Source organism: uncultured Brevundimonas sp. (assembly GCF_963975535.1).
Taxonomy (GTDB): domain Bacteria; phylum Pseudomonadota; class Alphaproteobacteria; order Caulobacterales; family Caulobacteraceae; genus Brevundimonas.
The window spans coordinates 1-54,859 of record NZ_CAXBHE010000011.1; the positions used below are offsets into that span (position 1 = coordinate 1).

59 protein-coding genes (1 of these 59 cut by a window edge) are annotated in these 54,859 nt (G+C 69.4%); 34 read left to right on the forward strand and 25 right to left on the reverse strand.

Features of this window, described 5'->3' with window-relative positions:
- Positions 1-51: 51 nt before the first annotated feature.
- The 10 genes from AACZ75_RS13530 to obgE form a co-directional block, all read right to left on the reverse strand.
- Entirely contained in the window at positions 52-537 is a 486-nt protein-coding gene (locus tag AACZ75_RS13530; RefSeq protein WP_339873556.1) for an RNA pyrophosphohydrolase, read from the reverse strand.
- A 41-nt stretch (positions 538-578) separates the two neighbouring features.
- Positions 579-1,787 (reverse strand): divergent polysaccharide deacetylase family protein, encoded by a 1,209-nt coding sequence (locus AACZ75_RS13535; protein WP_339873558.1) that lies wholly within the window; start codon positions 1,785-1,787, stop codon positions 579-581.
- A 105-nt stretch (positions 1,788-1,892) separates the two neighbouring features.
- Positions 1,893-3,257: a S41 family peptidase gene (locus AACZ75_RS13540; protein ID WP_339873560.1), complete on the reverse strand. Its 1,365-nt coding sequence runs from the start codon at positions 3,255-3,257 to the stop codon at positions 1,893-1,895.
- A 152-nt stretch (positions 3,258-3,409) separates the two neighbouring features.
- Positions 3,410-4,483 (reverse strand): peptidoglycan DD-metalloendopeptidase family protein, encoded by a 1,074-nt coding sequence (locus AACZ75_RS13545; RefSeq protein ID WP_339873562.1) that lies wholly within the window; start codon positions 4,481-4,483, stop codon positions 3,410-3,412.
- The gene (gene rlmH, locus AACZ75_RS13550) at positions 4,483-4,947 is read right to left on the reverse strand and encodes a 23S rRNA (pseudouridine(1915)-N(3))-methyltransferase RlmH (RefSeq protein WP_339873563.1); all 465 of its coding nucleotides are present in this window, start codon (positions 4,945-4,947) and stop codon (positions 4,483-4,485) included. Before rlmH ends, AACZ75_RS13545 begins: the two co-directional genes overlap by 1 nt.
- Positions 4,948-4,957: 10 nt before the next feature.
- Complete coding sequence (rsfS, locus tag AACZ75_RS13555) at positions 4,958-5,359, reverse strand: ribosome silencing factor (RefSeq protein WP_339873565.1); 402 nt, start codon at positions 5,357-5,359, stop codon at positions 4,958-4,960.
- A gap of 117 nt (positions 5,360-5,476) precedes the next feature.
- Positions 5,477-6,154 carry a nicotinate-nucleotide adenylyltransferase gene (locus tag AACZ75_RS13560; RefSeq protein ID WP_339873567.1) on the reverse strand — a complete coding sequence of 226 codons (678 nt, stop codon included), beginning with the start codon at positions 6,152-6,154 and terminating at the stop codon, positions 5,477-5,479.
- Positions 6,155-6,256: 102 nt separating this feature from the next.
- Positions 6,257-7,561, reverse strand: coding sequence for a glutamate-5-semialdehyde dehydrogenase (locus tag AACZ75_RS13565; RefSeq protein WP_339873568.1), 1,305 nt, complete (start codon positions 7,559-7,561; stop codon positions 6,257-6,259).
- An 86-nt stretch (positions 7,562-7,647) separates the two neighbouring features.
- Positions 7,648-8,775 carry a glutamate 5-kinase gene (proB, locus tag AACZ75_RS13570; RefSeq protein ID WP_339873720.1) on the reverse strand — a complete coding sequence of 376 codons (1,128 nt, stop codon included), beginning with the start codon at positions 8,773-8,775 and terminating at the stop codon, positions 7,648-7,650.
- A gap of 17 nt (positions 8,776-8,792) precedes the next feature.
- Positions 8,793-9,845, reverse strand: coding sequence for a GTPase ObgE (gene obgE, locus AACZ75_RS13575; protein ID WP_339873569.1), 1,053 nt, complete (start codon positions 9,843-9,845; stop codon positions 8,793-8,795).
- A 123-nt stretch (positions 9,846-9,968) separates the two neighbouring features.
- On the opposite strand from obgE, the gene AACZ75_RS13580 reads away from it, so the two are divergent.
- Positions 9,969-10,706: a hypothetical protein gene (locus AACZ75_RS13580; protein WP_339873570.1), complete on the forward strand. Its 738-nt coding sequence runs from the start codon at positions 9,969-9,971 to the stop codon at positions 10,704-10,706.
- 58 nt (positions 10,707-10,764) lie between these two features.
- On the opposite strand, the gene ald is transcribed toward AACZ75_RS13580, so the two are convergent.
- On the reverse strand, positions 10,765-11,883 hold the full coding sequence (gene ald / locus AACZ75_RS13585) for an alanine dehydrogenase (RefSeq protein WP_339873571.1): 1,119 nt from the start codon (positions 11,881-11,883) through the stop codon (positions 10,765-10,767).
- Positions 11,884-12,031: 148 nt separating this feature from the next.
- Between ald and AACZ75_RS13590 the strand changes: the two genes are divergently transcribed.
- The gene (locus tag AACZ75_RS13590; RefSeq protein ID WP_339873572.1) at positions 12,032-12,508 is read left to right on the forward strand and encodes an Lrp/AsnC family transcriptional regulator; all 477 of its coding nucleotides are present in this window, start codon (positions 12,032-12,034) and stop codon (positions 12,506-12,508) included.
- 57 nt (positions 12,509-12,565) lie between these two features.
- On the forward strand, positions 12,566-13,069 hold the full coding sequence (locus tag AACZ75_RS13595; protein ID WP_339873574.1) for a hypothetical protein: 504 nt from the start codon (positions 12,566-12,568) through the stop codon (positions 13,067-13,069).
- 15 nt (positions 13,070-13,084) lie between these two features.
- Here the strand turns inward: AACZ75_RS13595 and AACZ75_RS13600 are convergent, their stop codons facing one another.
- From AACZ75_RS13600 to AACZ75_RS13620, 5 genes are all read right to left on the reverse strand, one after another.
- Positions 13,085-14,752 carry an MFS transporter gene (locus AACZ75_RS13600; protein ID WP_339873576.1) on the reverse strand — a complete coding sequence of 556 codons (1,668 nt, stop codon included), beginning with the start codon at positions 14,750-14,752 and terminating at the stop codon, positions 13,085-13,087.
- 218 nt (positions 14,753-14,970) lie between these two features.
- The gene (locus AACZ75_RS13605) at positions 14,971-15,108 is read right to left on the reverse strand and encodes an entericidin A/B family lipoprotein (protein WP_339873578.1); all 138 of its coding nucleotides are present in this window, start codon (positions 15,106-15,108) and stop codon (positions 14,971-14,973) included.
- A 40-nt stretch (positions 15,109-15,148) separates the two neighbouring features.
- Complete coding sequence (locus AACZ75_RS13610; protein ID WP_339873580.1) at positions 15,149-16,918, reverse strand: sensor histidine kinase; 1,770 nt, start codon at positions 16,916-16,918, stop codon at positions 15,149-15,151.
- 3 nt (positions 16,919-16,921) lie between these two features.
- A complete protein-coding gene (locus AACZ75_RS13615) occupies positions 16,922-17,521 on the reverse strand; it encodes a sigma-70 family RNA polymerase sigma factor (RefSeq protein ID WP_339873582.1) in 600 nt (199 codons plus the stop codon).
- Positions 17,522-17,535: 14 nt separating this feature from the next.
- Positions 17,536-17,742 (reverse strand): NepR family anti-sigma factor, encoded by a 207-nt coding sequence (locus AACZ75_RS13620; protein ID WP_339873721.1) that lies wholly within the window; start codon positions 17,740-17,742, stop codon positions 17,536-17,538.
- A gap of 200 nt (positions 17,743-17,942) precedes the next feature.
- Here AACZ75_RS13620 and AACZ75_RS13625 point away from each other — a divergent pair, with 200 nt between their 5' ends.
- From AACZ75_RS13625 to AACZ75_RS13635, 3 genes are all read left to right on the forward strand, one after another.
- A complete protein-coding gene (locus AACZ75_RS13625) occupies positions 17,943-18,737 on the forward strand; it encodes a response regulator (RefSeq protein WP_339873583.1) in 795 nt (264 codons plus the stop codon).
- 297 nt (positions 18,738-19,034) lie between these two features.
- The gene (locus AACZ75_RS13630; protein ID WP_339873585.1) at positions 19,035-20,057 is read left to right on the forward strand and encodes an NADP-dependent oxidoreductase; all 1,023 of its coding nucleotides are present in this window, start codon (positions 19,035-19,037) and stop codon (positions 20,055-20,057) included.
- Between the two features lie 13 nt (positions 20,058-20,070).
- Complete coding sequence (locus tag AACZ75_RS13635) at positions 20,071-20,478, forward strand: acyl dehydratase (protein WP_339873587.1); 408 nt, start codon at positions 20,071-20,073, stop codon at positions 20,476-20,478.
- A gap of 110 nt (positions 20,479-20,588) precedes the next feature.
- Here the strand turns inward: AACZ75_RS13635 and AACZ75_RS13640 are convergent, their stop codons facing one another.
- Complete coding sequence (locus AACZ75_RS13640; RefSeq protein ID WP_339873588.1) at positions 20,589-21,383, reverse strand: SapC family protein; 795 nt, start codon at positions 21,381-21,383, stop codon at positions 20,589-20,591.
- Positions 21,384-21,519: 136 nt separating this feature from the next.
- Positions 21,520-23,532 (reverse strand): TonB-dependent receptor, encoded by a 2,013-nt coding sequence (locus tag AACZ75_RS13645; protein WP_339873589.1) that lies wholly within the window; start codon positions 23,530-23,532, stop codon positions 21,520-21,522.
- A gap of 101 nt (positions 23,533-23,633) precedes the next feature.
- On the opposite strand from AACZ75_RS13645, the gene AACZ75_RS13650 reads away from it, so the two are divergent.
- From AACZ75_RS13650 to AACZ75_RS13665, 4 genes are all read left to right on the forward strand, one after another.
- Positions 23,634-24,119: a Fur family transcriptional regulator gene (locus tag AACZ75_RS13650; protein WP_339873591.1), complete on the forward strand. Its 486-nt coding sequence runs from the start codon at positions 23,634-23,636 to the stop codon at positions 24,117-24,119.
- A gap of 59 nt (positions 24,120-24,178) precedes the next feature.
- Entirely contained in the window at positions 24,179-25,069 is an 891-nt protein-coding gene (locus tag AACZ75_RS13655) for an alpha/beta hydrolase (RefSeq protein ID WP_339873592.1), read from the forward strand.
- A gap of 73 nt (positions 25,070-25,142) precedes the next feature.
- Positions 25,143-26,645 carry a CoA-acylating methylmalonate-semialdehyde dehydrogenase gene (locus AACZ75_RS13660; RefSeq protein ID WP_339873593.1) on the forward strand — a complete coding sequence of 501 codons (1,503 nt, stop codon included), beginning with the start codon at positions 25,143-25,145 and terminating at the stop codon, positions 26,643-26,645.
- 112 nt (positions 26,646-26,757) lie between these two features.
- Positions 26,758-27,612, forward strand: coding sequence for a hypothetical protein (locus tag AACZ75_RS13665; RefSeq protein ID WP_339873595.1), 855 nt, complete (start codon positions 26,758-26,760; stop codon positions 27,610-27,612).
- A 7-nt stretch (positions 27,613-27,619) separates the two neighbouring features.
- Here the strand turns inward: AACZ75_RS13665 and AACZ75_RS13670 are convergent, their stop codons facing one another.
- The gene (locus AACZ75_RS13670) at positions 27,620-28,783 is read right to left on the reverse strand and encodes an aminotransferase class V-fold PLP-dependent enzyme (RefSeq protein WP_339873597.1); all 1,164 of its coding nucleotides are present in this window, start codon (positions 28,781-28,783) and stop codon (positions 27,620-27,622) included.
- Positions 28,784-28,925: 142 nt separating this feature from the next.
- Between AACZ75_RS13670 and AACZ75_RS13675 the strand changes: the two genes are divergently transcribed.
- On the forward strand, positions 28,926-29,357 hold the full coding sequence (locus tag AACZ75_RS13675; protein ID WP_339873599.1) for a hypothetical protein: 432 nt from the start codon (positions 28,926-28,928) through the stop codon (positions 29,355-29,357).
- Positions 29,358-29,408: 51 nt separating this feature from the next.
- Here the strand turns inward: AACZ75_RS13675 and AACZ75_RS13680 are convergent, their stop codons facing one another.
- Positions 29,409-29,903 (reverse strand): hypothetical protein, encoded by a 495-nt coding sequence (locus tag AACZ75_RS13680; RefSeq protein WP_339873601.1) that lies wholly within the window; start codon positions 29,901-29,903, stop codon positions 29,409-29,411.
- Between the two features lie 92 nt (positions 29,904-29,995).
- Complete coding sequence (gene secA / locus AACZ75_RS13685) at positions 29,996-32,848, reverse strand: preprotein translocase subunit SecA (RefSeq protein WP_339873602.1); 2,853 nt, start codon at positions 32,846-32,848, stop codon at positions 29,996-29,998.
- A gap of 257 nt (positions 32,849-33,105) precedes the next feature.
- Between secA and AACZ75_RS13690 the strand changes: the two genes are divergently transcribed.
- Genes AACZ75_RS13690 through AACZ75_RS13715 form a run of 6 tightly spaced genes read left to right on the forward strand, consistent with a single transcriptional unit; the run spans position 33,106 to position 36,543 of the window.
- Positions 33,106-34,014, forward strand: a complete 909-nt coding sequence (locus tag AACZ75_RS13690) for a peptidylprolyl isomerase (protein ID WP_339873603.1) — start codon at positions 33,106-33,108, stop codon at positions 34,012-34,014.
- Positions 34,011-35,408, forward strand: a complete 1,398-nt coding sequence (argJ, locus tag AACZ75_RS13695) for a bifunctional glutamate N-acetyltransferase/amino-acid acetyltransferase ArgJ (RefSeq protein ID WP_339873604.1) — start codon at positions 34,011-34,013, stop codon at positions 35,406-35,408. The genes AACZ75_RS13690 and argJ overlap by 4 nt, the downstream gene beginning before the upstream one ends.
- A 19-nt stretch (positions 35,409-35,427) precedes the next feature.
- Entirely contained in the window at positions 35,428-35,640 is a 213-nt protein-coding gene (locus AACZ75_RS13700; RefSeq protein ID WP_339873606.1) for a hypothetical protein, read from the forward strand.
- Complete coding sequence (locus tag AACZ75_RS13705) at positions 35,618-35,935, forward strand: type II toxin-antitoxin system RelE/ParE family toxin (RefSeq protein ID WP_339873608.1); 318 nt, start codon at positions 35,618-35,620, stop codon at positions 35,933-35,935. Before AACZ75_RS13700 ends, AACZ75_RS13705 begins: the two co-directional genes overlap by 23 nt.
- The gene (locus AACZ75_RS13710; protein WP_339873610.1) at positions 35,935-36,339 is read left to right on the forward strand and encodes a (deoxy)nucleoside triphosphate pyrophosphohydrolase; all 405 of its coding nucleotides are present in this window, start codon (positions 35,935-35,937) and stop codon (positions 36,337-36,339) included. The genes AACZ75_RS13705 and AACZ75_RS13710 overlap by 1 nt, the downstream gene beginning before the upstream one ends.
- Positions 36,340-36,363: 24 nt before the next feature.
- Positions 36,364-36,543 (forward strand): Flp family type IVb pilin, encoded by a 180-nt coding sequence (locus AACZ75_RS13715; RefSeq protein WP_339873612.1) that lies wholly within the window; start codon positions 36,364-36,366, stop codon positions 36,541-36,543.
- On the opposite strand, the gene AACZ75_RS13720 is transcribed toward AACZ75_RS13715, so the two are convergent.
- Positions 36,540-37,430 (reverse strand): methyltransferase domain-containing protein, encoded by an 891-nt coding sequence (locus AACZ75_RS13720; protein WP_339873613.1) that lies wholly within the window; start codon positions 37,428-37,430, stop codon positions 36,540-36,542. The two genes, AACZ75_RS13715 and AACZ75_RS13720, sit on opposite strands and share 4 nt — an antisense overlap.
- On the opposite strand from AACZ75_RS13720, the gene AACZ75_RS13725 reads away from it, so the two are divergent.
- From AACZ75_RS13725 to AACZ75_RS13750, 6 genes are all read left to right on the forward strand, one after another.
- A complete protein-coding gene (locus tag AACZ75_RS13725) occupies positions 37,429-38,235 on the forward strand; it encodes a phosphoribosyltransferase family protein (protein ID WP_339873615.1) in 807 nt (268 codons plus the stop codon). The genes AACZ75_RS13720 and AACZ75_RS13725 overlap by 2 nt on opposite strands.
- Positions 38,236-38,262: 27 nt before the next feature.
- On the forward strand, positions 38,263-38,520 hold the full coding sequence (grxC, locus tag AACZ75_RS13730) for a glutaredoxin 3 (RefSeq protein ID WP_339873616.1): 258 nt from the start codon (positions 38,263-38,265) through the stop codon (positions 38,518-38,520).
- The gene (locus AACZ75_RS13735; RefSeq protein WP_339873617.1) at positions 38,520-39,359 is read left to right on the forward strand and encodes a carbon-nitrogen hydrolase family protein; all 840 of its coding nucleotides are present in this window, start codon (positions 38,520-38,522) and stop codon (positions 39,357-39,359) included. Before grxC ends, AACZ75_RS13735 begins: the two co-directional genes overlap by 1 nt.
- A complete protein-coding gene (locus AACZ75_RS13740) occupies positions 39,356-39,790 on the forward strand; it encodes a DUF1178 family protein (RefSeq protein ID WP_339873618.1) in 435 nt (144 codons plus the stop codon). Before AACZ75_RS13735 ends, AACZ75_RS13740 begins: the two co-directional genes overlap by 4 nt.
- A gap of 70 nt (positions 39,791-39,860) precedes the next feature.
- Positions 39,861-40,316, forward strand: coding sequence for a DUF6265 family protein (locus tag AACZ75_RS13745; RefSeq protein WP_339873619.1), 456 nt, complete (start codon positions 39,861-39,863; stop codon positions 40,314-40,316).
- A complete protein-coding gene (locus tag AACZ75_RS13750; RefSeq protein ID WP_339873621.1) occupies positions 40,271-40,804 on the forward strand; it encodes a GNAT family N-acetyltransferase in 534 nt (177 codons plus the stop codon). The genes AACZ75_RS13745 and AACZ75_RS13750 overlap by 46 nt, the downstream gene beginning before the upstream one ends.
- Positions 40,805-40,808: 4 nt before the next feature.
- Here AACZ75_RS13750 and ubiG read toward each other — a convergent pair whose 3' ends face one another.
- A complete protein-coding gene (ubiG, locus tag AACZ75_RS13755; RefSeq protein ID WP_339873622.1) occupies positions 40,809-41,612 on the reverse strand; it encodes a bifunctional 2-polyprenyl-6-hydroxyphenol methylase/3-demethylubiquinol 3-O-methyltransferase UbiG in 804 nt (267 codons plus the stop codon).
- Between the two features lie 56 nt (positions 41,613-41,668).
- On the opposite strand from ubiG, the gene AACZ75_RS13760 reads away from it, so the two are divergent.
- The 7 genes from AACZ75_RS13760 (at position 41,669) to AACZ75_RS13790 (ending at position 48,857) form a co-directional block, all read left to right on the forward strand.
- Positions 41,669-42,928 carry an aspartate kinase gene (locus AACZ75_RS13760; protein WP_339873624.1) on the forward strand — a complete coding sequence of 420 codons (1,260 nt, stop codon included), beginning with the start codon at positions 41,669-41,671 and terminating at the stop codon, positions 42,926-42,928.
- Between the two features lie 46 nt (positions 42,929-42,974).
- Positions 42,975-45,245 (forward strand): phosphoenolpyruvate--protein phosphotransferase, encoded by a 2,271-nt coding sequence (ptsP, locus tag AACZ75_RS13765; RefSeq protein WP_339873626.1) that lies wholly within the window; start codon positions 42,975-42,977, stop codon positions 45,243-45,245.
- A gap of 216 nt (positions 45,246-45,461) precedes the next feature.
- Positions 45,462-46,547, forward strand: coding sequence for a helix-turn-helix domain-containing protein (locus AACZ75_RS13770; protein WP_339873628.1), 1,086 nt, complete (start codon positions 45,462-45,464; stop codon positions 46,545-46,547).
- Between the two features lie 64 nt (positions 46,548-46,611).
- Positions 46,612-47,757: a flavodoxin-dependent (E)-4-hydroxy-3-methylbut-2-enyl-diphosphate synthase gene (gene ispG / locus AACZ75_RS13775; RefSeq protein WP_339873630.1), complete on the forward strand. Its 1,146-nt coding sequence runs from the start codon at positions 46,612-46,614 to the stop codon at positions 47,755-47,757.
- Between the two features lie 42 nt (positions 47,758-47,799).
- Entirely contained in the window at positions 47,800-47,979 is a 180-nt protein-coding gene (locus AACZ75_RS13780; RefSeq protein WP_339873631.1) for a hypothetical protein, read from the forward strand.
- A gap of 3 nt (positions 47,980-47,982) precedes the next feature.
- Entirely contained in the window at positions 47,983-48,264 is a 282-nt protein-coding gene (locus AACZ75_RS13785) for a type II toxin-antitoxin system RelE/ParE family toxin (protein ID WP_339873633.1), read from the forward strand.
- Complete coding sequence (locus AACZ75_RS13790; RefSeq protein ID WP_339873635.1) at positions 48,261-48,857, forward strand: glutathione S-transferase N-terminal domain-containing protein; 597 nt, start codon at positions 48,261-48,263, stop codon at positions 48,855-48,857. Before AACZ75_RS13785 ends, AACZ75_RS13790 begins: the two co-directional genes overlap by 4 nt.
- Here the strand turns inward: AACZ75_RS13790 and AACZ75_RS13795 are convergent.
- Entirely contained in the window at positions 48,854-49,630 is a 777-nt protein-coding gene (locus AACZ75_RS13795; RefSeq protein WP_339873636.1) for a sulfite exporter TauE/SafE family protein, read from the reverse strand. The genes AACZ75_RS13790 and AACZ75_RS13795 overlap by 4 nt on opposite strands.
- A 296-nt stretch (positions 49,631-49,926) precedes the next feature.
- Between AACZ75_RS13795 and prfA the strand changes: the two genes are divergently transcribed.
- The gene (gene prfA / locus AACZ75_RS13800) at positions 49,927-50,994 is read left to right on the forward strand and encodes a peptide chain release factor 1 (protein WP_339873637.1); all 1,068 of its coding nucleotides are present in this window, start codon (positions 49,927-49,929) and stop codon (positions 50,992-50,994) included.
- Here prfA and AACZ75_RS13805 read toward each other — a convergent pair.
- On the reverse strand, positions 50,987-52,288 hold the full coding sequence (locus AACZ75_RS13805) for a YihY/virulence factor BrkB family protein (protein WP_339873638.1): 1,302 nt from the start codon (positions 52,286-52,288) through the stop codon (positions 50,987-50,989). The two genes, prfA and AACZ75_RS13805, sit on opposite strands and share 8 nt — an antisense overlap.
- A gap of 63 nt (positions 52,289-52,351) precedes the next feature.
- Here AACZ75_RS13805 and prmC point away from each other — a divergent pair, with 63 nt between their 5' ends.
- The 3 genes from prmC to AACZ75_RS13820 all read left to right on the forward strand — a co-directional run.
- Positions 52,352-53,245, forward strand: a complete 894-nt coding sequence (gene prmC, locus AACZ75_RS13810; RefSeq protein WP_339873640.1) for a peptide chain release factor N(5)-glutamine methyltransferase — start codon at positions 52,352-52,354, stop codon at positions 53,243-53,245.
- A gap of 405 nt (positions 53,246-53,650) precedes the next feature.
- A complete protein-coding gene (locus AACZ75_RS13815; protein WP_339873642.1) occupies positions 53,651-54,655 on the forward strand; it encodes a DUF4167 domain-containing protein in 1,005 nt (334 codons plus the stop codon).
- 79 nt (positions 54,656-54,734) lie between these two features.
- On the forward strand, positions 54,735-54,859 hold the beginning of the coding sequence (locus AACZ75_RS13820; RefSeq protein ID WP_339873643.1) for a DUF4893 domain-containing protein. The gene runs 538 nt beyond the window's last position; the window shows 125 of its 663 coding nt (coding positions 1-125); the start codon lies at positions 54,735-54,737; its stop codon lies beyond the right edge, outside the window.

The following is a 54,859-nucleotide window of genomic DNA, read 5'->3' on the forward strand; positions in this document are numbered from 1 at the left end:
CCCCAGCTTCTCAGCCCACCCCCGGGTGAACAACCTTCATAGCTTCGACACCTAGGTCGCGAACGGCGCGAAGGTCGCCACGACCTGCTCATAGGCCGCCCGCTTGAACGGCACGATCAGATCGCAGGCCTCGTCCAGCCGGCCCCAGCGCCAGGCGTCGAACTCGATCTCGCCATGGGCCTCCAGATCGATCTCGGACTCCGGTCCGGTGAAGCGATAGGCGAACCATTTCTGCTTCTGGCCCAGCCAGCCGCGCGCCTGTTTGGTGCCCCCGTATCCGTCCGGAAATTCATAGGCGATCCAGCCCTCTGTGGCTCCCAGCGGCGTGACCGAGATCACCCCGGTCTCTTCATACAGCTCGCGTCGGGCCGCCACCTCGAGGGCCTCGCCGTCGTCGACGCCGCCCTGGGGGAATTGCCAGCAGTGCGGGGACTGGCTGCCGGCACGCCGCCCGTACCAGACGCGCCCGTCCGGGTGGAACAGGACCACGCCGACGTTCGGACGATAGCGGGACAGGTCGACGTCGGGGGCGGTCATGGCCCTTCCCTTAGCCTTCGCCCCCGATGCGGTCGAGCGTGTTAGCGTCCGGGGCGCTGGGCCATGGCCGAGGCGGGGGCCAGCTGCAGACCGCGCGCCTCGAGCCCGGCGCTCCAGCGGGCCACGGCCTCGACCGTCACCGGATAGCTGAAGCCGGTGCCCAGCGCCTGGCCGCGGGCCTTGGCCAGCGCCTCGATCGCATTGAGCTGGCCGACGATGGCGGTCGGGGACTGGGTCTGGTCGATGACCCGGTCGGCGCTGGCGCGGGACCAGGCCCCGGGCTTGCGATTGGCCGAGCCGTCATCGAGGAAGGCCACGCCGCGGCGGCGCAGCACATTCATGAATTCCGTCATGCCGGCGTCCGAGGTCATGAAGCGGTCGCCCAGATAGTTGGTCACGCCGAAATAGCCGGTCGCGCGACCCAGCAGCCAGGCCATCCGGGCCTGGACGTCACTGGCGTCGGCATCGGCCAGCAGGGTGTAGGGGCCGGGATCGTTGTCCGGATAGCCGGTCGGCTCCATCGGGATCTCGATCATCACCTCATGGCCCTGGGCCCGGGCCAGATCGATCCAGCCCTGCAGACCCTCGGCATAGGGGACGAAGCTGAGGGTGACCTCGGCCGGCAGGCGCTCGATGGCGGCGCGGGTGGTGACCGCGTTCAGGCCGAGTCCGCCGACGATCACCGCGACGCGCGGCTTGCCGTTCGGGCGGAACGGTCGCGCATAGGCCTGGGCCGGAACCCGGCCGTCGGTGGCGATCATCGGCAGCGCGCCGCTGGGACCGGGCTGGCTCAGGCCGGCGATCGGGGCGGCTGGCAGGGGCTGGGCCTCGCGCCGCGGCGCGGTGATGTTGGACCCGCCCGAGACGGTGGCCCCGTCGGGCAGGGTGATCAGGGCCTCGCCGCCGGCCGCGCCGTCCGCATCGAGGGTCGCCTCGGCCAGGGTCAGGTCCTGGTACAGGTCCATGGCCCCCGCCGAAAAGGCATCGAGGCCGGACGGGGCCGGGGGCGGGGCGACGGCCTCGCGGGTCAGGGAGACGCGGGCCGAGGGCGTCCCGGCGCGCGGGTCGCCCAGCACGGTCAGGAACAGGGCCGCGGCCCCCAGCAGCAACAGTCCGGCCCCGGCGACGGCGGCCGGCGGCTTCTTCATCACGGTCAGGACCGGGGCGACACGTTCACGCAGGCTGCGGCGCGCCGGGGGCGTACCGGCGGCGGCGGCGAGGGCGGACTGGCGTTTGGCGAATAGGGACAAGTCGGTACGCTCGGGTCAGGGACCGTGCGCACGGTCCGCTTCGAGAGTCAGATTGCCCGACGTCGGTTAAGAAACCCTAACGCGCCGTTCACCATGCCGATGCGGTCAGTTGGCCGGGGCCGCCGCGGTGACGGCACCCGCCGCCCCCTCGGGCAGGGTGACGATCACGCCGTTCGGGGGCGGGGCCATACGGCTGAGCTGTCCGCCGGCCCGCAGCACGTCGAAGGCCCGCTGCAGCTGGTAGTCCGTGGCCTCGTCGAAATCCTCGCCGGGGGCCTCATAGGGGGTGTGGGCCCCCCGGCGCTCCGCCCCGATCGAGGCGTCCAGGGCGGTGGCATAGGCGGCTTCGGAATAGATGAAGCTGGACCGCGACACGATCCGGGCCTCGGCGGCCGAACGGGCGACTTCGAGGTCCGGCTCGATGCCGATCTTCTGGATCGAGCGCCCGGACGGCGTGAAGTAGCGCGCCGTGGTGATCGACAGGGCCCCGTCCGCCCCGCCGCGCAGCGGAATCACGGTCTGGACCGAACCCTTGCCGAAGCTGGTCAGGCCGACCAGCGTGGCCCGTTCCTGGTCCTTCAGCGCGCCGGCGACGATTTCCGAGGCCGAGGCCGAGCCGTAGTTGATCAGCACCACCACCGGCAGGCCGCCGGTCAGGTCGCCCGGGCGCGCGGCGTAGCGTTCGATCTGGTCCGGCTTGCGCCCGCGCTGGCTGACGATCTCGCCGCGCTCGAGGAAGGCGTCCGAAACGTCGATGGCCGCCGTCAGCAGGCCGCCGCCGTTGTTGCGCAGGTCCAGGACATAGCCCTTCAGGGCCGGGTTGGTGCGCTTCAGCCGGGCGATGGTCTCGGTCAGCTCGCGACCGGTGTTCTCATTGAAGGTGGCGATCCGCAGATAGCCGAAATCACCCTCGACCCGGCCGGTGACGGACTCCACCTTGATGACCTCCCGGGTCAGGGTGACCTCGAGCGGGTCCTCGCCGTCGCGCAGGAAGGTGACGTCGACCGAGGTGCCGATGGCCCCGCGCAGCTTTTCCGACACCTGGGTCACGGTCAGGCCGGCGGCGTTCTGGCCGTTGATCGACTGGATCACATCCCCGGCCTGGACGCCGGCACGGGCGGCGGGACCGTCGTCCATCGGCGAGATGATCTTCACCAGCCCGCCCTCGGAGGTGATGGTCAGGCCGACGCCGGAGTACTGGCCTTCGGTGCGTTCGCGCAGGTCGCCGTAGCCGGAGGGCGGCAGATAGTTGGAGTGGGGGTCCAGCGCCGTCATCATGCCGGCCAGGGCCGCCTCGATCAGCTTCTTGTTGTCGACGGGCACGACATAGGCCTGTTCAGTCAGGGCCAGGACGTCGCCGAACAGCTCCACCATCCGGAAGGTCTCGTTGCGCGGTGTCTGGGACACGGTCGCTGCGCTGACGCCCACCAGGGTCAGAACGGCACAGCCGACGAGAAGCATCTTACGCATTCGGTCTTTTCCAGTGGGCCTGTGACGGCCCGTCCGTCACTCAAGCAATGTCGTCGCGACCAAATCGTGGCCGTGCCGGGTTCCGGCGATAAAATCAGCGTCATCGCCCCATGGGAAGCGGTTTCGCCTGCGCCGCACCTCGGCGGGTCCGGTCATTGCAGCCAGGGGGCCGGGTCGATCGACCGTTCGTCGCGCCTGAGGCCGAAATAGACCTCCCCGTCCTCGCCGCTGCGCCCCAGGGCCTGGCCGTCGCTGACCCGGTCCCCGGCCGTCACGGACAGGGCCTCGAGCCCCGCCACCACCGCGCGCCAGCCCGGACCGAGGTCGAGGATGACGACCTGGCCCCAGTCGTCCAGCGGGCCCGCATAGGCCACCCGGGCATTGGCCGGGGCGGCAACCTCCCTGCGGTCGGCCCGCCAGCGCCAGCCGTCGCTTCCCGGGCCGAAGCGTTCGGACGGACGGCCACTGACCGGGGCCGTCAGCCGGTTGCGCCCGGCCGGCAGCCGGGTCGTGGGACTGACTCGATCGGGATCGCCGGTCGGAACGACCCCGCCGAGGCTGCGGATGCGGGCCTGCAGGACGCCGGCGGCGCGTTCGGCCTGCTGGGCCTCACTGCGCAACACGGTCTGCAGGGCCCGCTTGCGGGCGGACAGGCTCTCGATCTCGGCGCGACGGTCGCCCTGGGCGCTCTCGACGGTGAACAGCCGTTCGCTCGACAGCACCGCCAGCCGCCGCACCCGGCTGATCTCGGTCTGCTGTTCGGTCAGCACCGCGACCCGCGCCCGCAGCTCGGGAGCCATGGCCTTGAGCAGAATGGCGGCCCGCACGGTATCCGTCGCGCGCGACGCCGGGATCAGCAGCGGTGGCGGCGGGCGACGGCTCATCATCTGCAGGGCCGACAGCAGGCGCGACTGCCGCCCCCGGACGCGCGACAGGTCGGCGGTCAGGGCCGCCTCGCGGCTGCCCAGTTCGCGCAGCCGGGCGCGCTGGGCGGTGATCTGACGGTCGTCGGTGTCCACGGCGGTCCGCAGTCGGGTCAGCTGACCGTCCAGGGTGGCGATTTCGGCCGCGGCCTCGGCCGCCTCGGCGCGCAGGCGACGGGCGCGGGCCTGTTCGTCGCGATACTCGGCCTGCAGGCGCGGCACCTCACCGACCGTCGCGGGCTGGCCGATGGCCGGGGCGGCGATGAGCAGGCCGAGGACGGTGAGGATGAGGGCGCGACGCATCAGTCGCGATGATAGGGCGAACCGGCCAGGATGGTCATGGCTCGGTACAGCTGCTCGGCCAGCATGGCCCGGGCCAGGGCGTGGGGCCAGGTCTGGGGTCCGAAGGCCAGGGTCGAGGCGGCGGTGTCCAGCACGCTGCGGTCGAGGCCGTCGGCCCCGCCGATGGCGAACACCAGCCGGCGCTCACCCCGATCCCGCAGTTCGGCGACATGGTCGGCGAAGGCGCGGCTGGCGAAGGTCTTGCCGCGCTCGTCGCAGGCGATCAGATGGGCACCCTCGGCGGCCCTGAGGATCAGCTCGGCCTCGGGGGCCTTGCCGGTCTTGCGCGGTTCCAGGTCGACCAGTTCCATCGGCCCCAGACCGAGGGCGCGGCCGGCCAGGCTGGTCCGCTCGGCATAGTCGGCGGCCAGGGTCGCCTCCGGCCCGCGCCCCGGCTTGCCGATCGCGAGGATGGCCAGCTTCATTCAGGCGAACTCAGGTGGAGGAGACGCGGTGACCGCTGTCGACCGACCAGATCTTCTCGATGTTGTAGAAGGTCCGCACCTCGGGCCGGAACAGGTGGACGATGACGTCACCGGCATCGATCAGCACCCAGTCGCAATGCGGCATGCCTTCGATCTTGGCCTTGCCCAGCCCGAATTCCTTGATCGTCCGCTGCAGGTGGTCGGCCAGGGCTCCGACGTGACGGTGCGACCGTCCGGAGGCGACGATCATGGTGTCGGCCATCGGGCTCTTGCCCTTGAGGTCGATCAGAACGATGTCCTGGGCCTTGTCCTCGTCGAGCTTGGACAGGATGGCCTGTTCCAGAGGGGTCGAGCCGACGGGAAGGGGAGCCTGCAGACCGTCTTCATTATGGATGGATTCGATCGGGTCCATCTCATGCGCCGCGTTCGAGGCGGTGCTGTCTTGCGCATCGTGCGCGGGCGAGGGGGTCAGCGGAGGGCTCCGGGGAGGTTCAATAAAGCGGCCTTCTAGCACGAACAGCGGCCGCCGTCACGCGGTCGGCAGTTGCAGCCGCGCGGCCCGGATCGCGGTCGAGGATCGCGGGTTCAACGGGGCCGGCAGATAGGTCCAGGCCGGGGTTCCGGCGGTCGGCAGCAGCCGGGCCTGTTCGGCCGGCAGCCGAAAGGCGGCGAAGCGTCGCGCCGCCGGGGCGGTCCGGCTGTTGAACAGGCTGCCGGGGCGGGCGATCACCGCCACCGGCATCAGCCGCATGATGTCGGTCCAGCCGCGCCACAGGTGGAAGGTGGCCAGGTTGTCCGATCCCATCAGCCAGACGAAATGGACGCCCGGATGCCGGGCCGTCAGGGCGCGCAGGGTATCGATCGTCCAGCCGGTGCGAATGCGGCTCTCGACATCCGAGACCACCATCGCGTGACCCGAGGCCGCCATCGCGGCGGCGGCGCGGGCCGAGGCCATGCGCTCGGCCAGCGGCGCGGTATCGGCGGTGTCCTTCAGCGGGTTCTGCTTCGAGACCAGCCAGATGACGCGGTCGAGATCGAGGCGGCGCATGGCGGTTTCGGCGACGTGGGCGTGTCCGTCGTGAGCCGGGTTGAACGAGCCGCCGAACAGACCGACGCGCATGCCCGGAGCCAGGTTGAGCCCGTCTCTCAGCGCCCCCGGACGGGGACCGAAGGCCTGTGCGGCCGGACCGGCATGGAAGAAGGACAAGGCGGGCTCGCGCGGACTTATGCTCACAGGGGAGCTAACACGCGCCCGGTCCCCTGTCGCGCCTCTATCGTCGTCCCCCGGTCATTGCCGCGAGGACGGGCCTCAGGGCCGGGTCTGACCCTTGCCGCGGATGGCATATTTGAAGCTGGTCAGCTGCTCGGCCCCGACGGGCCCGCGCGCGTGCAGCCGGTCGGTCGAGATGCCGATCTCGCCGCCGAAGCCGAACTCGCCGCCGTCGGCGAACTGGGTCGAGGCATTGGCCAGGATGATGCCGGCGTCGGCCTCGGCCAGGAAGCGCTCGATGGCCTTGTCGTCGGTGGCGATGATCGATTCCGTGTGGCCCGAGCCGTAGCGCGCCACATGGTCGAGGGCGGCGTCGATGTCGTCGACGACCCGGATGGCGATGACGGCCGCCAGAAACTCGGTGCTCCAGTCGGCCTCGCTCGCGGCGATCGCGTTGGGCACCAGGGCGCGGGTCGCGGCATCGCCCCGCAACTCGCATCCGGCGGCGATCAGGTCGGCGGCGATCAGCGGCAGCAGGCTGTCGGCGACCGCCCGGTCGATCAACAGGGTCTCGGCGGCCCCGCACACGGAAACCCGGCGCATCTTGGCGTTGACGGCGATGGCGCGGGCGGTGGCCGGATCGGCGCTTTCGTGGACATAGACGTGGTTGACGCCTTCCAGGTGGCCCAGCACCGAGACCCGGGCGTCGGCCTTGACCCGCTCGACCAGCGAGCGGCCGCCGCGCGGGATCAGCAGGTCGATCGATCCGTCCAGTCCGGTCAGGATGTGGCCGACGGCGGCGCGGTCGCGGGTGGTGACGATCTGCACCGTGTCCGCGGACAGGCCGGCCCCCTCGAGTCCCTCGACGAGGGCCGCGTGGATGGCCAGGTTGGAGCGCAGGCATTCCGATCCGCCGCGCAGGATCACGGCATTGCCGGCCCGCACCGCCAGGGCGGCGGCGTCGGCGGTGACGTTCGGCCGACTCTCATAGATGATCGCCAGCACGCCGATCGGGGTGCGGACGCGGGCGATGTCGAGCCCGTTCTCGGGCGTCCAGCGGGCCGTCTCGACCCCGACGGGATCGGGGATGGCGGCGATCGATTCCAGCGCGCCGATGACGCCGTCCAGACGGGCCGCGTCCAGCGCCAGCCGGTCCATCATGGCGGCGGCCATGCCCTTGGCCCTGGCGGCCTCGAGGTCGGCTTCGTTGGCGGCCAGCACGTCGGCGGCGCGTTTGCGCAGGGCCGTGGCCATGCCGGCGATGGCGCGGGTGCGGGTCTCGGCACCGGCGAGGGCCAGGGCGCGGGCGGCACTGCGCGCCTTGCGCCCCATGGCCGTCATCTCGGCGGCGAGGGACTGTTCGGGGGTGATGCTGGCGGGGGTTTCGGGCTTGGTCTGGGTCATGATCATCACCTTCAAATGGCTATTAACACCTGAAATTCAAGGCGTAGCCGCTCCCGGCGCCGGTTCGACGCCCTTCCGTTCCGGCCCTAGCGCAGGGCCAGATCCGCCGTGTGCACCACCTCGGGACCGGCCTCATAGCCCAGGGCGGCCTTCACACCGGTCGAGCGGACGCCGATGATTTTCGCCAGGTCCTTGGCGTCGAAACGCACCAGGCCACGGGCGATCTCGACGCCGCGTTCGTCGAGGATCTCGACGGGGTCGCCCTTGCCGAAGTCGCCGGTCGCCGACAGCACGCCGACCGCCAGCAGGGACTTGCCGCGGGCCAGGGCCCGGGCGCAGCCCTTGTCGACGACCAGTTCGCCGCGCGTCGCCAGCGAACCGCCGATCCATTGCTTGTAGGCGGCCTTCACCGTGGTCGCGGGGGCGATCAGGGTGCATTTGCGCCCCTCCTCCAGCGTCATCGCGCCCTTGGTCTTGGGCCGGCCCGCGGCGATCAGGGTGGCACAGCCGGCCTCGGCGGCGATGCGCGCGGCCATCAGCTTGGTGGCCATGCCGCCGGTACCGACCCCGGCGTCGGCATTGGCCCCGGTGGCCATGGCCTCGATCTCGGGCGTCAGGGTCTCGATATAGGGGATGTGGGTGGCGTTCGGGTCGACGCGCGGGTCGGCCGTGTACAGGCCGTCGACGTCGGACAGCAGGATCAGCAGGTCGGCGCTGATCATCTGGGCCACCCGGGCCGCCAGCCGGTCATTGTCGCCGAATTTGATCTGTTCGGTGGCGACGGTGTCGTTCTCGTTGAGGATCGGCACGGCCCCCATGTCGAGCAGGGCCCCGGCCGTGGCCCGGGCGTTGAGCCAGCGGCGGCGGGTTTCGGTGTCGTCGCGGGTCAGCAGGATCTGGGCGGTGATGATGTCATGGGGGTCGAACACCGACTCCCAGGCGTGCATCAGCAGGGACTGGCCGGCGGCGGCCGAGGCCTGTTTCTTCTCCAGCCCGGGCCCGCGGGCGGCGGTCCCCAGCCGGCGGCGACCCAGGGCCACGGCCCCGGACGACACGATCATCACCTGCTTGCCCTCGGCCTTCCAGTCGGCGATGTCCGCGGCGAGACCCTTGAGGCGCACCATGTCGACGGCATTGGTCTTGTTGTCGACCAGCAGGGACGAGCCGATCTTGAGAACAATGCGGTCGGCGGCGGCGATCGCTGTGGCCGCCAGCGGCGGATCAGACAGGGTCAAGGGGCCCACTCCTCAGGCGCGGCGACAATCACGTCACCCAGTGAATCGATCTCGCCGCGGGTCTTGCGGACCTCGGCCCAGGCGGCGCGCAGCAGCTCGGTGACGCCTTCGCCGGACACGCCCGAGACCAGCATCGGCCGGCGACCGGCCACGGCCTCCAGTTCGTCGGCCTTCTGTTGGCGCATTTCCGGGGTCAGGGCGTCGATCTTGTTCAGCGCCAGGATCTCGTTCTTCTCGGCCAGGCCTTCGCCATAGGCGTCCAGCTCGGTGCGGATGATGCGCCAGGCGGCGGCGACATCGTCCTGGGTGCCGTCGACCAGATGGATCAGCGAGGCGCTGCGCTCGACATGGCCGAGGAAGCGGGTACCCAGGCCGGCCCCGTCGCTGGCTCCGGCGATCAGGCCGGGGATGTCGGCGATCACGAACCGTTCGGTCGGCGACAGGTCGACCATGCCCAGGTTCGGCACCAGGGTGGTGAACGGATAGTCGGCGATCTTGGGCCGGGCCTCGGAGGCGGCGGCGAGGAAGGTCGACTTGCCGGCGTTGGGCAGACCGGCCAGGCCGATGTCGGCGATCAGCTTCAGCCGCAGCCAGATCCAGCGCTCCTGGCCTTCCTGCCCGGGGTTGGCGTGGCGCGGGGCCTGGTTGACCGGCCCCTTGAACCGGGTGTTGCCCCAGCCGCCGTTGCCGCCGCGCAGCAGGCATTCGCTCTTGCCGACCTCGTCCATGTCCAGCAGGACGGTTTCCTTGTCGTCGTCCAGCACCTGGGTGCCGACCGGAACCTTGAGCACCAGGTCCTCGCCCTTGGCCCCGTGCATCTGACGACCCTGGCCGTGGGTGCCGGTCGGGGCCTTGAAATGCTGCTGGTAGCGGTAGTCGATCAGAGTGTTCAGGCCATCGACGGCCTCGATCCAGACACTGCCGCCATTGCCGCCGTCGCCGCCGTCGGGACCGCCGTTGGGGATGAATTTCTCGCGCCGGAACGAGACGGAGCCCGCGCCGCCGTTGCCGGAACGAATATAGATCTTGGCCTGGTCGAGAAACTTCATGCGCGGCTTATGCCGCAACTGCGAGGCAATTTACAGGCAGGCCGCATGTTTGCCGGTGCGGCGACTTAACAGGATCGCAATCGCCCGGGTCCAGGGTGGGTCAGACCTGTCACGGGGATCAGAATGATCTCGACCATCATCACCGCGAACGCGGTCCCAGACCTGACCCGTCCGTCGCGCCCCGCGGCTGCCGGACCGCGTCCGGGCGCGCCGGAATCCGCCGCGACCCGCACGGCTTCGCGCCCGATCGCCGACCCGCGCGAGGCGGCGCGGGCCGTCCGCAAGGAGATGGCCTCGCGCCGCATGCAGGGTGTCGCCGAGCGGATGCGCGCCCTCAGCCTGATGATCAAGGCCGACCCACGCTCGGCGCTGAAACTGGCTGCTGAACTGGCCCGGGAACTGAAGGCGGCCGTGACCGCCTATCAGGAGGCCGGGGGCCGAAATGTTTCGTCCGGGGACATGGCCGTGATCCGCCGTCAGATCGCCGATGCCCGCCAGGCCCAGACGGCGGCCGACCAGCCCGCCGTTCCGGTCGCGGACGCCGTCGTGCCCGGAACGGCCGATGCCGATGTCCGGCGCGCGCAACAGGCCTATGCCCAGGCCGCCAGTGCGGAATTCCAGGCCCGGTCGATCGACCGGCTGTCGACCATGGAAGCCGTGGCCGGATCTGATTACGGCTTTTTCAACCAGGTGAAGGTGCTGGTGACGGGTCTGCGCAAGGCCCGCGATGACATTCGTTACGAGTCCCGCTCCGCCCTGCGCCCGCCCGATGACGAGGACTGGAAGGCCGCCGACAAGGCGCAGGCCGAACTGGAACGTCAGATCGACATCGGGGCGTCCGGGATATCCGTCAGGGCCTGAGGCCCGCACCGGAGATGAAGGGAACGAGGGCGCCGCCCCCGTTCCCCCGGCTTGTGAATCAGCCCTGCGGCCACACGCCGAACGGGTCGGACCACGGCATGTCCAGGGCTTCGGCCACGGCCGGATAGGTGATCTCGCCCTTCAGCACGTTCAGGCCGCGGGCCAGGTGCGGATCCTTCTTCAGCGCCTCAAGACCATGGTTGGCCAGGGCCAGACCGAACGGCAGGGTGGCGTTGTTCAGGGCTTCGGAACTGGTGCGCGGGGCCGCGCCCGGCATGTTGGCGACGCAATAGTGGACCACGCCGTCGATGACATAGGTCGGGTCCTCGTGGGTGGTGGCCCTGGAGGTCTCGAAACAGCCGCCCTGGTCGATGGCCACGTCGACCAGCACCGAGCCGTTCTTCATCGCCTTCAGGTCCTCGCGCTTGATCAGCTTGGGGGCCGAGGCCCCGGGGACCAGCACGGCCCCGATGATGACGTCGGCCTTGACCATCTCCTCGTCGATCGCATTGATCGAGGAATAGCGGGTGATGACCCGGCCCTGGGTGACCTCGTCGATATAGGCCATGCGCGGAATCGACCGTTCCAGCACCACGACCTCGGCCCCGAGGCCCATGGCCATCCGGGCCGCGTTCAGGCCGACGACGCCGCCGCCCAGCACCAGCACGCGCGCCGGGGCCACGCCCGGGACGCCGCAGAACAGCAGGCCCATGCCGCCATTGTGCTTCAGCAGGGTCTCGGCGGCCGAGAAGACGGCGATCCGGCCGGCGACTTCGGACATCGGGGCCAGCAGCGGCAGGCCGCCCTTGGCGTCGGTGACGGTCTCATAGGCGACGGCCGCGCATTTCGAGGCCAGCAGACCCTTGGTCTGTTCCGGGTCCGGGGCCAGGTGCAAGTAGGTGAACAGGATCTGGTCCTCGCGGAGCATTTCCCACTCGACCTTCTGCGGCTCCTTGACCTTCACGATCATGTCGTTGTTGGCGAAGATCTCGGCGGCCGTGGCGACGATCTTCGCGCCGACCTTGCCGTAGTCCTCATCGGTGAAGCCGGCCCCGAGACCGGCACCCTGCTGGACCGATACGGCATGACCGTGGGCCACATATTCGCGCACGGCGGTCGGCGTCAGGCCGATACGGTGCTCATTCTTCTTGATCTCGGTGGGGACGCCGACGCGCATGACCGTTTCCTCTGGCTGGGACGGGCGCGCTCAAGGGCTGGCGGGCCGCGTTGCGAGCGGCAATCTAGCGGCCTATCGCGCGCAGGTTCCTGTTCTTTTCGATGACTTCGCGGTATATATTCGCAGAATCTGCGAAGGGATCCGCAAATTGAAGACTGTTTCTGCCGTCACCCTCGATGACACCGACCGAAAGATGATCCGCGCGCTCCAGGGCGACGGTCGCATGACCAACGCCGACCTGGCCCGGACCGTGAACCTGTCGGAGAGCGCCTGCCTGCGTCGCCTGCGGGCGCTGGAGACCGCCCAGGTCATCAGCCGCTACGCCGCCATCATCAACGAGCGTGCCGTCGGTCTGCCGATCAGCGTCTTCGTCACGGTCACCCTGTCGTCCCAGTCGGAGGCCGCCCTGACGGCGTTCGAATCGGCCATCGCGACGGTGCCCGCGGTGGTCGAATGCTATCTGATGACCGGCGGGTCGGACTATCTGTTGCGGCTGGTGGTGCGCGACGTCGATGACCTCGAACGCGTCCATTCCCACGAGCTGACCCGGATCCCCGGCGTGACCCGGGTCTCGTCCAGCGTGGCCATGCGGACGGTGGTCAAGCGCGGGGCCCTGCCGGTCTGAAGCTTGTGCCGCACTCCGGGGTTGCCCATGTCGACGGGTAGACAGCCGGGGGGACCGATGGATTACCGACAAACAATCGTCTGGCTGGGCTTTGGCCTGCTGGCCGGACTGGCCGCCGTGCCCGGTCTGGCCGCGGGCACCGCCCCGCTGCTGCCCCTGTGCCTGTGTGGCCTGAGCCTGGCCTGTGCGGCCCACGGCCCCAGCCGCGACCGTGTCATGCAGGCGATCGGCAGGGTTCTCGCGGGTTCGACCCTGCGCCTGGTTCTGATGACGGTTGGCATGGCGTTGATCTGGCAACTGGTGGGGATCGAACTGGCCTTCCTGATGGCCGGTGACGTGCTGGCCTATGTCGAGGTCGTGGCGGCCATGAGCCTGATCGCGACCAACGCCCGGCTGGCCGCGATCAGGACGGACATCGTCCGGCGCATCGCGGCCGTCCGTGCGGGGCTGTCCATCCCGTGGAGCGGGGTGCGGCGCAGCGTCCGTGCCGTGCGCCGTCCCGGCCGGAAACCCTCCCGTGCCGACGATGCGGAAGGGCCAGCGGCCTGGGCCTTCGCCTGAGCCCTCCGCCCGGCCTCAGTCCCCGACCGTGTGCAGGTCCCGGCCCCGGGTCTCGGGCAGCCAGATCAGGGCCACGACCACGGCGATGGCGGTGAAGACGATGGAGTACCACAGGCCGAAATAGATGTTCCCCGACCAGGCCACCAGGGCGAAGCTGGCCGCCGGCAGCAGCCCGCCGACCCAGCCGGTGCCGATATTGTACGGCAGGCTCATCGCCGTGTAGCGCACCCGGGTCGGGAACAGCTCGACCAGGGCCGCCGCCTGCGGTCCGTACAGGGCGGTCGCCGCGACCATGAAGATCATCAGGATTCCGAACACCAGCGGCAGGTTCATCCGGGCCCGGTCGGCCCTGTCCGGATAGCCGGCCCCGGCCAGGGCGGCGCGGATGCGCCCGTCGACGTCGGCGCGGGCCGCGGTCAGGGTCGCCTTGTCCAGCCCGGTTCCCTCGACCGAGGCGACGGTCAGCGCGCCGATGCGGACGACGGCCAGGCTGCCGGCGGGGGCGTCGGCATTGTCGTAGGAGATGCCCGCATTGGCCAGCACACCCTTGGCCATGTCGCAGGACGAGGCGAAGGCGGTCTTGCCGATCGGGTCGAACTGGACGGCACAGGTGGCGGGATCGGCGACCACGGTGACCGGGGCGCTGATCTGGGCCTCGGCCAGCGCCGGGTTGGCCGCCTTGGTCAGGGCGTGGAATCCGGGGAAGAAGGCGACCAGCGCCAGGATCATGCCGAACAGCATGACGGGCTTGCGCCCGACCTTGTCCGACAGCCAGCCGAAGAAGACATACAGGCCGGCCGAGGCCACGGTGATGGCCAGCACCAGCTGGTCGACCAGGGCCACATCGACCCGCAGCACCCGCTCCATGAAGAAGCGGGTGTAGAAATAGCCGCAGTACCAGACCGCCCCCTGGGCCACCATGATGCCGAACAGGGCGATCAGCACGAAACGGCCGTTCGTCCAGGTCAGGAAGGCTTCGCGGTAGGGTGCCCGGCGTTCACCGCCCTCGGCCTCCATCTGCACATAGGCCGGGCTCTCGTTCAGCTTCAGCCGGATCCACAGGGAGATACCCAGCAGCAGGGACGAGATCAGGAACGGAATGCGCCAGCCCCAGGCGTCGAACGCCTCCGCGCCGACGATGAACCGGGTGACCAGGATCACCGACAGGGCCCCGATCAGGCCGAAGGCGGCCGTGGTCTGGATCCAGCCGGTCAGCAGGCCCCGCTTCTTCCGCGGCGAATGTTCGGCGACATAGATGGCAGCCCCGCCGTATTCGCCGCCGAGAGCGAAGCCCTGCAGCACCCGCATCAGCAACAGCAGGATGGGCGCAGCGATGCCGATGCTGGCGTAGCCGGGCAGCAGGCCGATGGCCACGGTGGCCACACCCATCAGGGTGATGGTGACGAGGAAGGTGGTCTTGCGTCCGGTGCGGTCGCCGAACCAGCCGAACACCAGGGCTCCCAGCGGGCGCACGACAAAGCCGACCCCGAAGGTCAGCAGGGCCAGGATGTAGCCGGTGGCCTCGCCGACGTCGGCGTAGAAATGGCGGGCGATGACCGTGGCCAGCGAGCCGAAGATGAAGAAGTCATACCATTCGAAGGCGGTGCCGGCGGCCGAGGCCACCACAACGGTGCGCAGGCCCGGCGCGGTCTTGCCGGCCGCTGTGGTCGCGTCTGTGGTCATCGATGGTCCCCCCGGAGCGTCGTTTCGGCGGCGTCGTCTGGCGGACACCTGCGCCGGTGATGCTAGCGACCCGTTTGGCTGGCGCAAGGGCCAGACCGCCCGTCGGGGGATGGACGTGAAAAACCCCGCCGGCAGGGGGACCGGCGGGGCTCTCTTCAACCGGCCGCGTCGTCAGGGGCGATGCGCGGCCGGGCAGGTCTCGGGCTGACGAAACGTTCCTAGCAGGAACGGCCTTCGGCACAGTTCTCGACGGCCTGGCCGGCGGCCTGGGCGTCTTCACCCACACCGGCAATCGTGTTGCAGGCGGCGGTGGTCATGGCGGCGGCGGCGGCGAAAAGAATGAAAAGCTTGCGCATTGAAGAACTCCTGAAAGGCCATATGGCCTCTTGCGGAAACTCAACGCCGTGCGGGCCGCGGGGTTCCCAGGTCAGCCGGATCGACCGGCGTAATCGCCTCGGGTGTCGCAAAGACCATCCGGGCGATGGTTCCGCCGCCGGGCGAGGGCACGATCTCGGCCGTTCCGCGCAGCTGTTTGGCAAAGGCCCCCATCAGGGTGGTGCCGACCCCGGTCAGCCGGGTTTCATCGACACCGGGGCCGTCGTCCTCGACCTCGAGCACACTGCTGTCGCCCCGGACCCGGAAGCGGACCTTGAGATCGCCACCGCGTCCGGCGAAGGCGTGTTTCTGGGCGTTGGTCACGGCCTCGACCAGCCACAGGGCCAGCGGGGCCAGCTTGTCCGGATCGACGACGAGGGAGTCGGCCTCGACCGAACTGGTGATCACCGGTCCCTGACCGGTGGCGCTGGCCACCAGCTGGCCGACCAGGTCGTTCAGGAAGATGCGGGCGTCGGCGTAGCGCAGGTCGTCGCTCTGGTAGAGGGTGCGGTAGATCAAGGCCAGGGCGGAGATCCGCTGGCGGGTGTCGCCCACCGCCGCCCGGGCCGGGCCGTCGGTCAGGGCCCGCTGCTGCATCGACAGCAACGACGAGATGATCTGCAGATTGTTCTTCACCCGGTGGTGGATCTCGCGCATCAGCGCGTCCTTCTCGGACAGGGAGTCGGTCAGGGCCTTGTCCCGGGCCGTGATGGTCTCGGCCAGGGTGTCCAGGGTCGAGGCCAGCAGGCGGATCTCCGACGGCGCGTTGACCGCCTGCAGCGGGCGCACCGAAAACCGGCCCCGGGCATAGATGGCCGCCACCCGTTCGAGATAGTCGAGCCAGCGGATGATGATCCGCTCCGAGACCAGCATGACGGCGGCGAAGGCGGTCAGCCAGGCGGCCAGCGGCAGGATCAGCACGCCGACCGGATTGATCCGGGCCCAGGACAGCAGGCCGGGCGCGGGTGCCGACAACACGACATAGACGTCGCGCCCGGCCAGGGCCGCCCCGGCATAGTCCCGGTTGCGCCCCTGCCGGTCGTCGGCCTCGAACACCGCCGAGGATCCCGCGCGGGCCCGCTGGACCCAGCCGCGCAGCGACTGGCCGTCGCCGAGTGCAAAGGCCGCGGCGTCGGTGGCGGTCAGCAGGTTGCCGTCGCCGTCGGTCAGGGCGGCTTCCGACCCCTCGGGCAGGGCCCGGTCGGTGATGTCAGGCTGCAGACTCGACAGCGGGATCAGGGCGATCATGGCCCCGTCGAATGTGCCCATCGGCCGCTCCAGGCGGATGGCGACGATCAGGTTGGGCTCGGTGGCCGTCGACACCGGGGCCCGGGCCAGCACCATCGACTCGCCGGATCGCAGGCGCTTGAACCAGTCGCTGTCGCGCACGGCGGCCTCCCAGGCCGGGCCGGACTCGGCGGCGTCCGAGGCGCAGACCTGCTGGCCGCCCGCGCTGATCCGCGCCAGGCCATCGACGCTCTCGAGCCGGTCGACCAGGGTCGTCAGGCGCGGTTCGCAGAAGAATTGCAGGGATTCCGGACGCAGGGCCTGGAGCAGGACAGCGGTGCTGTCGAGCCGCGACTTGGCCCCGGCCGCGCTGCGTTCCGCAGCCAGTTGCAGGTCCGATCGCCGGGCCTCGGCCTGGTCGCGGAAGTCAGACTGGGCCTGGAAGACGCCGAGCAGCAGGATCGGCAGCAGGGCCAGCGCCATGGCCAGACCGATGCGGAAGCGGATGCCCTGGAAGGGCCGAGCCGAGGCTCCCTGACCGAGCGAGCGCCCCAGCTGGACCATCGCCTAGCCTTGCCGGGCGCCGCTCAGGCGATCCGCATCAGCCAGGATGGAGCGCATGGCGTCGCCGGCGGCGCGTCCGTCGCGGGCGTAGCCGCCACGCTCCAGGGTCGCCTGCAGGGCCTTGCGGGCCCGGCTGACCCGGCTCTTCACCGTGCCGACCGCGCATTGGCAGATCGCCGCCGCCTCCTCATAGGCGAAGCCGCCGGCCCCGACGAGGGTCAGCGCCTCGCGCTGCTCCTCGGGCAGGGTGGCCAGGGCCAGGCGCAGCTCGTCGAGGGCCACCGGGGCCTCGGGGTCGTCGACCGCGACCAGGGTCCGCTCGGCGGCCTCCTGGTCAAGCTGGGACTGACGCCAGGAGCGGCGCTTCTCGGAATAGAATTGATTGCGCAGGATCATGAAGGTCCAGGCCTTCATATTGGTGCCCATCTGATAGCTGGCCCGCGCGTCCCAGGCCTTCATCATCGCGTCCTGGGCCAGGTCGTCGGCTGCGGTCGGGTCGCCCGCCAGGGTCCGGGCGAAGGCGCGCAGGTGCGGGATCAGCGCGACCAGCTCCTTCTTGAAGGCGGGGTCGTCGGCCGAGGGCGGTTTGGGGGGGGCGGACATCGGGCCGGATCCGCTCATGCGCCGCTTCCGCCGGAAGGTTTCTCATCCGCGCGCCGCAGGATTTCCAGGAATTCGTCGGGGACCGGCTCGTTGACGACCTCGTCGAACATGTGCCGCAGCTTGACGCCGATCGCCTGCTGGCGAAGGCGCGCCTCTTCCAGCCCCGCCTCGCCTTGTGCGGAAGGCGGGCTGCGCCGGGAAGGATTGGAATTTTCATTCATCGAATAAACGGCCGCCACCCAGACATGCATGTGTTTCCAGGATGCCGACAACGCCAGCCCTGCCAAGGGGTTCCTAGATTGCTGTCGATTAATGCTCAAGCTTCTGCGTGAAGTCGGGGAACCGTTGCCGATTGGATACGTTGCAATCAACTGTCGCGCTTCGGACACGCCGGATCGCCTCACACTGTCGGGGATTACGAATGAGCCTACTGGCCAGACTGGCACCACACCTGCCCTACGTTCGCCGCTATGCGCGCGCCCTCACCGGCGACCAGACCACCGGCGACAACTATGTCCGGGTGGCGCTGGAAGCGCTGGCCGCCGGCGAGCGACAACTGCCGCCCGAAATGTCGCCGCGGGTCGCCCTGTATCATGTGTTCCATGCCATCTGGGCCTCGACCGGGGCCCGGCTGGAGGACGGCAGCGGCATGGACAACGGTGATGACGCCTCGCGACGCCTGATGCGGATCGCACCGCGTTCGCGCCAGGCCTTCCTGCTGACGGCCCTCGAGGGGTTCACCCCCTCCGAGGCGGCCCAGGTCCTCGGCTCCGACGCCCATGACGTCGAGCGCCTGATCGGCGAAGCCCAGGCCGAGATCGACGCCGAGCTGGCCACCGACGTGCTGATCATCGAGGACGAGGCCATCATCTCCGCCGATATCGAAAGCCTGGTGACCGAACTGGGTCACCGCGTCACCGGAATCGCCACCACCCACGACGAGGCCGTCGACGCGGTCGCCCGTCAGCGTCCGGGTCTGGTCCTCGCCGATATCCAGCTGGCCGACGGCTCGTCCGGGATCGATGCGGTCAAGGACATCCTGAAGCGGGTCGACGTGCCGGTGATCTTCATCACCGCCTTCCCCGAACGCCTGCTGACCGGCGAACGCCCGGAGCCGACCTTCCTGATCACCAAGCCGTTCCAGCCGGAAACGGTCAAGGCGGCGATCAGCCAGGCGCTGTTCTTCCATCCGTCCCGCCAGGCCGCGGAGGTCTGACGGGGACCGGCGATCCGCAGGATGAATTTACGCCTGTGGCGGGAACTTTTGCGAGGGCGGAACATTGGGATCATGCGGAGACGGCGACGCCCCCCAAAACTTGAGGCCGGTGAAAGCCGGTCTCCCGTCTCCGCACCTCATTCTCGATGATGCCAACTGGACGGGCCCGACAGGGCTCGTCCATTTTCTTTGCGGGATTGGCGGCCGGGCGATCGTCGGCCCTCGACATGGCTGCCGCCTTCGCCACAATGAAGGCTGCTGAACATATCGCCTCGCGAGCGAACAGGGAGAACTGTGATGACGCAGGTGAATCGTCAGTGGGTCCTCCGCCAGCGGCCTAGGGGCCCGGTCAAGGCCGGCGATCTGGAGCTGGTCGAGAGCCCCGTGCCGGATCTCAAGGAGAACGAGGTGCTGGTCCGCACCATCTATCTCTCGCTCGACCCGACCAACCGCACCTGGATGAACGACGCCGAGGGCTATCTGCCGGCGGTCGGTCTCGGTGATGTCATGCGCGGCCTGACCCTGGGCGTGGTTGAGCAGAGCCGGTCGAACCGGTTCCGGCTCGGGGACATTGTCTCGCCCGTGTCGGGCAGCTGGGCCGACTATGCCGCCGTGCACGAGCAGGGGCTGCGTCAGGTGCACCGGGCCGCGGGCCTGCCCCTGACCGCCAATCTCTCGGTGATCGGCATGACCGGCATGACCGCCTATTTCGGCGTCACCGACGTGCTCAAGGCCAAGGCCGGTGAGACCTTGGTGATCTCGGCGGCCGCCGGCGCGGTCGGCTCCATCGCCGGCCAGATCGCCAAATTGCGCGGGGCGCGGGTCATCGGCATCGCCGGCGGCGCGGACAAATGCCGCTGGCTGACCGAGGAACTCGGCTTCGACGCGGCCATCGACTACAAGAACGAGGACGTCGGCGAGGCGCTGGACCGTCTCGCGCCCGACGGCATCGACCTCAATTTCGAAAATGTCGGCGGCGACATCATGATCGCGGTCTGGAACCGGTTGAAGCCGCATGCGCGCATGGCGGTGTGCGGCCTGATCTCGGCCTACAACGCCACCAAGGCTCCGCCCTCGCCGAATTTCTCGCGCATCATCACCCACCGGCTCAGCGTCCAGGGCTTCCTGGTCCTCGACTACGCCCCGCGCGCCCGCGAGATGGTCGCGGAGATGGGCCCCTGGCTGGTCGACGGCGCGATCAAATGGAAGGTCCACGTCGACGATGGTCTGGAAGGGGCGGTCGATTCGCTGAACCGGCTGTTCACCGGCGATCACGACGGCAAGCTTCTGGTCCGGGTGTCTGAAGAACCGGCCGGCTGACGGAGACAGACCGATGAGCGATCCGCTGCACATTCATTTCGAGGACGTCGCCATCGGCCAGGTGGTGCCCCTCGGAGCCTGTGCGGTGGACCAGGGCGGGATGGACGTCTTCGTCGAGCGGTTCGCGCCGGGCTGGGACACCGCCTATGGCGCGCCCGACGCCATGGTCTATGCGCTGTGGAGCCGGCTGGCGGCCGACAAGTCCGCCGGCTGGGCCCAGAGCAAGGTTCTGGCCGTCGACGGCCTGCGCTTCATGCGCAACCCGCCCCCCGGCGAGCTGATGCGGGGCCGGATGACGGTCATGGGCAAGGATCCGGTCGGCGACGACAAGGGCATCGTCATCGCCCAGCACGACCTGCTGGACGAGGCGGGCCGGCTGGTCTTCTCCTGTCTGACCCGGGCCCTGTTCGCCCGCCGCTAGCGCGACAGCCCCGACGCAGAAAAACGCCCCGGCCGGAGAACCGGACGGGGCGTCTGTCATTCGGTCGATCCTGCCGGGGACGGATCAGATCCGCCCCCCGGCAGACCCGTTCAGGCGTTGGCGGCGGTCGGCGTCTGGGCCGCGCGCTGGAAGGTCATGGCGATCAGACGATCCCAGCCCAGCAGCGACACCAGGTGGGCGTAGATCTGGCCCAGGGCACCGTTGTCGCGCAGTTCGGCCAGCTTCTTGGCCGGGAGGGCCTTCAGCTTCTCTTCCGAGACCGCGAAATAGTCGGCCAGCTTCTGGGGCGTGCCGGCCGTGCCGTCGGCGTTGCGGGGCGTGAACACCGCGTCGCGCGTTTCCAGCAGGTCCAGGTCCTTGAGCAGGGTGACGAAGGCGTCGGTCCGCATCCGCTCCTGTTCGAAATTGTTGCAGAACTCCATCGCCTGCTGGGTGTAGGCGCTCGGCTTGCCGTCTTCGAACAGGGCAACGGCCCCGCCTTCCTTGACGAATTCAGCGGCGCGATCGACGCACAGGATCATGCGCTTCTGCTCGTCATCGTTGGCGAAGACGAACGGATAGCGGCGCACGTAGGCCGGGATATAGGCCTCCGCGCGGAACTCGCCGGACGCCTCGATGAACAGGTTCTCGGTGGGGCGCAGGCCCATGACCGCGACGGGCTGACGCGAATCGCCGACAAAGATCACGGGATAGGACAGGGCCGCCGGGGCGAACTCGGTCACGGTCAGCGGCACGACATGGCTCTTGGCCACGAAGGCGTAGGGCTGGTCGACCGGATCGACGCCCAGTTTGCCGTGGTGCTCGGCCGAAAGCGGCTCGGGCTTTTCATAGAACAGGACGCTACCGGCCAGCCCTTCGGAAGTAGTTGCAGTTGTGTCAGTCATGGACGCGATCAGGCCCCGGAATTGAAGGAAGGACGGGTTCTAGCCCAGACATGTCCGGGCAGCAAACGGGGTCGCCCCGGCGGCGAGCGTCGTGGTAAATACCCGCCTGTAAAAGGGTTTCAGCCGCGCGACGGATCTAGAATCGGTAGGTGAGTCCAACCCGCAGATTGCGACCGGGCAGGGGCGCGATATCCTTGAGAAAGGAGGCGTGCTCGCGGGCCTCGACATTGGTCAGGTTGTGCAACTCGCCGAAGACCGTGACCCTGTGGTCGGCGAACGGATGCAGGGCGGCGGACAGATTGACCATCGTATAGCCGTCGGTGGGCCGTTCAAAGGCCGTGATCCGGGTCTGCTCGCCGACGCGGCGCACTTCCAGGGCCGTGTCGAACCGGCCCGTCGACCAGGCCAGCCGCGTGCCGGCCGACCACGGCGGAATGCGGGCGGCGGGACCGAAATCGGTCTGGGCCCGGACCATGTCCGCCATCCCGGTGAGGGTCAGGCTGCGGTCGCCGTCGACCCAGAGGTCATAGCTGGCCTCGGCCTCGAAGCCGCTGAAATCGGCATTGGTCTGGACATAGTCAAAGATGGGCAGGCCGGAATCGACGTCGTCGACCCCGGTCGGGCGCAGATCGATGAAGCCGTCATAGCGGGCCGCATAGACGTGCAGGTCGGCCGTCAGCCGGCCGGAAGCGAAATGCATCGTGCCCTCGATCGAGGTGGCGACCTCGCTGTCGAACGTCGGATCGCCGCGCTCATAGGCGGCCGTGGCGATGTGCGCCCCGTCGGCGAACAACTCCACCTCGCTGGGCGCGCGGGCGTTGCGGGCGACGGTCAGGCCCAGGAACAGCGGTTGCGACGGACGCAGGAACAGGCCGGCCGAGGCCGAGACATTGCTGAACGACCGTTCGGTCGCGGGGCTGTCGACGCGGCGCTTGTCGAAACGGATCCCGCCCTCGAGGCCATAGCCGTCGCGGTCCACACGCTGCACGGTGTAGAGGCCGTGTTCGCGGGTGGTCGTGCGGGGCACATAGGCTTCGTCGCCGACGGCGTCGAAATCGCGGTCCAGGACCTGCGCCCCGACCACGCCCTGCCAGCCGTCGCGCGGACGCTGGATCAGTTCCAGACGCCCCTCATAGCCGCTGGAATAGAAGACGGTACCGACATCCGGCCCCTCGAACTCGGTATGGGTATAGTCGGCATAGGCCGCACCCAGCCGGACCTTGTCGAACCATTCGCTACCCAGGGTGTGCTCACCGCGCACGTCGTAGCGGGTCTGTTCCAGCTGGATCGTCACATCCGGTTCGGCGACGGTGCCGTAGGTCGAATTCGTCGTCTTCACCGAACCGCCGAAATAGCCGCCGGCGCCGATCCAGGACACCCCGGCCCCGGCCTGCTCGATCTCGGCGGCGCTGTTGGCCACGGTCGACGGACCGGCGCGCGGCACGCCCGTCTCGTCGGCCAGGCGTTGTGACAGGGCCGGACCCGGGATCCCGTAGTCATCGCTCCGATGGCTGTAGCCGTCGATGGTGACGACCAGGGCCCCGAGATTGGCCTTCAGGCTCGCGCCGCCCCCGCGGCCGTTGTCGATGCCCGACACCTGGCTCGAGACATGGCCGTCGACCCCGCCCCCGGCCCGGGTGGTCGGCACCCGCTCGTCGATGATGTTGACCACCCCGCCGATGGCCGAACCGCCGAACACCAGCGTCGACGGGCCGCGCACGATTTCGATGCGGCTGGCCTCGGCCGGGTCGACCGCGACCTGATGGTCCGGCGACACCGAACTGGCGTCGATCAGGCCCAGACCGTTGGTCAGGACCTGGACCCGCGGGCCGGACAGGCCCCGGATCACCGGGCGGCTGGCCCCCGGGGCGAAATTGGAACTGCGCACGCCCGGCAGGCCGTTGACCAGGTCGCCCAGGGTCGCGGCCGGGGCCACGGCCAGCTGTTCGGCATCCAGAACCTCGACCGCCAGCAGACTGGCGCGGTCGGTGACCCCGAACGGGGTGCCGGTGATGATCACATCCTCCAGCCTGACCGCCTCGGTCGCCGGCGGTGCGACGGGCGGCGTCTGCGCCAGGGCGGTGCCGCACAGGGCGGCCCAGCCGGTCGCGGTCAGCAGCAGGGTCCGGGGAGAGCAGGTCATACGCATGGGAACACTCGGGGGAGGGAAGTCATCTGTTATGAGATAACATCACAAAAGGTCAAGCGCCGGACATTGCGGGATCGGGTCCGACCGACTAGCTGTGGGCCATGGGCGACGCCTGCCAACACGATCATGCCGTCAACGGGCCGGGACCCGCGGCCGTAAACGCGGCCGTGGCCCGCGCGACCGCGCGCTGCCAGGCCGACGGCGAACGGATGACGGCCCCCCGCCGGCGGGTCCTTGCCCAGCTGCTGGCCGCCGGCGAGCCGATGAAGGCCTATGACCTGATCGCCGGCTATGGCGAGGACGGCCAGGCCGCCAAGCCGCCGACCGTCTATCGCGCCCTCGAATTCCTCGAACGGCGAGGCCTCGCCCACCGCATCGCCTCGATCAGCGCCTATGTCGCCTGCAGCGGCAGCGATCAGGCCCATGCCGCCGCCTTCCTGATCTGTGACTGCTGCGGGGCGACCGAGGAGGTCACGCCCGGTGCCGCCGACGGCCTGGCGCGCGCCGCCGCCGCAGCCGGCTACCGGATCGAGCGCACCACCATCGAGGCGCACGGTCGCTGTCCCGGCTGCAGCGCCGCGGCCTGACGCCTGGCCTGACGTCGGGGGAACTGGCGCGGCGACCGGCGAAGGCCTACCTGACAGGGATGGATGCCATCCGCCTTTCACCGCCCCGCCGTCTCAGCCTGCCGCTGGCCAATCGCCGGGGCGACGGCCGGATGGCGGTGCTGGATTTCGGCGACGCCGACCGTCCCGTCGATCTGGTCTTTGTCCACGCCAACGGCTTCAACGCCCTGACCTATCGCAGCCTGCTGGCCCCGTTGTCGGGTTCCCTGCGCCTGTGGGCCCCCGACCTGCGGGGTCACGGTGGCACCAGCCTGCCCGCCGAACCGCACGGCCGCCGCAGCTGGGCCGATCATCGCGACGACCTGATCGCCCTGATCGATACGATCGACGGGCCGCCGGTGGTGCTGGCCGGCCATTCGATGGGCGCGACCAGTGCCCTGCTGGCCGCCGCCGAGCGACCGGACCGGGTCTCGGGACTGGTGCTGTTCGACCCGGTCATCTGGGATCGCTGGGCCGTGGCCGCCTTCCAGCTGCCGCTGCTCGACCGGATCGCCTCGCGGATCCCGCTGGTCAAGGCCGCCCGCCGCCGCCGCGCCGTGTTCGACAGCCGCGAACAGGCCATGGCCGCCTATACCGGGCGGGGCGCGTTCAAGGGCTGGCCCGAGATGATGCTGGCCGACTATCTGGTCGACGGCCTGGTCGAGACGGACGCCGGATTCGCCCTGGCCTGCGCGCCGGAATGGGAGGCCTCCAACTACGGGGCCCAGAGCCATGACCCGTGGCGGGCGCTGCGACAATTCGACCGGCCCGTCCGGATCCTGCGGGGAGAGACGGGATCGACCTGCCGGGTGCGCGAGCGGCCGCGCGGCCTGCCCCACGTAACGGTAGAAACCGTGCCCGGCGCAACCCATTTCCTGCCCATGCTCCGTCCTGACATCGCCCGTGACGCCCTGTTCGACGCGGCGGTCTAGACTGGCGTCGGCCGACACCGGGCGCTAAACCGCCCTCAATCTCGAATGTACCGCTCCCAGGGAAACGCTCATCATGCGCGATATCAATCACTTCATTGACGGTGAGTCCTTCACCGGGGCCTCGGGTCGTTTCGGCGACGTGTTCAATCCGAACACGGGCGAGGTGCAGGCGCGGGTGCAACTGGCCACGGTCGCCGAGATGGATCGCGCGGTCCAGGCCGCCCAGGCCGCCTTCGAGGGCTGGTCCTCGACCAATCCCCAGCGCCGCGCGCGGGTGATGTTCGAGTTCAAACGCCTGGTCGAGGCCAATATGCAGGAACTGGCCGAGCTGCTGTCCAGCGAGCACGGCAAGGTCGTCGCCGACTCCAAGGGCGATGTGCAGCGCGGGCTTGAGGTCATCGAATTCGCCTGCGGCATCCCGCATGTGCTCAAGGGCGAATACACCCACGGGGCCGGCCCCGGCATCGACGTCTATTCGATGCGCCAGCCGCTCGGCGTGGTCGCCGGCATCACCCCGTTCAACTTCCCGGCCATGATCCCGATGTGGATGTTCGGCGTGGCCATCGCCGTTGGCAACACATTCATCCTCAAGCCCAGCGAGCGCGATCCATCCCTGCCGGTGCGCCTGGCCGAGCTGATGATGGAGGCGGGGGCCCCCGCCGGGGTGCTCAACGTCGTGCACGGCGACAAGGTGGCGGTCGACGCCATCCTGACCCATCCGCTGGTCCACGCCGTCAGCTTCGTCGGTTCGTCCGACATCGCCCACTATGTCTACCAGACCGGGGCCGCCAACCATAAGCGCGTCCAGGCCATGGGCGGGGCCAAGAACCACGGCATCGTCCTGCCCGACGCCGACATGGACCAGGTCATCAAGGACCTGTCCGGGGCCGCCTTCGGCTCGGCCGGCGAGCGCTGCATGGCCCTGCCGGTGGTGGTGCCGGTCGGCAAGAAGACCGCCGACGAACTGCGTGAGCGCATGGTCGCCGAGATCCCGACCATGCGCGTCGGCGTCTCCTCGGACGAGGGGGCCCACTACGGCCCGGTGGTCTCGTCCCAGCACCGCGACCGCATCGCCAACTGGATCGCCACCGGCGTCAAGGAAGGGGCCGAACTGGTCGTCGACGGCCGTGACTTCAGCCTGCAGGGCCACGAGAAGGGCTTCTTCATCGGCCCGTCGCTGTTCGACCACGTCACCCCCGACATGAGTGCCTACCAGGAAGAGATCTTCGGCCCGGTGCTGCAGATCGTCCGCGCCGCCAGTTTCGAGGAGGCGCTGGCCCTGCCGTCGAAGCACCAGTACGGCAACGGCGTCGCCATCTTCACCCAGAACGGCCGCGCCGCCCGTGACTTCGCCAGCCGGGTCAATGTCGGCATGGTCGGCATCAATGTGCCGATCCCGGTGCCGGTCGCCTATCACACCTTTGGCGGCTGGAAGCGCTCGGCCTTCGGCGACACCAACCAGCACGGCATGGAAGGGGTGAAATTCTGGACCAAGGTCAAGACCGTCACCGCCCGCTGGCCCGACAGCGAGCTGGAGCACGCCGATTCCAGCTTCGTCATCCCGACCATGGGCTGACGACCCGGTCGCCGGCCTGGCCTCCGGGGCGTAGTCTCCCCGGGGTTCGGGGCCGGCCCATTCGGTGCTATGGGTGAACGGGCCTGAACCGTGAAGCTGGAGTGCTCCCCGTATGCGTCGCTTTTTTGTCTGGTCGGCGCTCGCCGCCCTGATCGGCCTGCTTCTCGCCGGTGGTGGCTACTGGGCCTACTGGAACTACTATGCCCGCTTCCAGCCGGTGGTGATCGCCAACCACCAGGCCGAGATCCAGCGCCTGCTGGATGAGGCCTCCTGGCTGTCGGGGGGCGGGGGCGGCGAGCCGCTCTATATCATCGGCTATCGCGACTCGGCCGCCATGCAGCGCTATGAGCGCGACGAGGTGCCCAAGCTGCGCGCCGCCGGGGTCGAGGCCCGGATCATCATCTTCGCGCGTCCGGATCGCGAGGGCCTGGCCCAGTCCACCGCGGCCGAACGGGCCACCGTGGCCGAGCTGTGGCTGACCCGGGACTGGTCCCTGTACCAGCGCTGGACCGCCACCCCGACCAGCGCCTGGAGCGCCGCGGGCATTCCGGCCGCCGATGGCAATCTGGCGCGGGCGGCCGTGGTCGAGGCCGGACGCGCCTTCGCATCACGGCTGACGGACGCGCTGAAATCGGAAGGTCTGGGCACCGGCTATCCGCTGATCGTCTGGCGCGACCGCGAGGGCTTCATGAAGGCCTGCGCCTGCAACGACAGCCGTTCCTGGGTCTTCATCCGCGATGACCTCAATGCCCCGGACCGGGTCGCGGCCCCCGGTTCCGGCGAGCCGGAGCCGGTGACGCCGGGCCTCGCGCCCGAGACCCTGCCCTATCCGACCCTGCCGCCGCTGGATCCGGCCGCGGACGCGGCTCCGGCGGCCACGGCCCCGCGGCCGGCCGCCCCGGTCACCCCGCCGACGCCGCGCGCGCCGCCGAAGGCCACCAAACAGGACGACGCCACCTTCTTCTGACCGGTGTTCAGAGCACCCGTTTGCAGACCGCGATCAACCGCTCGACATCGTCCAGGTCCTGATAGAGGCCGAAGCCGAACCGGATGGTGTCGTCACGGACGTCGGTGACGACATTGGCCTCCAGCAGCCGCGCCCGCCACGCCTGGGCGTCGGGGTGGCGGAAGGCCAGGAAGCGGGCCCGGCCGGCGTCGTTGGTCAGGGGATTGATCGTCTCGGCCCCGGCCAGGCGTCCGGCCTCACCGGCCATCACGGCGGCCGCGAACCGCTGCATCAGCCCGCGCGCGTGATCGGCGATCATCGCGGTGGTCAGGCCCTGTTCGTCCAGCATGCGCCGCACGCCGTTGAACCGGTACAGCGGGGTGGCGTCGAAGGTCGCGCCCCAGAAGCGGCCGGCGTCGCCGCGATACTGCACCCCGTCCGGCGGGCCCATCAGATTGCCGAACTCGGCGAACCAGCCGGTGGCGACCGGGCGCTCGCAATAGCCGTCCGGGGCATGCAGGATTCCCGCCCCCTCGCCCGACATCGCGTACTTATAGCCGCCGGTGACATAGAAGATCCGGTCCGCCACCGCCGACAGGTCGGTCGGGGTGGCCATGAAGCCGTGATAGCCGTCGACCACCACCCACGGGCCCGCCGGGTCGGCCAGGGCGGCCAGGTCGGCGATGCCGCCGAACACCTGTCCGGTCTTGAAGAACACCTGGCTGATCACGATCAGGTCGAAGTCACCGGTGCGGGCCGCCGCCACGAACCGGGCGTCAAAGGTGTCGAACGGGGCCAGCGGTATCCGGGTCACCACGGCCTCGCCGGCTTCCTGCCAGCGGTCGGCCTGTCGCCGGAAGGCGTGGAATTCGCCGTCTGTGGTCAGGATTCGCGCCGGCTTGCGGGCCAGTCCCGAGACGATCCGCAGCAGGAAGTCGTGGGTGTTGGGCGCGAACACGACCGTGTCCGGCGACGGCAGGTTCAGTTCGGCCGCCACGTGGCGCTGGGCCTCGGGCACGACCGCGCCGAAGATTGAATCCCATTTGCGATCCGCGTGCCGGTTGGCCTCCAGCCAGGCCTGGATATGGCCGTCAAAGGAGGCGTCCGGCCACAGATGATGACTGTGGGCGGCGAAATGCAGACGCTCGGGGTCCAGTGACAGGGCGCGGGAGAACAGGGGCTTGTGCGACATGGTCCGGATGTCGCACGGGGCCGCCGGTCACGCCAGTGGGCACTCGCCCGACGGGCGAGCCCGCCTTGCCTTATGATTAACGCTGACCTAACAATGGTTGATCAAGTCCGGCAAAAGGTCGGGGTATCTCAAGGGGATGAGAATGATCAAACTCACTGTAGTTGCCGCAGCCGGTGCACTTCTGGCCCTGCCCGGGGCCGCGATCGCCCAGCAGTACAGCCCGCACGATCCTTCGCCGTCGCCCCGGGACTGCCATTCCCACGCCCACAATCCGAACGACCCCTGCGCCTGCCAGCACGAGGCGGTCTTCTACCACCCGGTGGCCCCGTGGAATGTCACCCTTTCCGGCGGCCCGGGCGTGCGCGTCTATGGCCGCCCGATGTATGTGCCGTCGGGACGCGTCGACATCCAGGCCCCGCCGGTCTGGGTCGAGGCCCCGCCGATTCGTATCGCCGCCCCGCAGATCTATCTCCGGGCCCCTGACGTTCACGTACGGCCGTCGGAAGTGACGGTCGAGCCGCCCGAAATTCACTATGTCGGCTGTGAGAGCGGAGGCTGCCCGCCCGCCGGCTGACCGGTCCGGTCGAATCGAAAACAACCCCGGTCGGACCTGGTCCGGCCGGGGTTAGTCTTGTCCGTCCGTGTGCGGACGGTTCGGCGTTGCCGGCTGACAGAAGGCCCGGGCCTCGCGGGCCAGGTCGAGGTCGCCGCCGCGCAGCGCGGTCCGCACCGCGGCATCACACTGCTGTTCGCTGAGCAGGCGGGTGACCTCCTGGTGCAGGGCGGCGCGGACGTTGGCCTCATCCCTCAGCAGGCGGGCCTGACGCCGTTCGCCCGGTGTGCACAGCGACAGCCAGCCGGCCTCGGCGCAACGCCGGATCAGGCGGCTTTCCTCCAGCTCGAGCGGATCGATGACCGGCGCGGACGGGGGCGGGGCGGCCATCATCATGTCCGGCGGCGCGCCGGTGACGGTCGAGCCCCGCTCGGGCACGGCTGTAATCGGCGGAATCCGGTAGACACAGATCCAGCCTTCCGGAGTCATCTCGCAGGACCGCAGCAGGGCCTGCTCGCTCTGGGGGACCGTTCCGGCCACCAGAGCCGTCAGCACAGTCATCAACATCGCGGACCTCCATCGTGGCGAACGCGCGGGATGACCCTAGAGGGTATCCGTCTCACCGGATACCCTCGGTCGCTGAATCCGGAGCCTTCGACCTAGACCAGGGCCCCGTGGCAGTGTTTGAATTTGCGACCCGAGCCGCAGGGACAGTCGGCGTTGCGGCCGGTCCGCTCCCAGCCGGCGGGCAACATGCCGACCGGTGTGCGCGAGCGATCGTCGCCGTCCAGCCGGCCTTCCGGCGACTGGGCGTTCGGATTGCCCATCTGGTTTTCGCCCGAACCGGGACTCAGATGGATTTCCTGGAACTCCGGCATTTCCATTTCCGGCGGCGGCTGGAAGCGGAATTCCACGGTCATCAGCCAGCGGGTCACGCTGTGGCGCAGTTCGCTGAGCAGGGTCTCGAACAGCGAGAAGGCCTCGGTCTTGTATTCGTTCAGCGGGTCGCGCTGGCCGTAGCCGCGCAGGCCGATGATGCCGCGCAGGTGGTCCAGGTGGACCAGATGCTCGCGCCAGGCCATGTCGATCATCTGCATCAGGAACTGGCGTTCCAGGCCCCGGGTCTGGTCGGCCCCGATCAGTTCCAGCCGTTCGGCGGCGCGCGCCTCGGCCGCGGCCTGCAGGCGCTCCTCGAACTCCTCGTTGGAGACGCCTTCCTCGGCGGCCCAGTCGTGCAGCGGCAGCTCCAGACCCAGGGTCGAGCGAACCTTCTCGTCCAGGCCGTCGATGTCCCACTGTTCGGCATAGGCCTTGGGCGGCAGATAGCGGTCGACCAGATCGGTGACCACGTCCTGACGGAATTCCCCGACCAGTTCCGACAGATCGGTCGAATCCATGAACTCCTGGCGCTGCTCGAACACGGCCTTGCGCTGGTCGTTGACCACGTCGTCGTATTTCAGAAGGTTCTTGCGGATGTCGTAGTTGCGGGTCTCGACCCGCTTCTGCGCGGTCTCCACGGCGCGGTTCAGCCACGGATGGCTGATGGCCTCGCCCTCGGCCACGCCGAAGCTGCGCATGATCGAGTCGAGACGGTCGCCGGCGAAGATGCGCAGCAGGTCGTCCTCGCAGCACAGGAAGAATTTCGACGTGCCCGGGTCACCCTGACGGCCGGTCCGGCCACGCAGCTGGTTGTCGATCCGGCGGCTCTCGTGACGTTCGGTACCCAGCACGAACAGGCCGCCGGCCGCCAGGGCGGTCTCGCGGTGCACGGCGATGTCGGCCTTCAGACGCGCCTCTTCGGCGGCCTCCATCTCGGGCGTGATCTCGATGGCCAGGTTGCGCTGGTCCTGACGCCATTTCTGCAGGCGCATTTCCAGGTTGCCGCCCAGCTGGATGTCGGTGCCGCGGCCGGCCATGTTGGTGGCGATGGTCACCGCGCCCGGCAGACCCGCGTCGGCGACGATGAAGGCTTCCTGTTCGTGCTGGCGGGCGTTCAGCACACTGTGCGGAATACCCTTGCCGGTGGCGTACTGGATGTCGAAGGCCTCGTCGCCGACCTTGGCGGCGTCCTTCTCGCGCCCGGCGTATTCCGCCTTGGGCGTGCGCGAGACCTCGACCTTGTACTCGTAGGTATTGAGCATGTCCGAGAGCTGTTCGGACTTCTCGATCGAGACGGTGCCGACCAGGATCGGCTGTCCCTTCACATGGCATTCGGCGATCTGGTGGGCGATCGCCGCATTCTTCTCGGCATAGGTCCGGTAGACCTCGTCGTCGTAGTCGATGCGCTGGACCGGCCGGTTGGTCGGCACCTCGAGCACGTCCATCTTGTAGATGTCGAGGAATTCCTGGGCCTCGGTCGCGGCCGTGCCGGTCATGCCCGACAGCTTGGTATAGAGGCGGAAATAGTTCTGGATCGTCACCGAGGCCAGGGTCTGGTTCTCGGGCAGGATCTTGACGTCCTCCTTGGCCTCGATGGCCTGGTGCAGACCCTCGGACAGGCGGCGACCGCTCATCATCCGGCCGGTGAACTCATCGATCAGCACGACCTCGCCGTTCTTGACGATATAGTCCTTGTCGCGCTGGTACAGGGTGTTGGCGCGCAGGGCCTGGTTGATGTGATGAACCAGGGTCACGTTGGGGGCGTCGTACAGGCCGGTGGTGTCCTCGGCGAAATGGCCGCCGGCCTCCATCAGCTCCTCGATCTTCTCGGAGCCCTCCTCGGTCAGCAGGGCCTGGCGCTGCTTCTCGTCCAGATCGAAATTGGCCGGGTCCTTGACCAGTTCCTTGATGAGGGCGTCGACGATCTTGTAGAGGTCCGAGCGATCCTCGGTCGGACCCGAGATGATCAGCGGCGTGCGCGCCTCGTCGATCAGGATCGAGTCGACCTCGTCGACGATCGCGAAATTGTGCGGCCGCTGCACCATTTCGGCCCGGTCATAGACCAGGTTGTCGCGCAGATAGTCGAAGCCGAATTCGTTGTTGGTGCCGTAGGTGATGTCGGAATTATAGGCCGTCTGGCGCTGGCCCTGGCTCAGGCCGTTGACGATGACGCCGACCTCCATGCCGAGGAAGCGGTAGACGCGGCCCATCCACTCGGCATCGCGCTTGGCCAGGTAGTCGTTGACGGTGATGACGTGGACGCCCTTGCCCTCGAGCGCATTCAGATAGACCGGGGCCACGGCCACCAGGGTCTTGCCCTCGCCGGTGCGCATTTCGGCGATCCCGCCCTCGTGCAGGATCATGCCGCCGGCCAGCTGGACGTCGTACTGACGCTGGCCGAGGACCCGCTTCGACGCCTCGCGGGACACGGCGAAGGCCTCGTTCATGATCTTGTCGAGCGTCTCGCCCCCCTCGATCCGGTCACGGAACGCCTGGGTCATCATCCGCAGCTCGTCGTCACTGAGCGCGGCGAACTTGTCTTCCAGGGCATTGATGCGCTGAACGCGCGTCATGAAATCCTTGACCTTGCGGTCGTTGGAGGAGCCGAAAAATTTCTTGGCGAAGCCGAGCATGAGCGATCCGAAGGCGGTCGAGCGTCTGAAGGCTCTGAACAGTGCCCGAGAGGGGCGGCGGTGGACGACGCGAGAGACGTCCTGACCGCCGGCGACCCCGGTACCGGCAAAAGGTACCCGCGGGGGCCGCACGAACGATCGAAAACCCCTCGACTTGGGCGCAGGCGGGACTTAAGCACCGACCTTATCCCTGTCAACGCGAGGGGCTTTGCGCCCATAGTGGATTCGCCCCGCAACAGCAGGACGGAGCGGCTTCAATGCGAAATTCGCGCAAGCGTCTGATTATCGCCGTCATGGCTTCGGCCCTGGCGGTCGCCGCCTGTACGGGCGGCGGCGGTGACGAGCGCCCGCCCCAGCCCGGCGATCGGGCCGTGGCCCGGGTTCAGGACGAAACCATCTGGGCGTCCGACGTCAAACGCGAGGCCGTGGCCCAGGGTCTGGTCGGCGAGGGCGAGCCGCTGGACATCACCTCCGACCTGTTCCGCCGTGTGCTGGACGAGGTGATCGACCAGAAATTGCTGGCCCGCGAGGCCGAGCACCGCGGTCTGGACAATTCCGTGCTGGCCCAGCGCCGCCTCGAGGCGACGCGGGAACGGATCCTCGGCGACATGCTGGTCGAAAACGTCGTCAACGGCCAGATTTCGGACCAGGCGGTCCAGCGCCTGTACCAGGAACAGCTGCGTCTGGCCCGGACGTCGGAGGAAATCCGCGTCCGCCTGATCCTGTCCCGCACACGCGAGGAGGCCGATGCCGTGATCGGAATCCTGGCCCAGGGCGCGTCGTTCGAGGCGGTGGCCATGGAGCGTTCGGCTGACGAGGCGACGCGCTTCTCGGGTGGGGATCTCGGCTATTCGACGCTCGACGTCATGCCGCGGGCCTATGCCGATGCGCTGCGGGACAAGCCGGCCGGCTCCACCGTCGGCCCGTTCCAGACCGAAGGCGGCTGGGCCGTGCTGCGGGTCGAGGACCGGCGCAAGGAAAGCCCGCCGACGCTGGACCAGGCGCGCCCGCAGATCGTGCGCTACCTGACCTATGAGGGGGTCAGGCAGCTGCTCGAGGAACTGCGCGGCAAGGCCAGCATCGATAATCTGTTGCCGGCCGACACCGCGCGACCGGCCGAGGAGCCTGCCTCCGCCACCGCCGCGCCGGCGACCATCACCCCATGAGCCGTTCGCCCCGGCCGCCCCGGACCGGTACCGGACAGAAGATCGAGACGGCCCTCGAAAAGGCGTTCGACCCCCTGTCGGCGGCGATCAAGCGCGCCACCCGGACCCCGGTCGCGACCGGGGCGACGGCCCCGCTGCCGTCCGGCGGCAAGCCCGGGCTGGCGATCTCGCCGCTGGCCGTGCCCTTTCCGGACATCCCCCCGATCGGCGGTGTCCGCATCGCCACCGCCCGGGCCGGCTTCTACAAGCATGAGCGCGACGATCTGGTGGTGTTCCATTTCGCCCGCGGGACCACCTGTGCCGGTGTCTTCACGCGCCACAAGATCGGCTCGGCCCCGGTCGACTGGTGCAAGCGCCAGCTCGGCACGGCCGGGGGCGGCGAGGATGTCCGCGCCCTGGTGATCAACGCCGGCTGCGCCAACGCCTTCACCGGCAAGGCCGGGGCCGACGCCGCCCGCCGCACGGCTTCGGAAGTCGCCAAACGGTTCGTCTGTCGCCAGCGTGACGTGATGCTGGCCTCGACCGGGGTGATCGGCGTGGTGCTGGACGACCGCAAGATCAACGCCCGCCTGCACCAGATCGAGGAAAGCCTGTCGGCCGACGCCTGGGTCGAGGCCGCGCGCGGCATCATGACCACGGACACCTTCGCCAAGGGCAGCTACGCCGAGTGCGAAATCGACGGCCACCCGGTCCGCATCGCCGGCATCGCCAAGGGCTCGGGCATGATCGCCCCCGACATGGCCACGATGCTGGGCTTCATCGTCACCGACGCCGCCATCGCCCCGCCGGTGCTGCGGGCCCTGCTGGGCCTGCACGTCCGCACCACCTTCAACAGCGTCACCGTCGACGGCGACACCTCGACCAATGACACCTGCCTGTTGTTCGCCACCGGCACCTCGGGGGCCCCGCGCATCGGCCGCGTCGGTGACCGCCGGCTCAAGGGCTTCGGCGCGGCCCTGGACCGGGTCATGCTCGACCTTGCCCACCAGCTGGTCCGCGACGGCGAGGGGGCCTCGAAATTCGTCAAGATCACCGTCGAGGGAGCCGAGTCCCCGGCCTCGGCCCGCAAACTGGCCAAGTCGATCGCCGACAGTCCGCTGGTCAAGACCGCCATCGCCGGCGAGGACGCCAACTGGGGCCGGGTCGTCATGGCCGTCGGCAAGACCGAGGAGGCGGTCGATCGCGACCACCTGGCCATCCGTTTCGGCCCCCACGTCGCCGCCGTCGACGGGGCTCCGTCGCCCAGCTACGACGAGGCGGCGATGAGCGCCTATATGAAGAATGCCGAGATCGAGATTACCGTCGACGTCGGCTCCGGCCGCGCCTCGGCCACCGTCTGGACCTGCGATCTGACCAAGGGCTACATCGAGATCAACGGTGATTACCGTAGTTGATTGTGGTAGGGTCCGAAGCATGAACGCGACCGATCCGCTGGCACCCGACGCCGCCTTGAGCGACCAGGAGTTCGACGCGCTGGTGGAGGGGAATCTGCCCCCCGAAGCGCTCGACCGGTTGCGGGGTCAGGTCCAGGCCGCGCTCAACAGTCCGGATGACTCGGTCAATCATGACGACGTCTGGACGCGGCTGGAACAGCGAATGAAACGTGCCGTCGCGCGCGCCGCTTGATCTGATCTACCGCCGCGAAGCGCAGCGCGATCTGGATGACCTCTTCGATTTCATCGCCACGGAACGACCCTTGGCGGCCGAGCGATTCCTGCTGGAAATCAAACGATCCTGTGAAGGATTGCGCTGGTTCCCCTTCGTGGGTCGACAGATAGACCCGGACGACGAGCGTGTCAGGGTATTGAGTGTCCGACGTCGCGCCGCAATCAAATATGTCGCGACCGCCACCACCGTCCACATTCTCGGGGTCAGTTATCGCGGCCGTGACCTTTCCACCTTCTTCGCAGGCCGTCGCTGATGACCCTCCCCACCGTTCTCGTCGTCGCCGTGGCCCTGGTCGATGTCGACGGCCGGGTGCTGATCGCCCAGCGGCCGCCGGGCAAGCAGCTGGCCGGCCTGTGGGAGTTTCCGGGCGGCAAGGTCGAGCCGGGTGAGCGGCCCGAGGCGGCCCTGATCCGCGAACTGCACGAGGAGCTGGGCATCGACGTCAACGCGGCCTGCCTGGCCCCGTTCGTCTTCGCCAGCCACGCTTACGAAACTTTTCACCTGCTTATGCCACTCTACCTGTGCCGTCGCTGGTCCGGGACGGTACAGAACCGCGAGCATGCGGCACTGAAATGGGTGCGGCCGAACCAGCTTTCGGACTATCCGATGCCCCCGGCCGACGAACCCCTGGTCGCGTGGTTGCGCGACCTGCTCTGAAACCGCCCGTCGATGGAGGGGCCGATGCGACGTTTCATCTCCCGCTTCCGTCAAGACGAGACCGGTGCGACCTCGCTCGAGTACGGGCTGATCATCTCGTTGATCTTTCTGGTGATCCTGTCGGCCCTGACCGCCTTCGGTGGCACCAGCAGCGGCATTTTCAACGGGGCGATGAACGCCATCCGGTCGGCCATGGGCGGCTAGACGGGGTCCTCGCCTGTCCGCTCCGCCACGCCCAGCGCATCCGCCAGCCGCATCTTCGCCGAGCCGCGCTTGAGCGGCTTCTGCTGGCTTTCATGCGGGGCCCATCCGGCCAGGTGCACGATCTCGAACGTCGCCGGGATCCGCCCGTCGGCCTCGCCGTGGCGTTCGGCATAGAGCTGGGCCGCCCGCGCCGCGATGGTCCGGGTCAGCGGCCGGATCGTCCCTGACAGCACATTGGTCTCGCCCATCGCCCTCAGGTCGCGGACCAGGGCGAACAGGTCCGGATAGCGCACGACCACCCGGTCGACGTCGGTCACCGGCAGGGCAAAGCCCGCCCGCTGCAGCAGGGCCGCCCCGTCGAATCCGTCGGCGAAGGGCGAGACCCGGGCCTGGGCCCCGTCGCGGCGCTCCAGTTCGGCCTCGGTCAGCACCCCGCGCAGCTCCTTCAGCGTTCCGGCCCCCAGCAGGGTCCCCAGGAACAGGCCGTCGGGCTTCAGCGCGCGCCGGATCTGGCTCAGGGCCCCGGGCAGGTCATTGGCCCAGTGCAGGCTCATCAGTGACACGGCCAGGTCGGCCGACTGGTCGGCGACCGCCAGCGGCCCCGCCCCGGGCGCGGCCCGGCTCGCCGTATCGCCGACCACCTGCACCGGCCCGACCCGGCCGGCGGCGATACTGGCCTTCAGCAGGGCGGCGAACGGCTCGGGCTGGGCCGACAGGTCGACGACTTCGGCAAAGTCGCGCAGGATGACCTCCAGGCTGGCCACGGCATTGTCGGCGGCCCGCATGTGCAGGAAGTCGGCCTCGCCGAAGCGGCGGGCGCTGCGGACCAGACGCGCGGTGCGTCGGGCACTGTCGAAGATCCGGGGGGGCGCTGAAATGGGGCTCATGGGCATTCAGGATGGGGGCTGGCGCGACCGATTGAAAGCCGGACCGCGCCTGATCCTGCCGCGGATGCGCGATCTGGGGCGTGGCCTGACCGATCTGGTCCTGCCCCCCCTGACCCATGACAGTCGCGAAACCGCCGGGGCGGCCGGCCTGACCGCCGAGGCCTGGAGCCGGGTGGTCTTTCTCGAGGCCCCGGTCTGCGACGGCTGCGGCGCGGCCTTCGAGGCCGACGGCGGGGCCTTTGCCGCCGACCGCTGCGCCGCCTGTATCGCGGCCCCCTACACCTTCGCCCGGGCCCGGGCCGCCTGCGTCTATGACGAGGCCTCGCGGGGCCTGATCCTGAAATTCAAACACGGCGACCAGCAGCAGTTCGCCGGCCTGTTCGCCCGCTGGCTGTCGCGCGCCGCCGCCGACCTGCTGGACGACGCGGATGCCGTGGTGCCCGTGCCCCTGCACCGGCTGCGCCTGCTGGGGCGGCGTTTCAACCAGGCGGCCGAGATTGCCCGGCCGCTGGCGCGACACGCGCGACTGGACTATCTGCCCGACGCCCTGGTGCGGACCCGGCACACGCTCAGCCAGGGCGGGCGCAGCGCCCGCGGCCGTCGCCTGAACGTCAAATCGGCCTTCGTCGTCCCCGAGGCGGGGCGGCGGCGGGTACGGGGGCGGCGCATCCTTCTCGTCGATGACGTGTTGACCACCGGAGCCACCGCCGAGGCCTGCAGCCGTGCGCTGCTGGCGGCCGGGGCCCGCGCCGTCGACCTCGCGGTCGTCGCCCGGGTGCGAAACGCGCGCGAACTGCCTATCTAGGTCCGAACGCCCTTCAAGGAGTCCCCATTGCCTGACGTGACGATCTACACCAAGCCCGGCTGCCCCTACTGCACCATGGCCCTGTCCCTGCTGAAGAAGAAGGGGACGGTCCCGACCGAGATCGTCGCCTCGCGCGACCCCGCGAAGAAGCAGGAGATGATCCAGCGCTCGGGCGGGCGGATGACCTTCCCCCAGGTCTTCATCGGCGACACCCATGTCGGCGGTTCGGACGAGCTGCATGCCCTTGACCGCAAGGGTGAACTGGACGCCTTGCTGGCGGCCTGATGACGACCACCCTCGACATTGCCCTGATCCAGACCCGCACCCCGGCCACGGCCGCGGAGTCCTGGGCCCATGTCGAGCCGCTGGTGCGGGCGGCCGCGGCTGGCGGAGCCGAATTCATCCTGACGCCGGAAGGCACCAATGTGCTGGAACAGCGCCGTGACCGGCGCGCGGCCGTCGTCACCGGCCAGGACGATGACCTTGTGGTCACCGGCCTGAAGGCCCTGGCCCGCGAGCTGAAGGTCTGGATCCTGATCGGTTCGGCCATCGTTCGCTCGGGGATCGAGGGTGACGCCCGTGCCGCCAACCGCGCCATCCTGGTCGATGACCGGGGGCAGGTGGTCACCACCTATGACAAGCTGCATGTGTTCGACGTCGACCTGCCCGGCGGCGAGACCTGGCGCGAGAGTTCGGCGGTGCGGCCTGGCGACGCGGCCGTGGTCGCGGAAACCCCCTGGGGCGGCCTGGGTCTGAGCATCTGCTACGACATCCGCTTCCCGCATCTGTACCGGACCCTGGCGCGGGCCGGGGCGGCGATGATCGCCGTGCCCGCCGCCTTCACCGTGCCGACCGGCGAGGCCCACTGGGAGACCCTGTTGCGGGCCCGGGCCATCGAGACCGGCTGTTTCATCCTCGCCCCGGCCCAGGGCGGATCCCATGCGGACGGCCGCCGCACCTGGGGCCATTCGACCGTCGTCGGTCCGTGGGGCGAGATCATCGCCCGCTGCGACGATGACGCGCCCGGCGTGCTGCGGGCCACCCTCGATCTGGACGCGGTCGATCGCGCCCGGACCGCCGTGCCCCAGCTGCGGCATGATCGCGAATTCGCGGGGCCGGCATGATCCGCTACGCCCTGTCCTGCGGGAACGATCATCCCTTCGAGGCCTGGTTCGGCACCTCGGCCGACTATGACGACCAGGCGGCGCGCGGCCTCGTCGAATGCCCGGTCTGCGGTTCGCGCGCCGTCACCAAACAGATCATGGCCCCCGCCGTCGCCGGCACCCGCCGGACCGCGGCGACCTCGGCCGACCCGGCGAAGCTGCAGGCGATGATGCTGCAGGCCGCCCGGGAGGTCCGCGCCCATGTCGAGGCCAATTTCGACTATGTCGGCGACACCTTCGCCCGCGAGGCGCGCGACATCCACGAAGGCCGCAGCGAAAAGCGCGAGATCTATGGCGAGGCCACCGGGGCCGAGGTCCGGGCGCTGAAGGATGACGGCGTGCCCTGTGCCGCCCTGCCGTCGCCCCCGCCCGACCCGACCAGGCTCAACTGATGCGCCCTGGCCGGGGCCGCGCTCGCCGCACCGCGGCGCGTCCGCAACCGCCGCTGCCCGGAGAATCGCCATGCTGATCGCCGCCCTCGCTGCCGCCCTGGTCCCGTCCGGCCCCGCCGCCGCCCCCGACCTGTCCTGGATGGCGGGGTACTGGCTCGACTGCAGCGGGGGTCGTGAGGCCTCGGAAACCTGGAGCGATCCCCGCGCGGGCCTGATGGCAGGGCATACGGTCACCGTGGCGCGTGGTCGCGTCTCGTTTGAGCTGGCCCACATCGGTCCGACGGCGCAGGGATACGCCCTGGTCGCCCAGCCGGGCGGCGCGCCCCCGACCGTCTTCGCCCTGGTCGAGAGCGGACCCATGCGGGCGGTCTTCGCCAATGCCGAACACGACTTCCCGAACCGCGTCATCTATGAGCGCAGCGGCGATGCCCTCAACGCCCGGATCGAGGGCGAGATCGGCGGCCAGCCCCGGAGCCTCGCATGGAACTACACGGCCGCACCGCTGAACACCCGCTGCCCGGCCTGAGCTGGCGGCCGATGACGGCCGGTGATCTGGACGCCGTCGCCCGGATCGCCGTCGTCGGTTTTCCCGATCATTTCGAGGGCCGTCCCTGTTTCGAGAACCGGCTGGCGCTGAATCCGTCGGGCTGTTTCGTCCTGGCCGCCGGCGACGGGGAACCGCAGGGCTATCTGGTCGCCTATCCGTGGGGCGCGGACTCGGCCCCGGCGCTGAACACCCTGATCCCGGCGATCCCGGCGGAGGCGGCGGTGATCTATCTGCACGACCTCACCCTGCTGCCGGCGGTGCGCGGCAGCGGCTGGTCCCGTCCGGTGGTCGAGCGGCTGGCGGACGATGCCCGCGCCGCCGGCTGGACCCGTCTGGCCCTTGTCGCCGTCAATGACGCGACCGCCTTCTGGACGCGGCACGGCTTCGCCGTCGTCGAGGCCCCCGGCCTGGCGATGAAACTGGCCAGCTACGGAGCGGACGCCCGCTACATGGTGCGCCCGCTCTGAACGCTCAGTCGCGGGTGGCCACCATCATGTAGTTGATATCCGCGTCGGCGCTCTCGCTCCAGCGGTCCGCCAGCGGGTCGTAGACCAGGCCGAACGGGCCGCTGACCGCCAGCGGCTCGGTCGACAGCATCAACCGGATTTCGTCGGGCTTGAGGAACTGCCGCCAGTCATGGGTGCCCGGCGGCACCCAGCCCAGCACATATTCGGCGGCGATCTTGCCCAGGACCAGGGCCTTCAGTGTGCGGTTCAGCGTCGCCACGATCATGATGCCGCCCGGCTTCACCCGCCGCGAACAGGCGCGAATGAAGGCCTCGGGGTCGGCGACGTGTTCGATCACCTCCAGCGTCAGCACCACATCGAACGGCCCGGCCCCCTCGGCCTCCAGCTGTTCGACCGTGGCCGCGCGATAGGCGATGTCCAGTCCCTGTTCGGCGGCATGGGCCCGGGCCGTGCCGATATTCTCGCTCGAGGCGTCGACCGCCGTGACCGCGAACCCCAGCCGCCGCATCGGCTCGGCGATCAGCCCGCCGCCACAGCCGATGTCCAGCAGGGTCAGGCCGGCGAAGGGCGCGCGGGTCTTCACGTCGCGTCCGAAGTGCGCGGCCGCCCGGTCGCGCACGAATTTCAGCCGGGCCGGATTGAATTTGTGCAGCGGCGCGAACGGGCCGCGCGCGTCCCACCATTCGGCCGCCTGGGCCGAGAACCGGGCCACATCGGCCGGATCGATGCTGGCCCCCGAGGCCCCGGCCCCGGATTCGGGCGGGCTTTGGGGTTTGCGCGTCGTCAGGGTGTCGTTAGAAGCGACCATGAGCCGAGGGATGAACCCGTCGGCCGTTCCATGCAAGACGGGGGCGATCTGCCACGATGACGCGGCTGGTGATGAAATTCGGCGGCACCTCGATGGGCGACCTCGACCGCATCCGTCGAACCGCCCGGATCGTCGCCGCCGAGGCGCGGGCCGGGCACAGCATCGCCGTGGTCGTGTCGGCCATGGCCGGCAAGACCAATGAGCTGGTGGCCTGGACCGACGGTGCGGGCCGGGCGGCCGCGGGCATGGCCATGACCGACGACGAATATGACGTGGTGCTGGCCTCGGGCGAACAGGTCACGGCCGGCCTGCTGGCCCTGACCCTGCGCAACCTCGGCCTGGATGCGCGCAGCTGGATGGGCTGGCAGGTTCCGATCATCACCGACGACGTTCACGGCCGGGCCCGGATCGACGAAGTGCCGGGCGACGTCCTCGGTGCCGCCATCGACGCCGGCCAGATCGCCATCGTCCCCGGCTTCCAGGGCGTCAGCCGCGCCGGACGCATCACGACCCTGGGTCGCGGCGGCTCGGACACGTCGGCGGTGGCGGTGGCCGCGGCCCTGGGCTGTGCCTGCGACATCTATACCGACGTCGACGGCGTCTATACGACCGATCCGCGCATCGAATCCCGGGCCCGCCGCCTTGAAAGGGTCTCCTATGAGGAGATGCTGGAGATGGCGTCCCTGGGGGCCAAGGTGCTGCAGACCCGGTCCGTCGAACTGGCCATGGCCCGGCGGGTTCCCGTGCGGGTCCTGTCCAGCTTTATCGAACCCGACGCCGCCGGCGTCCTGCCCGAGAAATCCGGTACCCTGATCTGCGACGAGGAGGAAATCGTGGAGAAACGCATTGTGAGCGGCGTCACCATGAGCCGCGACGAGGCCCGCATCAGCCTGCTGGGCCTGCCCGACAGCGTCGACCGGCCCGCCGAGGTCTTCACCCGCCTGGCCGAGGCCAACGTCAATGTCGACATGATCGTCCAGTCGCCCAGCCGCACCGAGGGCACGGTCAATCTGACCTTCACCACCGGCCGGCGCGACGCCCTGCGGGCGGCCGAACTGATGCGTGAGGGCCAGAGCGACATCGGTTTCCAGGACATCCGCGTCGACGAGGATGTGGCCAAGGTCTCGGTCATCGGCGTCGGCATGCGCAGCCACGCCGGCGTGGCCCAGACCATGTTCCGCGCCCTGGCCGACAAGGGCATCAAATTCCAGGCAATCTCGACCTCCGAGATCAAGATCAGCGTCCTCATCGACGCGGCCTATGCGGAGCTCGCTGTGCGCGCGCTGCATTCGGCCTACGAACTGGAAGCTGTATAGGGTCATACACGCAGTCGCCCCTTCGGGCGTCTGAACGGGAGCGGCGATGCCAAAAGGCGGCGGATTGACGACGAGGGGGCCGCGGAACCTCCTGCGCCAGATCCGCGAGGCGATGGCCGGCGCGGCCCCGGCCCAGGAACGTCTCGACATGGTCGTGCGCACCATCGCCCAGTCGATGGTCGCCGAAGTCTGTTCCATCTATCTGCGCCGCGCCTCCGGCGAGCTGGAACTGTTCGCCACCCAGGGCCTGAACCCCGACGCCGTGCACACGACCCGTCTGCGGCCCGACGAGGGCCTGGTCGGCGAGGTCGCCCGCATGGCCGTTCCGATCAGCCTGTCGAACGCTCCCGCCCACCCCCGTTTCGCCTATCGCCCGGAGACGGGCGAGGACCCCTACCATGCCTTCCTCGGGGCCCCCCTGCTGCGCGGGGGGCGCGCCATCGGCGTCCTCGTCGTCCAGAACCGGGCCGAGCGTCGCTATGACGAGGAAGAGGTCGAGGACATCCAGACCATCGCCATGGTCCTGGCCGAGACCGTGGCCTCCGGCGAACTGCTGGCCCAGGACGATCTGCGCGACGTCGAGGTCGCCCCGCACCGTCCGGAGCGGATCAAGGGCCAGCGTTTCGCCGAGGGACTGGCCTTTGGCCATGTCGTTCTGCACGAGCCGCCGCTGGCCCCCGAACAGCTGCTGTCCGACGATCCGGACGCCGAGGGGGCCCGCCTGTCCCAGGCCCTGTCCGCGCTCAAGGCCAATATCGACCACATCCTCGAGGGCGGGCAGGGCAAGCTGGCCGGGGCCTCGTTCGAGGTGCTCGAGACCTATCGCATGTTCGCCGACGACCGCGGCTGGAACCGGTCACTCGTGGACGCGGTGCAGAGCGGCCTGACCGCCGAGGCCGCCGTCGACCGGGTTCGCAACGAGCACCGGGCCCGCTTCGCCCAGGCCCGCGACCCCTATATCAAGGAGCGGCTGCACGATTTCGAGGACCTGGCCAACCGCCTGCTGCGGGTTCTGGCCGGCGACCGGCCGGGCGAGCGTGCCCTGCCTGATGACGCCATCCTCGTGGCCCGCAACCTGGGGCCGGCCGATCTGCTCGAATATCCCCGCCACAAGCTGCGGGGCCTGCTGCTCGAGGAAGGGTCGGCCGCCAGCCATGCCGCGATCGTCGCCCGGGCCCTGCAGATTCCCTGTGTCGGTCGTCTCGTCGGCCTGCGCGACCGCCTGTCGGAGGGCGACCTGGTCATCGCCGACGGCGAGGCCGGCGAGGCCTATCTGCGACCCCGCGCGGACATGCTGGAGGCGGTCCAGTCGCGGATGGAGGTCCGGGCGCAGCGGCGTGCCGAGTTCGCCCTGCTGCGCGACACCCCCGCCGTCACGGTCGACGGGACCCGCATCACCCTGCTGGCCAATGCCGGCCTGGCCGTCGACCTCGAGAACCTGAACCAGACCGGGGCCGAGGGCATCGGCCTGTTCCGCACCGAATTCCAGTTCATGGTGTCCGAGGAATTGCCGCGGCTCGACGCCCAGACCGCGCTCTACAAACTGGTGCTCGACGCCGCCGGCGACCGGCCGGTGACCTTCCGCACTCTCGATGTCGGCGGCGACAAGGTGCTGCCCTATCTCGAGACCGAACGTGAGGAGAATCCGGCCCTCGGTCGTCGCGCCATCCGTCTCGGCCTCGACCGGCCCGGTCTGCTGCGCCTGCAGCTTCGCGCCCTGCTCCAGGCCGGTGCCGGGCGCGAGCTGCGCGTGATGTTCCCGATGATCGCCACGGTCGACGAGTACCGGGCCGCCCGCGAGCTGGTCGAGGTCGAGAGCCGCTGGGCCCGCCGTCGCGGCCGGACCCTGCCGGTCAGGCTGCGCGTCGGGGCGATGATCGAATGCCCGTCCCTGCTGTGGCATCTCGACGCCCTGCTGCCGATGACCGACTTCGTCTCGATCGGGACCAACGACCTGTTCCAGTACATGTTCGCCGCCGACCGGACCAATCCGCTGGTCGCCGACCGCTATGATCCGATGTCGCCCCCGGCGCTCCGGGCCCTGGCCGAGATCCAGAAGAAATGCGCCGACACCGGCACCCCGGTCTCGGTCTGCGGCGAGCTGGCCGGCCGTCCGCTCGAGGCCTTCGCCCTGATGGCGCTCGGCTTCACCCGGCTGTCGGCCCCGGCCGGTGGCGTCGGTCCGGTCAAGCGCATGATCCTGTCGACCGATCTGCCCGCGGCCCGGCGCGGCATGGCCAATCTCCTCGGCTCTTCAGCCGGTTCCGTTCGCAGCGAACTGGAATCCCTGGCCCGGAAATTGAACGTCTCGATCTGATGCGTCTCCCGATGGCACAGGCCCGACCCGCGGGTCATGGCTTCGGGACATGCCTAATAAATCGTTGATCGGTCGGCTCTAATGAGTTATCCACAAGACGAGTTTGAGGGTCCTCCGGGGGGAGGCCTGAACAGTCAGCATCATGTGTTAGGCGGTTCAGGGTCGAGTACGACGCCGGGGGTTCCTGTTCCCGGGTCGAGTGTGAGGTCGGGCGTAATGGCGCTGGATACGGGGTCAGTCCCCGATGAGTTTCGGGACCATCCCGACTGGAAGGACCCCGCGCCTTCCATCGTCGATGCCGTGACTCTGGGCGAGGGTCTGCGGATGGCGCGCGACGCCTCCGGCAAGACGCTGGCCGAGCTGTCGACCGTCACCCGCGTCCACACCCGCTATCTGACCGCCCTCGAACAGAACGACTTCTCCATCCTGCCGTCGCGGGTCTTTTCGACCGGCTATGTGCGCGCCTATGCCGGGGCCCTCGGGGTCGACGAGCAGCTGGCCGTCGAACGGTTCAAGCGCGAATGCCCCGACCCGTCGATGCCGCTCCAGGCCCCGGTCGGCGTCGCCTTCGAGGAGGTACGGCGCTATTCGCCGCGCCTGATCGCCGCCGGCCTGGCCCTGGTGCTCGCTGTGGTCGGCTGGAATGTGTTCCAGAGGGTCAGCCTGATGCGCGCGCCGCATCCCTCGGCCCTGACCGCCACGCCCGAGAGCTGGACCCTGGGGGCCGTGCCCGGCCAGGACGGCCTGATGCGCCTGTCCGCGCCCCAGCCCGCGCCGCCGGACCAGACCGTGCCGGCCTTCTACATCACCCCGGGTCTCGAGGCCCAGCTGACCGGAATCCGCCCCGGCTCGGCCGAGGCCCTGGCCGCCGCCGCCGCCGATGCGGCCCCGGTGCAGAAGGCGTTCAATCCGCGCGGGGCCATCTACGGGGCCTCGGCCACCGCCTCCCAGGTCGTGCTGCAGGCCCGCAAGGCCGCCAGCCTGGTGGTGCGCATGGGCGACGGCCGGGTTCTGTTCGCCCGCCAGCTGGTCGCCGGTGAAGCCTGGCGCGCGCCCGATGGCGTCTCGGCCACCATCGACACCTCCGACCCGTCCGCCTTCGACGTCTATCTGAACGGCGAACACGGCGGCGGACTCCAGGCCGTGCTGACACCGCTGTCCCAGCTCAACAGCCGGGCCCAGGCCCTGGCGCGCCAGACCGCGGCGGCCGCGGCGGCCCGCAGCGAAGCGCGCGAGGCGGCGGTCATCGAGGCCCAGGTCGAGGCCGTGGCCCCGGACGCCCCGGACGTCATTCCGGGCTGAATCGACGCAGGCCCCGTTCTGCGCCGTGGTTTCGTGCCGTTTGATCCCCTATGTTGCCGCGGACATGAGCGACCTTTCCCATATCCGTCCGTGGCGCCACATCGAGCGCCGCCAGAGCCGCCAGATCATGGTCGGCGCGGTCCCGGTCGGCGGCGGTGCCCCGATCAGTGTCCAGTCGATGACCAATACCCCGACCTCGGACGCGGCGGCGACGATCGACCAGATCCGCCGGCTGGAGGAGGCCGGGGCCGACATCGTGCGCGTCTCCTGTCCCGACGAGGCCTCGACGGCCGCCCTGGGCACCATCGTGCGCGAGTCCCGGGTGCCGATCGTCGCCGACATCCATTTCCACTACAAACGCGGCATCGAGGCCGCCGCGGCCGGGGCCGCCTGCCTGCGCATCAATCCCGGCAACATCGGCAATGCCCAGCGCGTGCGCGACGTGGTCCAGGCCGCCCGTGATCACGGCTGCTCCATGCGGATCGGCGTCAACGCCGGCAGCCTCGAGCGCGAGCTACTCGAGAAATACGGCGAGCCCTGTCCCGAGGCCATGGTCGAGAGCGCGCTCAACCACGCCCGCATCCTGCAGGACCACGACTTCCACGAGTTCAAGATCTCGGTGAAGGCGTCCGACCCCTTCCTGACCGTGGCCGCCTATCAGCAGCTGGCCGAGGCCATCGACTGTCCGCTGCATCTGGGCGTGACCGAGGCCGGGCCGCTGCGCTCGGGCACCATCAAATCGGCCATCGGCATGGGCAATATGCTGTGGGCCGGCATCGGCGACACCATCCGCGTCAGCCTGGCCGCCGACCCGGTCGAGGAGATCAAGGTCGGCTTCGACATTCTCAAGTCGCTGGGCCTGCGCCACCGTGGCGTCAACATCATCGCCTGCCCGTCCTGCGCCCGTCAGGGGTTCAACGTCATCGAGACCGTCGGCGTGCTGGAAGAGAAGCTGGCCCACATCACCACGCCGATGTCGCTGTCGATCATCGGCTGCGTCGTCAACGGCCCGGGCGAGGCCCTCTATACCGACGTCGGCTTCACCGGCGGCGGGGCCGGGTCGGGCATGGTCTATCTGAACGGCAAGATGGCCCACAAACAGCTCAATACCGGCATGGTCGACGAGATCGTCCAGCAGGTCGAGGCCAGGGCCGCCGAGCTTGAGGCCGCCCGTAAGGTTGTGACCGCGCCGTCCGTCGCCGCAGGGTAGTCATCGGTTGCGACGGGGCCGGACCGGGCGCATATTCCATCCATGCCCGCGCTCTCGCCCATGGAATCCGAGTTCGCCTCGACCGAAGAGGCCGAGGCCTATGACGTCTGGTTCCGGGCGCGTGTCGAGGCGTCGCTGGCGGATCCCCGGCCCGTCGTCCCGCATGATGAAGCCGTCGCGCGGATCGATCGCGCGCTTGCCAAGTCGGCATCCAGGACCTGAACCGTGCTGCCGACGGTTTGGTCAGAGCCGGCGATTACCGACGTCGAGCAGATCGTCAGCTACATCGCAGAGCGCAACCCTGACGCCGCCAGGCGCATCCGCAACCTGATCGTTGATACCGCGCGGACGTTGGGTGAACATCCCTATGCCTACAGGCCCGGTCGCGTGTCGGGCACACGGGAGGTGATCGTTCATCCCAACTATGTGCTGATCTATCGCATAGAGGTAGATGCCATAACGATCACCAACGTCTTCCATTCCGCTCAGCAGTATCCCCCCGAATGAAACTCTATTTCGCCGCCCCGTCCCCCTTCGTCCGCAAATGCCGCATCGTGGCCCGCGAGAAGGGCCTCGCCGCCCGGATCGAGGAGATCGCGGTCAATCCGTACGAGAACGCGCCCGAACTGATGGCCACCAATCCGGTGGTCCAGGTCCCGACCCTGATTGCCGAGGACGGCCTGCCGCTGACCGACAGCCCGGTCATCTGCGAATATCTCGACACCCTCGGCACCGGGCCCCGTCTTCTGCCGGAGGGCGGCGCGGAACGGCTGCGGGTGCGGCGGATGGAGACCCTGGCCAATGGCGCGCTCGAAATGGGGGTCAAATGGCTGCTGGAGCTGCGCCGCCCGGAGGATGAGCGTTCGCCGTCATGGATCGCGCGCTGGGCCCGCAATCTGGACCGTGGCCTCGATGCGCTGGAGGCCGCCCGGCCCGATCCGGTCGCGCTCGACATGGGCACGATCACCGCCGGCGTCGCCGTCACCTGGATCGGCTTCCGCCACCCCGACCACGACTGGCAGACCGGCCGCCCGAACCTGGTCGCGCTGCAGACAGCGCTGGAGGCAAGGCCGAGCTTCATGGAGACCCGGCCGGTCTAGGGTGCCCAACCCGCCAGCTGCAGACCCTGATAGCCTGCCAGAATGACGATCAGCACCCCGACCCCGTAGGTCAGCAGCCGTGCCGGAACCCGCTTGGTGATCCAGCCGGCGAAGGGGGCGGCGATCAGGCCGCCGATGATCAGTCCGCCGAGGGCGGCCGCATGATTCTCCAGCGCCCCGCCGGACCAGCGCCCGGTCAGCAGGGTCGTCAGGAAGGCCGCCGATATGGCCACGGTGACCAGCAGTTCGGCGGTGTTGACCGTGCCGATGGCCTGGCGCGGTGCGGTCCCGGCCCCGACCAGGGTCGAGGTCACCGTCGGGCCCCAGCCACCGCCGCCGATCGCATCCAGCAGACCCCCGACAAAGCCCAGCGGCCCGCTCCAGCGCAGCGGAAACAGGCGCAGTCGCACATCACGGGCGGCCCGCCACAATACCCAGATGCCGATGGCCAGCAGATACAGCAGGATGAAGGGTTTGATCGTTTCCCCGGGCACGCCGGTCAGCACATAGGCCCCGACCACGCCGCCGATCATGCCGCCGGCGGCCAGCGGCCAGAACAGGGACCACCGGATGTTCCGGTGCATCACATGCGAAACGGCCGAGGCCGCGCCGGTGAAGATCTTGGCGACATGGACGCTGGCCGAGGCCGCGGCCGGCGGCACACCAAAGGCCAGCAGCACGGTATTGGCGATGACGCCATAGGCCATACCCAGCGCCCCGTCGACGATCTGGGCCAGCAGGCCGACCAGCAGAAACAGCAGGAAGACGTCCATTCGGGTCCCGTTCCGGCGTCGGCCACCGCGGTGACGCCCACCTGCCTAATGCGCCGGGCGCGGCGGCGGAAGCGGGGGTGACGCGCTTGTTATCGATACCCCTCCGCCCGGTCCGCCCTCCATCGACAGACCCGGCCCCCCGCGCTAGAGCGAAATCGGTGGAGTTGGACGACGTCCAACTCGGCTCAGATTTCGCTCCAGTTTGAATCCGGACCATTTTCTGGAATCAGGTCGGTTCGACCTGAAGCAAAAATGGGCTAAGGCTCCGGCCCTCCGGAATTCAGGATATCTCCCCCGTGCGACTGCCCCAGGCCCGGCTCGATCAGGTACTCGACCGCTTCCACCAGGTGGAGGCGCGCATGGGCGCGGCCAGCGACGGCCAGGAGATCGTGCGCCTGTCCAAGGAGCATGCCGAGCTCAAGCCGGTGGCCGACGCCGTGCTGGCCGTGGCCCGGGCCCGGGCCGAGGTCGCGGATCTCGAGGCCATGGCCAGTGACCCGGAAATGGCCGCCATGGCCGCCGAGGAGCTGGCGGCGCTGAACGAGACCCTGCCGGAGCTGGAGCGCGAGGTTGCCCTGCTGCTGGCCCCGCGCGACGCCGACGAGAACGCCTCGGCCGTGCTGGAGGTTCGCGCCGGCACCGGCGGTGACGAGGCGGCCCTGTTCGCCGGCGACCTGTTCCGCATGTATTCGCGCTACGCCCAGGCGCGCGGCTGGAAGGTCGAGGTCGACTCCGCCACCGAGGGCGACGCCGGCGGCTTCAAGGAGATCATCGCCACGGTGAACGGCGACGGCGTGTTCGGCCGGCTGAAGTTCGAGAGCGGTGTGCACCGGGTGCAGCGCGTGCCGACCACCGAGGCCGGCGGCCGCATCCACACCTCGGCCGCCACCGTCGCCGTCCTGCCCGAGGTCGAGGACGTCGAGATCGAGATCCAGGACAAGGATATCCGCATCGACACCTTCCGCGCCTCCGGCTCGGGCGGCCAGCACGTCAACAAGACGGACTCGGCCGTGCGCATCACCCACTTCCCCTCGGGGATCGTGGTGACCTCCTCGGAGAAGTCGCAACACGTCAACCGCGACAAGGCGATGAAGAATCTGCGCGTCCGCCTCTATGACCAGCAGCGCCAGGCCAAGGACACGGCCCGGTCCGACACGCGCAAGTCCCAGGTCGGCTCGGGCGACCGCTCGGAGCGTATCCGTACCTACAACTTCCCCCAGGGCCGGGTCACCGACCACCGGATCGGCCTGACCCTGCACAGCCTGCCGCAGATCCTCGAGGGCGACATCGACCCCCTGCTCAACGCCCTGATCGCCGAGGACCAGGCCGCCCGCCTCGCCGACCTGGAAGCCGAGTTCAGCTAGGCGACGTATCGTCGTCGTCCGGCGGCGGTGGCGGCCGCTGTCGCTGCCCGTCGCGCCGGATGCGGCGGTTCATCAGCCGGTCCGACAGGGCCTCGGCGTGTTTCAGGGTGAAGGCCAGGGCCGCGGGATTGCCGCGCCGCGCGCCGACGCTGTCGGCGACCACGGCACCGCGCTCGCCGATGGCGCGCTTCTCGCCGGTGGTGGTGTCGACGGCGGTCTGGTGTTCGATCTCGGCATTCAGCTCGGCCCCGAGAATGATGATCTGCACCGACAGCCAGGTCCACAGCAGGAAGCCCATCATCGCCGCCAGCGGCCCGTAGGCGGCGGTGCGCACGAAGGTCTGCAGATACCAGCTGAACACGAAGGACACCGCCAGGCTGGCCGTGGCCGCGAACACCGCGCCCGGGGTCAGCCAGCGCCAGCGCGCCCGGCTGCGGCACGGACCGTAGCGGTAGATCACCGCCAGGGCGGCCCCGTAGCCGACCAGCAGGATCGGCCAGCGCAGCGGGGCCAGGTGGTTCCACTCGGCCGCCAGGCCGAACACATTCAGCACCAGCGGCACCCCGACCACCAGGGCGGCGGTCATGAACACCGCCGTCAGTCCCGACAGGGTGAAGGCCATGCAGACCAGGTTGTAGTGGAGGAAGTTGCGTTTCTCGACCTGGTGGTAGGCGACGTTGAGCCCGTAAAACAGCGTCTTGATGCCGTTGTTGGCGACCCAAAGGGACAGCAGCAGCGTCCAGGCCAGGGTCAGGGTCATCTGCGGCTTGGCTGTGGCCGCCAGCCGGTCCATCTCGCCGCCGAGGAACTGGGCCACGCCCGAGGGCAGCACCGAATAGAGGAATTGCAGCCGGTCCCAGGCATCGGCCGGATCGGCGAACAGGCCGTAGATGGTGACGAAGGCCGCCAGGGTCGGGAACAGCGACAGCACGATGAAGAAGGTCACCCCCCCGGCCAGGAAGCCGACCCGGTCGCCGAAATAGGACACCCCGACCCGCCACAGGATGTCGGTCCAGCCCTTGTGCGGAATCTGCAGCGGCCGCCGCGCCAGCCGTCCGCGGCCCGGCTCGCGGGCGTCGAAATCCTCGGGCGTCGGCGGCGGCGGCGGCGGTTCATCGGGGCGATAGCCGCGCACGTCCAGCCCGACCCTGTGGCCCTGGCGATGCAGCAGGTGGATGGCCCCGGCCCCGGCGACCAGGCTGCCGGCCACGGCGGCCAGCAGCGACCACACCCGTCCGCCACCCGTCGCGCGGTCCGCCTTCGATGATCCTTTTCCTGACCCCATCGGGCTCATCAACGACTCCCCGGGTGTGGCGTTCCGCTTGAAATCGGCCCGAAGGCGCGCCAATCAACCCCCATGACCGATAGCACGCCCGCCCCGACTCTCGTCACCGCCTGGAAGGCGGCCCAGACCCGGCTCAAGGCCGGGCGGATCGACAGCCCGGCCATCGACGCCCGCCTGCTGCTGGAGGTGGCCGGCGCGGTCAGCCGCACCGACATCCTGACCGACCCGCATCGGGCCCTGACCCCGGACCAGGCCGCGGCCTATGACGCGATGATCGAGCGCCGGCTGACGCGTGAGCCGGTGTCGCGCATTCTCGGCCGCAAGGGCTTCTGGAAGATCATGCTCAACGTCACGCCCGACGTGCTCAGCCCGCGCCCGGATACCGAGGCCATTCTCGACGTGGTCCTGTTGGCCTTGCCGCCGGAGCGGGCCTTCCAGATGATCGACCTCGGCACCGGCTCGGGGGCCATACTGCTGGCCATACTGGCCGAGCGGCCGGCCGCGCGCGGCATGGGCACCGACATCTCGGCCGAGGCCATCGCCGTGGCCAAGGAGAATGCCGCCAACCTCGACCTCGATGCCCGTGCCAGCTTCCTGCGTACGGAATGGGCCACCGGCTTCGGCCCGGCCAGCTTCGATCTGGTCGTGTCCAACCCGCCCTATATCCCCAGCGGCGACATCGCCGGTCTCGACCCCGAGGTGCGCGAGCACGACCCGCATCTGGCGCTGGACGGCGGCCCCGACGGCCTGCAGGCCTATCGCGAACTGGCCCCCGAGATCCGGCGCATCCTCAAGCCCGACGGCCTCTTCGCCGTCGAAATCGGCTGGGACCAGGGGCCGCAGGTCCGGGCCCTGTTCGAGGCGGCCGGCTTCACCGACGTCAGGGTGGTCAAGGACCTGTCCGACCGTGACCGTGTCGTCACCAACGGCCCCGACCCGCGCACCAACCCGATTCCGAAGATGTAATCCTTCCCCATCGGGGGAGGGGGACCGCCCGAAGGGGGGAGGGGGCCGCCTCCCAGGTCACCCCCTCCACCGCTGCGCGGTTCCCCGCTCCCGGCAGGGGCGGATCGCCGGCCGAACAAACCCCTTGGAAAGCCGCCCGTCTCGCGCTAAGCCTGTGTCTGTCTCCCACCCAAAACGCACGCCTTGGACCGCTTCAGGCCCATCCACGCGCGCATCAGGGCAGTGACGGTCGGGCCCGGTCGCCCGGCGGACCACAGGGCGTCAACGGATTTCCGAATACATCGTCAGCGGGGATTGGCCCCGAACGAGACGGAACGATGAAACGGACGGCGACAGGCTGCAGCGTGCAGACCCGCCCGTTCCCCATACAAAGCACGGTAAGTTTCGATGAGAGATTTCAAGGGCATGAAGCGTCAACGCGGACGCAACAGAAAGCCCGGCGGCGGCGCCAGCAACGCCAACAGCAGCAATCCGAACCGGTCGTGGGATTCCCAGGGCCCGGAGAACATCAAGGTCCGCGGCAACGCCCAGACGGTCTATGAGCGCTATCAGCAGCTCGGCCGCGACGCGACCGCCAGCGGCGACCGGGTGCTGGCCGAAAACTACATGCAGCACGCCGAACACTATTTCCGCGTCCTGCGCGCCCTGCAGCCGCAGCGTTCGGTGTCCGAGATCGCCGCGCGCGAACTGTCCAACCAGGGCTATGACATCGATTTCGAGGACGAGACCGGGGCCCAGGCCGCCGCCTTCCTCGCCGCGCAACAGGCCGCCGATCGCGCCGCCCAGGGCGACTCCGGCGACAATCAGGGCGACGGCAACGGCAACGGCCCGTCGGGCAACAACCAGTCCGGCAACAATCCGTCCGGCAATCCCCAAGCCGGCAACGGCCAGCCGCGCGAATGGCGCGACCGCGACGGCAACCGCGAGGCCCGCCCGCCGCGCAACCGGGACGACCGCCCGCGTGAGGACCGCCCCCGGGACGAGCGTCCGCGCGACGACCAGGCTCGCGACGACCAGCCCCGCGCCGAGGGCGATTCCGACAGCAGCCGCCGCGAGACCCGCCGCGAACGCTGGGAACGGCGCCGCAATGAACGTCCGGCCCGCGGTGACGGGGCCGAGGGCGAGGCCTCCGGCAGCGACGACGATCAGTCGGTCGCGGCCGCGGCCCCCGCAGTTGAGTCCACCGAGTCTGCACCGGCCCGGACCGAGACCCGGGCCCGTCGCCCGCGCGCCGAACGCGCCCCCCGGACCGAGACCGCCGAGGCCGCCGATGACGCGCCGACGGCCCTGCCGGGCTTCCTGACCCGCGCGACCGTCTCCTCCACCGCCGCGGCCGAAACCGCCGACGCCCCGGTCGCCAAACGCCGCGCCCCGCGCAAGAAGGTTGAGACCGTCCCCGGCGACGAGTGATCCCGGGCCGCGGACGCCGGCCTTGACGGCGGCGGTCGCGACCGCTTGTTGGGACCGGTTCCTTCCGAAAGGCCTGTCCATGCGTTGCCGTCTTCGCCTGTCCATCGCCGCCGCCGTGGCCGCCGTCACCGTGAGCGCCTGCGCCGCCACGCCGCCGCCGCCGCCGCCGCCGCCGACGGGACCGGCGGGCCAGCCGGGCCCGGT

Coding starts and splice junctions, on each gene's coding strand:
- obgE (WP_339873569.1), bottom strand. CDS start 9,845: ATGAAGTTTCTCGACCAGGCCAAGATCTATATTCGTTCCGGCAACGGC.
- AACZ75_RS13790 (WP_339873635.1), top strand. CDS start 48,261: ATGAAACTCTATTTCGCCGCCCCGTCCCCCTTCGTCCGCAAATGCCGC.
- AACZ75_RS13645 (WP_339873589.1), bottom strand. CDS start 23,532: ATGCGTATGACCTGCTCTCCCCGGACCCTGCTGCTGACCGCGACCGGC.
- AACZ75_RS13795 (WP_339873636.1), bottom strand. CDS start 49,630: ATGGACGTCTTCCTGCTGTTTCTGCTGGTCGGCCTGCTGGCCCAGATC.
- AACZ75_RS13605 (WP_339873578.1), bottom strand. CDS start 15,108: ATGCGCAAGCTTTTCATTCTTTTCGCCGCCGCCGCCGCCATGACCACC.
- AACZ75_RS13735 (WP_339873617.1), top strand. CDS start 38,520: ATGACGACCACCCTCGACATTGCCCTGATCCAGACCCGCACCCCGGCC.
- AACZ75_RS13805 (WP_339873638.1), bottom strand. CDS start 52,288: ATGAGCCCGATGGGGTCAGGAAAAGGATCATCGAAGGCGGACCGCGCG.
- AACZ75_RS13625 (WP_339873583.1), top strand. CDS start 17,943: ATGAGCCTACTGGCCAGACTGGCACCACACCTGCCCTACGTTCGCCGC.
- AACZ75_RS13660 (WP_339873593.1), top strand. CDS start 25,143: ATGCGCGATATCAATCACTTCATTGACGGTGAGTCCTTCACCGGGGCC.
- AACZ75_RS13750 (WP_339873621.1), top strand. CDS start 40,271: ATGGAACTACACGGCCGCACCGCTGAACACCCGCTGCCCGGCCTGAGC.
- secA (WP_339873602.1), bottom strand. CDS start 32,848: ATGCTCGGCTTCGCCAAGAAATTTTTCGGCTCCTCCAACGACCGCAAG.
- AACZ75_RS13760 (WP_339873624.1), top strand. CDS start 41,669: ATGACGCGGCTGGTGATGAAATTCGGCGGCACCTCGATGGGCGACCTC.
- AACZ75_RS13540 (WP_339873560.1), bottom strand. CDS start 3,257: ATGCGTAAGATGCTTCTCGTCGGCTGTGCCGTTCTGACCCTGGTGGGC.
- AACZ75_RS13545 (WP_339873562.1), bottom strand. CDS start 4,483: ATGCGTCGCGCCCTCATCCTCACCGTCCTCGGCCTGCTCATCGCCGCC.
- AACZ75_RS13635 (WP_339873587.1), top strand. CDS start 20,071: ATGAGCGATCCGCTGCACATTCATTTCGAGGACGTCGCCATCGGCCAG.
- AACZ75_RS13650 (WP_339873591.1), top strand. CDS start 23,634: ATGGGCGACGCCTGCCAACACGATCATGCCGTCAACGGGCCGGGACCC.
- AACZ75_RS13670 (WP_339873597.1), bottom strand. CDS start 28,783: ATGTCGCACAAGCCCCTGTTCTCCCGCGCCCTGTCACTGGACCCCGAG.
- ubiG (WP_339873622.1), bottom strand. CDS start 41,612: ATGGTCGCTTCTAACGACACCCTGACGACGCGCAAACCCCAAAGCCCG.
- AACZ75_RS13725 (WP_339873615.1), top strand. CDS start 37,429: ATGGGCATTCAGGATGGGGGCTGGCGCGACCGATTGAAAGCCGGACCG.
- rsfS (WP_339873565.1), bottom strand. CDS start 5,359: ATGGACCCGATCGAATCCATCCATAATGAAGACGGTCTGCAGGCTCCC.
- AACZ75_RS13770 (WP_339873628.1), top strand. CDS start 45,462: ATGGCGCTGGATACGGGGTCAGTCCCCGATGAGTTTCGGGACCATCCC.
- AACZ75_RS13565 (WP_339873568.1), bottom strand. CDS start 7,561: ATGACCCAGACCAAGCCCGAAACCCCCGCCAGCATCACCCCCGAACAG.
- AACZ75_RS13740 (WP_339873618.1), top strand. CDS start 39,356: ATGATCCGCTACGCCCTGTCCTGCGGGAACGATCATCCCTTCGAGGCC.
- AACZ75_RS13530 (WP_339873556.1), bottom strand. CDS start 537: ATGACCGCCCCCGACGTCGACCTGTCCCGCTATCGTCCGAACGTCGGC.
- AACZ75_RS13665 (WP_339873595.1), top strand. CDS start 26,758: ATGCGTCGCTTTTTTGTCTGGTCGGCGCTCGCCGCCCTGATCGGCCTG.
- AACZ75_RS13675 (WP_339873599.1), top strand. CDS start 28,926: ATGATCAAACTCACTGTAGTTGCCGCAGCCGGTGCACTTCTGGCCCTG.
- AACZ75_RS13745 (WP_339873619.1), top strand. CDS start 39,861: ATGCTGATCGCCGCCCTCGCTGCCGCCCTGGTCCCGTCCGGCCCCGCC.
- AACZ75_RS13690 (WP_339873603.1), top strand. CDS start 33,106: ATGCGAAATTCGCGCAAGCGTCTGATTATCGCCGTCATGGCTTCGGCC.
- AACZ75_RS13615 (WP_339873582.1), bottom strand. CDS start 17,521: ATGTCCGCCCCCCCCAAACCGCCCTCGGCCGACGACCCCGCCTTCAAG.
- prmC (WP_339873640.1), top strand. CDS start 52,352: ATGACCGATAGCACGCCCGCCCCGACTCTCGTCACCGCCTGGAAGGCG.
- ptsP (WP_339873626.1), top strand. CDS start 42,975: ATGCCAAAAGGCGGCGGATTGACGACGAGGGGGCCGCGGAACCTCCTG.
- AACZ75_RS13780 (WP_339873631.1), top strand. CDS start 47,800: ATGCCCGCGCTCTCGCCCATGGAATCCGAGTTCGCCTCGACCGAAGAG.
- AACZ75_RS13815 (WP_339873642.1), top strand. CDS start 53,651: ATGAAGCGTCAACGCGGACGCAACAGAAAGCCCGGCGGCGGCGCCAGC.
- AACZ75_RS13680 (WP_339873601.1), bottom strand. CDS start 29,903: ATGTTGATGACTGTGCTGACGGCTCTGGTGGCCGGAACGGTCCCCCAG.
- ispG (WP_339873630.1), top strand. CDS start 46,612: ATGAGCGACCTTTCCCATATCCGTCCGTGGCGCCACATCGAGCGCCGC.
- AACZ75_RS13700 (WP_339873606.1), top strand. CDS start 35,428: ATGAACGCGACCGATCCGCTGGCACCCGACGCCGCCTTGAGCGACCAG.
- rlmH (WP_339873563.1), bottom strand. CDS start 4,947: ATGAAGCTGGCCATCCTCGCGATCGGCAAGCCGGGGCGCGGGCCGGAG.
- AACZ75_RS13655 (WP_339873592.1), top strand. CDS start 24,179: ATGGATGCCATCCGCCTTTCACCGCCCCGCCGTCTCAGCCTGCCGCTG.
- AACZ75_RS13600 (WP_339873576.1), bottom strand. CDS start 14,752: ATGACCACAGACGCGACCACAGCGGCCGGCAAGACCGCGCCGGGCCTG.
- AACZ75_RS13640 (WP_339873588.1), bottom strand. CDS start 21,383: ATGACTGACACAACTGCAACTACTTCCGAAGGGCTGGCCGGTAGCGTC.
- AACZ75_RS13595 (WP_339873574.1), top strand. CDS start 12,566: ATGGATTACCGACAAACAATCGTCTGGCTGGGCTTTGGCCTGCTGGCC.
- argJ (WP_339873604.1), top strand. CDS start 34,011: ATGAGCCGTTCGCCCCGGCCGCCCCGGACCGGTACCGGACAGAAGATC.
- AACZ75_RS13580 (WP_339873570.1), top strand. CDS start 9,969: ATGATCTCGACCATCATCACCGCGAACGCGGTCCCAGACCTGACCCGT.
- AACZ75_RS13630 (WP_339873585.1), top strand. CDS start 19,035: ATGACGCAGGTGAATCGTCAGTGGGTCCTCCGCCAGCGGCCTAGGGGC.
- AACZ75_RS13715 (WP_339873612.1), top strand. CDS start 36,364: ATGCGACGTTTCATCTCCCGCTTCCGTCAAGACGAGACCGGTGCGACC.
- AACZ75_RS13620 (WP_339873721.1), bottom strand. CDS start 17,742: ATGAATGAAAATTCCAATCCTTCCCGGCGCAGCCCGCCTTCCGCACAA.
- ald (WP_339873571.1), bottom strand. CDS start 11,883: ATGCGCGTCGGCGTCCCCACCGAGATCAAGAAGAATGAGCACCGTATC.
- AACZ75_RS13610 (WP_339873580.1), bottom strand. CDS start 16,918: ATGGTCCAGCTGGGGCGCTCGCTCGGTCAGGGAGCCTCGGCTCGGCCC.
- AACZ75_RS13710 (WP_339873610.1), top strand. CDS start 35,935: ATGACCCTCCCCACCGTTCTCGTCGTCGCCGTGGCCCTGGTCGATGTC.
- AACZ75_RS13720 (WP_339873613.1), bottom strand. CDS start 37,430: ATGAGCCCCATTTCAGCGCCCCCCCGGATCTTCGACAGTGCCCGACGC.